General features: G+C 68.4%; 50 protein-coding genes and 1 tRNA gene (1 of these 51 running past the window's edge). 13 read left to right on the top strand and 38 right to left on the bottom strand.

Annotated features, from left to right (window positions below):
- Window positions 1–85 carry the 3' portion of an ABC transporter permease gene (locus tag ABT063_RS38995; protein ID WP_351065358.1) on the top strand. Its footprint begins 788 nt before the window's first position, so only the last 85 of its 873 coding nucleotides appear in the window; the start codon falls outside the window, past its left edge; the stop codon is at window positions 83–85.
- A 24-nt stretch (window positions 86–109) separates the two neighbouring features.
- On the opposite strand, the gene ABT063_RS38990 is transcribed toward ABT063_RS38995, so the two are convergent.
- Window positions 110–442, bottom strand: a complete 333-nt coding sequence (locus ABT063_RS38990; RefSeq protein WP_351065356.1) for an Rv1322 family protein — start codon at window positions 440–442, stop codon at window positions 110–112.
- A 223-nt stretch (window positions 443–665) separates the two neighbouring features.
- On the opposite strand from ABT063_RS38990, the gene ABT063_RS38985 reads away from it, so the two are divergent.
- Window positions 666–1,694 carry an LLM class flavin-dependent oxidoreductase gene (locus ABT063_RS38985; RefSeq protein ID WP_351065355.1) on the top strand — a complete coding sequence of 343 codons (1,029 nt, stop codon included), beginning with the start codon at window positions 666–668 and terminating at the stop codon, window positions 1,692–1,694.
- Between the two features lie 86 nt (window positions 1,695–1,780).
- On the opposite strand, the gene ABT063_RS38980 is transcribed toward ABT063_RS38985, so the two are convergent.
- The gene (locus tag ABT063_RS38980; RefSeq protein ID WP_095748035.1) at window positions 1,781–2,173 is read right to left on the bottom strand and encodes an SCO5389 family protein; all 393 of its coding nucleotides are present in this window, start codon (window positions 2,171–2,173) and stop codon (window positions 1,781–1,783) included.
- Window positions 2,174–2,418: 245 nt separating this feature from the next.
- Between ABT063_RS38980 and nucS the strand changes: the two genes are divergently transcribed.
- Window positions 2,419–3,099, top strand: a complete 681-nt coding sequence (gene nucS / locus ABT063_RS38975; RefSeq protein ID WP_351065353.1) for an endonuclease NucS — start codon at window positions 2,419–2,421, stop codon at window positions 3,097–3,099.
- A gap of 76 nt (window positions 3,100–3,175) precedes the next feature.
- Here the strand turns inward: nucS and ABT063_RS38970 are convergent, their stop codons facing one another.
- The 4 genes from ABT063_RS38970 to ABT063_RS38955 form a co-directional block, all read right to left on the bottom strand.
- Window positions 3,176–5,764, bottom strand: a complete 2,589-nt coding sequence (locus tag ABT063_RS38970; RefSeq protein ID WP_351065405.1) for an ATP-binding protein — start codon at window positions 5,762–5,764, stop codon at window positions 3,176–3,178.
- 303 nt (window positions 5,765–6,067) lie between these two features.
- Complete coding sequence (locus ABT063_RS38965; RefSeq protein ID WP_186284954.1) at window positions 6,068–6,391, bottom strand: STAS domain-containing protein; 324 nt, start codon at window positions 6,389–6,391, stop codon at window positions 6,068–6,070.
- Window positions 6,392–6,566: 175 nt separating this feature from the next.
- Entirely contained in the window at window positions 6,567–7,415 is an 849-nt protein-coding gene (locus ABT063_RS38960) for a 3-hydroxyacyl-CoA dehydrogenase family protein (protein ID WP_351065351.1), read from the bottom strand.
- A gap of 137 nt (window positions 7,416–7,552) precedes the next feature.
- Window positions 7,553–8,194: a TetR/AcrR family transcriptional regulator gene (locus ABT063_RS38955; protein WP_351065349.1), complete on the bottom strand. Its 642-nt coding sequence runs from the start codon at window positions 8,192–8,194 to the stop codon at window positions 7,553–7,555.
- A gap of 79 nt (window positions 8,195–8,273) precedes the next feature.
- Here ABT063_RS38955 and ABT063_RS38950 point away from each other — a divergent pair, with 79 nt between their 5' ends.
- The 3 genes from ABT063_RS38950 to ABT063_RS38940 are packed head-to-tail and all read left to right on the top strand — an operon-like array spanning window position 8,274 to window position 10,432.
- On the top strand, window positions 8,274–9,056 hold the full coding sequence (locus tag ABT063_RS38950) for an ABC transporter ATP-binding protein (protein ID WP_351065347.1): 783 nt from the start codon (window positions 8,274–8,276) through the stop codon (window positions 9,054–9,056).
- 25 nt (window positions 9,057–9,081) lie between these two features.
- The gene (locus ABT063_RS38945) at window positions 9,082–9,831 is read left to right on the top strand and encodes an ABC transporter permease (protein WP_351065345.1); all 750 of its coding nucleotides are present in this window, start codon (window positions 9,082–9,084) and stop codon (window positions 9,829–9,831) included.
- Between the two features lie 13 nt (window positions 9,832–9,844).
- Window positions 9,845–10,432: a cob(I)yrinic acid a,c-diamide adenosyltransferase gene (locus tag ABT063_RS38940; RefSeq protein ID WP_351065343.1), complete on the top strand. Its 588-nt coding sequence runs from the start codon at window positions 9,845–9,847 to the stop codon at window positions 10,430–10,432.
- A gap of 7 nt (window positions 10,433–10,439) precedes the next feature.
- On the opposite strand, the gene ABT063_RS38935 is transcribed toward ABT063_RS38940, so the two are convergent.
- Window positions 10,440–10,625: a DUF5708 family protein gene (locus tag ABT063_RS38935; RefSeq protein ID WP_351065341.1), complete on the bottom strand. Its 186-nt coding sequence runs from the start codon at window positions 10,623–10,625 to the stop codon at window positions 10,440–10,442.
- Complete coding sequence (locus ABT063_RS38930) at window positions 10,622–11,209, bottom strand: hypothetical protein (protein ID WP_351065339.1); 588 nt, start codon at window positions 11,207–11,209, stop codon at window positions 10,622–10,624. The genes ABT063_RS38935 and ABT063_RS38930 overlap by 4 nt, the downstream gene beginning before the upstream one ends.
- Before the next feature lie 152 nt (window positions 11,210–11,361).
- On the opposite strand from ABT063_RS38930, the gene ABT063_RS38925 reads away from it, so the two are divergent.
- From ABT063_RS38925 to ABT063_RS38915, 3 genes are all read left to right on the top strand, one after another.
- Entirely contained in the window at window positions 11,362–12,588 is a 1,227-nt protein-coding gene (locus ABT063_RS38925) for a sensor histidine kinase (protein WP_351065338.1), read from the top strand.
- A complete protein-coding gene (locus tag ABT063_RS38920) occupies window positions 12,585–13,226 on the top strand; it encodes a response regulator (protein ID WP_351065336.1) in 642 nt (213 codons plus the stop codon). Before ABT063_RS38925 ends, ABT063_RS38920 begins: the two co-directional genes overlap by 4 nt.
- A gap of 103 nt (window positions 13,227–13,329) precedes the next feature.
- Complete coding sequence (locus tag ABT063_RS38915) at window positions 13,330–15,180, top strand: glycosyl hydrolase family 18 protein (RefSeq protein WP_351065334.1); 1,851 nt, start codon at window positions 13,330–13,332, stop codon at window positions 15,178–15,180.
- Between the two features lie 5 nt (window positions 15,181–15,185).
- Here ABT063_RS38915 and ABT063_RS38910 read toward each other — a convergent pair whose 3' ends face one another.
- The 26 genes from ABT063_RS38910 to ABT063_RS38785 all read right to left on the bottom strand — a co-directional run bounded on the left by ABT063_RS38910 (window position 15,186) and on the right by ABT063_RS38785 (window position 43,440).
- On the bottom strand, window positions 15,186–15,632 hold the full coding sequence (locus ABT063_RS38910) for a DUF2550 domain-containing protein (RefSeq protein ID WP_095750283.1): 447 nt from the start codon (window positions 15,630–15,632) through the stop codon (window positions 15,186–15,188).
- A 129-nt stretch (window positions 15,633–15,761) separates the two neighbouring features.
- Entirely contained in the window at window positions 15,762–16,136 is a 375-nt protein-coding gene (locus tag ABT063_RS38905; RefSeq protein ID WP_095750282.1) for a F0F1 ATP synthase subunit epsilon, read from the bottom strand.
- A 110-nt stretch (window positions 16,137–16,246) separates the two neighbouring features.
- Window positions 16,247–17,683: a F0F1 ATP synthase subunit beta gene (atpD, locus tag ABT063_RS38900; RefSeq protein WP_351065332.1), complete on the bottom strand. Its 1,437-nt coding sequence runs from the start codon at window positions 17,681–17,683 to the stop codon at window positions 16,247–16,249.
- The gene (locus tag ABT063_RS38895; RefSeq protein ID WP_351065330.1) at window positions 17,684–18,598 is read right to left on the bottom strand and encodes a F0F1 ATP synthase subunit gamma; all 915 of its coding nucleotides are present in this window, start codon (window positions 18,596–18,598) and stop codon (window positions 17,684–17,686) included.
- A gap of 21 nt (window positions 18,599–18,619) precedes the next feature.
- Window positions 18,620–20,212, bottom strand: coding sequence for a F0F1 ATP synthase subunit alpha (gene atpA / locus ABT063_RS38890; RefSeq protein WP_351065328.1), 1,593 nt, complete (start codon window positions 20,210–20,212; stop codon window positions 18,620–18,622).
- A gap of 137 nt (window positions 20,213–20,349) precedes the next feature.
- Window positions 20,350–21,171: a F0F1 ATP synthase subunit delta gene (locus tag ABT063_RS38885; protein WP_351065326.1), complete on the bottom strand. Its 822-nt coding sequence runs from the start codon at window positions 21,169–21,171 to the stop codon at window positions 20,350–20,352.
- Window positions 21,168–21,722, bottom strand: a complete 555-nt coding sequence (locus tag ABT063_RS38880; RefSeq protein WP_351065324.1) for a F0F1 ATP synthase subunit B — start codon at window positions 21,720–21,722, stop codon at window positions 21,168–21,170. Before ABT063_RS38880 ends, ABT063_RS38885 begins: the two co-directional genes overlap by 4 nt.
- Window positions 21,723–21,764: 42 nt before the next feature.
- Complete coding sequence (gene atpE / locus ABT063_RS38875; RefSeq protein ID WP_073889576.1) at window positions 21,765–21,995, bottom strand: ATP synthase F0 subunit C; 231 nt, start codon at window positions 21,993–21,995, stop codon at window positions 21,765–21,767.
- 71 nt (window positions 21,996–22,066) lie between these two features.
- On the bottom strand, window positions 22,067–22,903 hold the full coding sequence (gene atpB / locus ABT063_RS38870) for a F0F1 ATP synthase subunit A (protein ID WP_351065322.1): 837 nt from the start codon (window positions 22,901–22,903) through the stop codon (window positions 22,067–22,069).
- A gap of 210 nt (window positions 22,904–23,113) precedes the next feature.
- Window positions 23,114–23,548, bottom strand: coding sequence for a Cg1360 family ATP-synthase-associated protein (locus ABT063_RS38865; protein WP_351065321.1), 435 nt, complete (start codon window positions 23,546–23,548; stop codon window positions 23,114–23,116).
- 323 nt (window positions 23,549–23,871) lie between these two features.
- Window positions 23,872–25,227 carry an MraY family glycosyltransferase gene (locus ABT063_RS38860; RefSeq protein WP_351065319.1) on the bottom strand — a complete coding sequence of 452 codons (1,356 nt, stop codon included), beginning with the start codon at window positions 25,225–25,227 and terminating at the stop codon, window positions 23,872–23,874.
- 129 nt (window positions 25,228–25,356) lie between these two features.
- Window positions 25,357–26,598, bottom strand: a complete 1,242-nt coding sequence (gene glyA / locus ABT063_RS38855; RefSeq protein WP_351065317.1) for a serine hydroxymethyltransferase — start codon at window positions 26,596–26,598, stop codon at window positions 25,357–25,359.
- A gap of 68 nt (window positions 26,599–26,666) precedes the next feature.
- Window positions 26,667–27,347, bottom strand: coding sequence for an arsenate reductase/protein-tyrosine-phosphatase family protein (locus tag ABT063_RS38850; RefSeq protein ID WP_351065315.1), 681 nt, complete (start codon window positions 27,345–27,347; stop codon window positions 26,667–26,669).
- Window positions 27,344–27,991: an L-threonylcarbamoyladenylate synthase gene (locus ABT063_RS38845; RefSeq protein WP_351065314.1), complete on the bottom strand. Its 648-nt coding sequence runs from the start codon at window positions 27,989–27,991 to the stop codon at window positions 27,344–27,346. Before ABT063_RS38845 ends, ABT063_RS38850 begins: the two co-directional genes overlap by 4 nt.
- Window positions 27,992–28,046: 55 nt before the next feature.
- Window positions 28,047–28,892, bottom strand: a complete 846-nt coding sequence (prmC, locus tag ABT063_RS38840; protein WP_351065312.1) for a peptide chain release factor N(5)-glutamine methyltransferase — start codon at window positions 28,890–28,892, stop codon at window positions 28,047–28,049.
- A gap of 41 nt (window positions 28,893–28,933) precedes the next feature.
- Window positions 28,934–30,010 carry a peptide chain release factor 1 gene (prfA, locus tag ABT063_RS38835; protein ID WP_351065310.1) on the bottom strand — a complete coding sequence of 359 codons (1,077 nt, stop codon included), beginning with the start codon at window positions 30,008–30,010 and terminating at the stop codon, window positions 28,934–28,936.
- Window positions 30,011–30,338: 328 nt separating this feature from the next.
- Window positions 30,339–30,563 carry a 50S ribosomal protein L31 gene (gene rpmE / locus ABT063_RS38830; RefSeq protein ID WP_124436731.1) on the bottom strand — a complete coding sequence of 75 codons (225 nt, stop codon included), beginning with the start codon at window positions 30,561–30,563 and terminating at the stop codon, window positions 30,339–30,341.
- Between the two features lie 139 nt (window positions 30,564–30,702).
- On the bottom strand, window positions 30,703–31,839 hold the full coding sequence (locus tag ABT063_RS38825; RefSeq protein ID WP_351065308.1) for an LCP family protein: 1,137 nt from the start codon (window positions 31,837–31,839) through the stop codon (window positions 30,703–30,705).
- Between the two features lie 205 nt (window positions 31,840–32,044).
- Window positions 32,045–33,844: a trypsin-like serine protease gene (locus ABT063_RS38820; protein WP_351065403.1), complete on the bottom strand. Its 1,800-nt coding sequence runs from the start codon at window positions 33,842–33,844 to the stop codon at window positions 32,045–32,047.
- 142 nt (window positions 33,845–33,986) lie between these two features.
- Window positions 33,987–36,074 carry a transcription termination factor Rho gene (rho, locus tag ABT063_RS38815; RefSeq protein ID WP_351065306.1) on the bottom strand — a complete coding sequence of 696 codons (2,088 nt, stop codon included), beginning with the start codon at window positions 36,072–36,074 and terminating at the stop codon, window positions 33,987–33,989.
- A gap of 416 nt (window positions 36,075–36,490) precedes the next feature.
- Complete coding sequence (thrB, locus tag ABT063_RS38810) at window positions 36,491–37,408, bottom strand: homoserine kinase (protein ID WP_351065304.1); 918 nt, start codon at window positions 37,406–37,408, stop codon at window positions 36,491–36,493.
- 279 nt (window positions 37,409–37,687) lie between these two features.
- Complete coding sequence (gene thrC, locus ABT063_RS38805; RefSeq protein ID WP_351065302.1) at window positions 37,688–38,746, bottom strand: threonine synthase; 1,059 nt, start codon at window positions 38,744–38,746, stop codon at window positions 37,688–37,690.
- 6 nt (window positions 38,747–38,752) lie between these two features.
- Window positions 38,753–40,045, bottom strand: coding sequence for a homoserine dehydrogenase (locus ABT063_RS38800; RefSeq protein WP_351065300.1), 1,293 nt, complete (start codon window positions 40,043–40,045; stop codon window positions 38,753–38,755).
- 161 nt (window positions 40,046–40,206) lie between these two features.
- Window positions 40,207–41,598: a diaminopimelate decarboxylase gene (gene lysA / locus ABT063_RS38795; RefSeq protein ID WP_351065298.1), complete on the bottom strand. Its 1,392-nt coding sequence runs from the start codon at window positions 41,596–41,598 to the stop codon at window positions 40,207–40,209.
- 30 nt (window positions 41,599–41,628) lie between these two features.
- A complete protein-coding gene (gene nrtL, locus ABT063_RS38790; protein ID WP_351065296.1) occupies window positions 41,629–42,849 on the bottom strand; it encodes an ArgS-related anticodon-binding protein NrtL in 1,221 nt (406 codons plus the stop codon).
- A 99-nt stretch (window positions 42,850–42,948) separates the two neighbouring features.
- Window positions 42,949–43,440 (bottom strand): response regulator, encoded by a 492-nt coding sequence (locus ABT063_RS38785; RefSeq protein ID WP_351065295.1) that lies wholly within the window; start codon window positions 43,438–43,440, stop codon window positions 42,949–42,951.
- Between the two features lie 228 nt (window positions 43,441–43,668).
- On the opposite strand from ABT063_RS38785, the gene ABT063_RS38780 reads away from it, so the two are divergent.
- Window positions 43,669–43,740: transfer RNA gene (locus ABT063_RS38780), tRNA-Arg, on the top strand.
- Window positions 43,741–43,951: 211 nt separating this feature from the next.
- On the opposite strand, the gene ABT063_RS38775 is transcribed toward ABT063_RS38780, so the two are convergent.
- From ABT063_RS38775 to ABT063_RS38760, 4 genes are all read right to left on the bottom strand, one after another.
- Window positions 43,952–45,328: a tyrosine-type recombinase/integrase gene (locus tag ABT063_RS38775; RefSeq protein WP_351065293.1), complete on the bottom strand. Its 1,377-nt coding sequence runs from the start codon at window positions 45,326–45,328 to the stop codon at window positions 43,952–43,954.
- Window positions 45,325–45,498 (bottom strand): helix-turn-helix transcriptional regulator, encoded by a 174-nt coding sequence (locus ABT063_RS38770; protein ID WP_334648894.1) that lies wholly within the window; start codon window positions 45,496–45,498, stop codon window positions 45,325–45,327. Before ABT063_RS38770 ends, ABT063_RS38775 begins: the two co-directional genes overlap by 4 nt.
- Window positions 45,499–45,931: 433 nt before the next feature.
- A complete protein-coding gene (locus ABT063_RS38765; RefSeq protein WP_351065291.1) occupies window positions 45,932–46,354 on the bottom strand; it encodes a MarR family transcriptional regulator in 423 nt (140 codons plus the stop codon).
- 345 nt (window positions 46,355–46,699) lie between these two features.
- Window positions 46,700–47,170 carry an NUDIX hydrolase gene (locus ABT063_RS38760; RefSeq protein ID WP_351065290.1) on the bottom strand — a complete coding sequence of 157 codons (471 nt, stop codon included), beginning with the start codon at window positions 47,168–47,170 and terminating at the stop codon, window positions 46,700–46,702.
- A gap of 694 nt (window positions 47,171–47,864) precedes the next feature.
- Between ABT063_RS38760 and pglW the strand changes: the two genes are divergently transcribed.
- The 3 genes from pglW to ABT063_RS38745 form a co-directional block, all read left to right on the top strand.
- Window positions 47,865–52,352, top strand: coding sequence for a BREX system serine/threonine kinase PglW (pglW, locus tag ABT063_RS38755; protein ID WP_351065288.1), 4,488 nt, complete (start codon window positions 47,865–47,867; stop codon window positions 52,350–52,352).
- A complete protein-coding gene (gene pglX, locus ABT063_RS38750; protein ID WP_351065286.1) occupies window positions 52,349–55,951 on the top strand; it encodes a BREX-2 system adenine-specific DNA-methyltransferase PglX in 3,603 nt (1,200 codons plus the stop codon). The genes pglW and pglX overlap by 4 nt, the downstream gene beginning before the upstream one ends.
- Before the next feature lie 118 nt (window positions 55,952–56,069).
- A partial coding sequence (locus ABT063_RS38745; RefSeq protein ID WP_502990969.1) for a DUF6079 family protein occupies window positions 56,070–57,671 on the top strand: 1,602 nt, incomplete at its 3' end.

The raw sequence follows: 57,671 nt of genomic DNA, 5'->3' as shown, positions 1-57,671 counted from the left end.
CTGGGACCCGCTGTGGATCATCCTGGGAGTGACGGCCGCCGCGTTCGCCGGCGCCATCGCGCTGCTGGAGAAGCGGGACGTCTAAGCCCCTGGGCCCTGTGAAGGGCTCTCAGAACTTCGGCGCGTTTCTGGACCGCCGCACCCGCGTGGTGCGGCGGTCCTTCGCGTTCCAGCACGCCCTGTGCCAGTGTCTGCGGTCGTCGACGCCCGAGTGCTCGGGCCAGGCCACCACGTGCGGGACGCCGTCCGGGATCAGTTGCTCACAGCCCGGGCAGCGGTACGCCTTGCCCTGGGCGCTTGCCCCGGCCACATGGCGCACGCTCCACGCCTCGCCGTGCCAGTCCTCCGTGGACTGCCAGCCGCCGTAGCGGCCGGGACGGTCGTCCTCGGCGCTCCGGCCGGACGAACCGGCTCCCTTGGGTCGGTTGCGACGCGGGGACACAGGACACCTCACGGGGCTATACAGGAAGCACGGGCCGCGTCCAGCCTACGCGGCACGGACGGGGGTATTCGTACGTCACCAACCGCCACAAGTCTCCTTCCCGAACGACGCATTCTGCAGACAATCCACAAATCTCTTCGCCAGGCCGTGTCCTCGGCACATGTCAGGTGGTTATGCCGGGTGGGGGAGCTCCGCGTCGGAGCCAAGGAAGCAGGAAAAGCACATGCACGTAGGAAGTTTCGTGTTGGCGGCCCAGTTCCCGGGGCAGGGCCAGGGGGAGGCGCTGCACCGCGCGGTCCGCTCGGCCGAGGTCGCGGAGGAGGCGGGGCTCGACTCGGTCTGGCTGGCCGAGCACCACTTCGTGCCGTACGGCACCTGTCCGTCGGCCGTCACCCTGGCCGCGTTACTGCTCGGCCGCACCCGCCGCATCCAGATCGGCACCGCCGTCAGCGTGCTGCCCACCACCCACCCCGTGGCGCTCGGCGAACAGGCCGCGCTGCTGCACATGACGAGCGGCGGACGCTTCTCGCTGGGCGTCGGCCGCGGCGGCCCGTGGGTGGACCTGGAGGTGTTCGGCACGGGTCTGGAGGCGTACGAGACGGGGTTCCCGGAATCACTCGATCTGCTGGTGCGCTGGCTGCGCGAACCGTCCGTCGCGGCCGCCGGCGAGCGCTTCAACTTCCGCGAAGTCGCCGTCGTACCACGGCCGTCGGAGGCCCTGACGGATTTCGCGGGCCCTGAGGTCGTCGTCGCATGTACGTCCCCGGAGAGTGTGCGGCTGGCCGCCGAGCGCGGGCTGCCGATGCTGCTCGGCATGCACGTCGGGGACGAGGAGAAGGCCGAGATGGTCGCCCTGTGGCGGCAGCACGCGCGCGCGTCCGGGCATCCGCCGGAGGAGGTCCTCGACGCGGCCCATGTGTCGGCCGGCGTCTGCCAGATCGCGGACCGGCGTACGGACGCGGTGGAGACGCTGCTGAAGGCGATGCCGGGGTGGCTGAAGCACGGGCTCGGCGCCCATGTCACGGTGGACGGCCGCGAGCGCCGGATGCGCGACCCGCTGGCGTACACCGAACTGCTCTGCGGGCTGCACCCGGTGGGCACTCCGCGGCTGTGCGCCGACCGGCTCGCGGCGACCAGCGAGCGGACCGGCGTCTCCCGCTTCGCTCTGCTGGTCGAGGGCTCGGGAGACCTGGCGGCCACCGAGGAGAACGTACGGCGACTCGGTGCCGAAGTGCTGCCGCACCTGGGTTGAACGCCCCTGTCCGGCAGGGAACTTGCCGCTCCGGTACTGAAGCACCTCCCGCGTTTTACGGAGCGGCAAGCCGGCGGCTGTAGGCGTCAGCAGTCCCGCAGCTCCGGAGACTGGTTCAGCAGCTGGTTGCGCACCGAGGTGAAGCGGGCCAGCGTCTCGTCGACAGAGGAGTCCAACGGGAACACCGCCACCCGGTGGCAGTTCTGGAAGGCCAGCCGCACACCGAAGTGCCGTTGCAGTGCGCCGCGTATCGCGTCACTCGCGAGCGCACGCAGCAGCTGACCGCGTGCCTGCTCGTCCGGCGGGGGCGTCTGGTTGTCGGCGAACTGACCGCCGTCGACCTTCAGCTGGGCCACCAGGGAGCTGATCATCTCCCACGCGTAGGGCAGGGAGGTCCGGACGCAGTCGACGAAGGCAGCTTCGTCGACCTCGCCTCGCTCGGCCTGTTCGAGTAGGGCCGGTGAGACGTCGAGCGACATGGGTTCTCCTCTCGCACCCCCGATCAACGGGGGTTGCCGGACAGATAAGGGGAGTTCGCGCCGTCAAACACGCTGTGTACACAACTCGCGACCTCCCGTTTACTACCGTAAGCAACGGACGGTGACCGCACCAGCAGAATGCGTACATGGAGCAGCCTCATTAGGCACACAATCGGCCACAACCGAACAGGTATGATCCGGGCCGAATCGCGTGCACTGGTGCCCGTCCAGTAGCGTTGCCGACCATGCGTCTCGTCATTGCCCGGTGCTCCGTCGACTACGCGGGCCGGCTCACCGCACACCTGCCCTCGGCCCCCCGCCTGATCCTCGTCAAGGCGGACGGAAGCGTCTCGATCCACGCGGACGACCGGGCCTACAAGCCCCTGAACTGGATGTCGCCGCCCTGCACCCTGAAGGAGGAGACGGGCGACAGCAAGAACGCTGAAGGCGTCTGGACCGTCATCAACAAGGCGGGCGAGAAGCTCATCATCACGATGGAGGAAGTACTGCACGACTCCTCGCACGAACTGGGCGTCGATCCCGGCCTGATCAAGGACGGCGTGGAAGCACACCTCCAGGAGCTGCTCGCCGACCGCATCGAGACCCTCGGCGAGGGCTACACGCTCATCCGCCGCGAGTACATGACGGCCATCGGGCCGGTCGACATCCTGTGCCGGGACGCGGACGGACAAACCGTCGCCGTCGAGATCAAGCGGCGCGGTGAGATCGACGGCGTCGAGCAACTCACGCGCTACCTGGAGCTGTTGAACCGCGACCCCCATCTCGCCCCGGTCCGCGGCATCTTCGCCGCGCAGGAGATCAAGCCGCAGGCCCGCGTCCTCGCCACGGACCGCGGCATCGGCTGCCAGGTCCTGGACTACAACGCCCTGCGGGGCATCGAGGACGACAAGCTGCGGCTGTTCTGACGGGGAATCCGGGGAGTTCTACGACGTTCAGGGCCCGGTCCGCCGAGAAGCGGACCGGGCCCTGCTGTGCCGAAGCTCAGATCACGTCGCCCGAGTCGCTGGGCGTCCCCGGGTCGGTGCTCTCCGGGGCGCTTGCCGAGGTGCTCGTCTCCACCGGGGCGCTGGTGGGGGCGGGGCCGCTGGCCGAGTCGGAGGTCTCCGGCGAGGACGGCGGCGGGTCCGAGGTCGGCGGCTCACTCGTGGGCGGCTCACTCGTCGGCGGCTCGCTGGTGGGCGGTTCACTCGTCGGCGGCTCGCTCGTGGGCGGCTTGGACGTCGTCGGCGGCTTGGACGTAGAGGACGGCGGCTTCGACGGCGCGTCCGAGGCACCGCCACCCGGCTTCTCCGTCCCGCTCGGGTCATCGGACGGCTCGCCCGGATCCGTCGGCGTCGGGTCGTCCGACGTCCCGTACGTCCCGTCCGGCCCCGGGTCCGTCGGTTCGCTCGTCGTCGCACCGATGTCGCCGGAACCGTCGTCGTCGTTCTCCGCCTTGTCCGCGCCGAGGCTGTCGTCGTCCGCGCCCGGGCTGGCCGACGGGTTGACCCCGACCTGCTCGGACGGCGGGTTGGTGTCCTTGTCGGACGTGGCGCCGAGCGTCACCACCGTGCCGAGCACGGCCACGAGCAGCGCGCCCGCGCCGGCCGCCACGAGGTTGCGCCGGGCGAATCCCCTGAGGCCGCCCCGGGCCTTGTGCGTCGACGAGGACGACGAAGACGAAGCGGTCGACACGGTCGACGAGGACGAGGAAGCCGAGGCCTGGTAGGTGACCAAGGTGGACGTGTCGGCGGGCCGCTGGAGCTGAGGGAACGGCGCCGGGACGCCGCCCGGCGGCGACTGCGACTCCTCGTACCGGGCGTCCGGCACCTCCTCCCCCGCGGTGGCGGCGAGGCCCGGCACGGTGCCCGAGCGGTCGGCCACCAGGGCCAGCGCCCGGCGGCCGGCGACGGTGCCGCGCTTGTCGGCGAGGGCGCCGCGCAGCCCGATGGAGGCCTCCAACTCGGCGCGGGCCCGGTCGAACTGGCCGCCGCACAGCGCGAGGATGCCCAACTCGTGGTGGAAATAGGCTTGTTCCGAGACGTCCCCGGCGAGCCGGGCGGCCTCCGCGCCGGACCGCAGCGCCCGCTCCCAGGCGCTCCAGTGCCCGCCCGCGGCGAACGCGGGCGCCGCCGTGCGGGCCAGCTGCACCGTGGGGCTCTCCTCGCCCTCCGCGGGCGCTGTCGTGGCCGGCACCAGGACGCCGAGGGCGGCCAGCAGGGCGTCCGCCTCCGCGCACACCCGCTCCGGGGTGACCGAGGGATGTCCGGCCCACCAGCCGTAGTGCTGGGCGGCGCTGAGGGCACTGGCCTCGATGTCGTCGGCGTACCCGGCGGCCTCCAGCTGGGTCTGCACACCGGCGGCCAGCCGGTAGCGGGCGCCGACCGGGGAGACCAGCCCGCAGTCGGCCAGCTCGCCGAGCGCGGCGTCCGCGTGGGTGTCGCCGACCAGCGCGGGCAGATGCGCCTGGTGCGGCACCTCGCCGCCGAGCGCGACGGCGAAGCGCAGGGTGGCGCGCGCCGACTCGCTCAGCCGGGCGGCGAGCAGCGGGGCGGGCGCGGCGGCCTCGCCGAGCGACGGCAGCGGTACGTCCTCACCCTCGTCGGCGTCGAAGAGCGCGTCGACCGGCGTATCAAGGGCAGGCGCGTCCGCGAAGACGCCGAACTCGTCGACGGCGTCCACGCCGGCCCGCATCCGGTCGCGCTGCCGCAGCAGGGCTCCGGCCTGGACGAAGCGCAGCGGCAGACCCTCGGACTCGAACCAGAGGTCGCCCGCCCAGTTGGACTCGTCCTCGGTGAGCACGCGGCCCACCGCACGTTCGAGGAGTTCCAGGCCGTCGGCCCGCTCCAGCCCGCTGAGGAAGACTTCCTCGATCGCGGACTCGGTGGACGGGGCGGGCACGTCGGGCGTGGCCGCGATCAGGAAGGCGCACTCGGGGGTGGCGGCCAGCAGTTCGTCCAGCGCGGCGCCGCCGAACTCGATGTCGTCGAGGACGACGACCGCGCCGATCTCCCGGACGTGTCCGAGCAGCTCGTCCCCTTCGGGGCGGTGCAGGGGCGCGTTGTGGACGGCGTAGAAGAGGTCGTACAGCAGATCGCTCGGCGTGCGGTGGAAGCCGTTCAGGTGGATGACGCCGTCGGGTGCGAGGTCCGCGCAGTCCTCGGCGACGACGTCGAGGAGGCTGGTGCGGCCGGAGCCGGCCGGGCCGGTGAGGCGGACGGAGCGGCCGCGGGCGAGCAGCCGTACCAGACGCTCGCGTTCGTCCTGGCGGGCCAGGAGCGGCAGCGTCGGGCGGCCCGGCCCGGGTGGCACGGGCGGCTTGGCGGCGCGGGCCACCTCGGCGCGTTCGGCCGCGCCGAGCTTCTCGGGCCGGCCGGGGCGTTCGCCCGGTGGGCAGGCCTCGATCTCGCTGCCGTCGACGGGGTTGACCGTGAGCAGGTAGTCGCCCGTGACGAGCTGCACCGTGCGGGCGAGCGCGGGCGCGTGGTGTCCGAAGTCGGATGTGAGGGAGTCCCTGGGCGGACGCCGGCCCGGCACATGGCCGTCACCTTCGTGGCCGTACTCCTCAGGTTCCCGGTTGTTCGGGTCCATAGGTTTCAAGCCCCCCAAAAGCGTCGTGTGCCCAATCCGGCCCCTCCCGGCCTGTTGCACACCGCGCTGTCGCTTCTGGTCCGGGCCCGCTCGGTGGGTTGTCAGCAGCGGGCGACCGAACCCTAAACCTTCGCACAGTATCTACGACAGCCCGGGGTACCGCGCCGTCCGAGACGTCACAGTCTCGTGAGGATTGGGCGCGCGTCGTACGATTCGCCGCCCTGTGCCCGGGTCTCTCCCGTCGCCGGGGTCACACCCGATCGTTGTGTCACTTTCGATCGGGCTGTCACATTCGGCCGGGTGTCACACCCGGGGCAGAGACTCCACGCCGATGCCACCCTCGATCGCGAGGATGCGGTGCAGTCTCGTCGCGACGAGCAGGCGCTGCATCTGCGGCGGCACGCCGCGCAGGACCAGCCGTCGGCCGCAGCGGCCGGCCCGCCGGTGTGCCCCCATGATCACCCCGAGTCCGGTGGCGTCCCAGGAGTCCAGCTCGGACAGGTCCAGTACCAGATCGCCGACTCCGTCGTCGACGGCCGAGTGCAGGACCGTACGGGCGTCCGCCGCGCTGCGGACGTCGAGGCGGCCCCCGACGACCAGCTCGGCGTGGTCGCCCCTGATGTGCATATGCGCTCCCCTGTGCGTGCGTGCCGTGCTCCGCGTTGTGGTGCCTTGCCGTGTGTCCGGTGATGCAACCTCTGACGGTGAAGAGCTGTCAGAGGTTGCCGTCTGTAAGCGAACCGATACCGAATTCACCCCAGGGTGTGATGCCCGAGGGGCGTGTGCGGTTTCCGCGCTTGCCTCAGTGCTTGTAAAAGCCCTGCCCGCTCTTGCGCCCGATGTCACCGGCGTCCACCATCCGGCGCATCAGCTCCGGCGGGGCGAACTTCTCGTCCTGGGACTCGGTGTAGATGTTGCTGGTGGCGTGCAGCAGGATGTCGACACCGGTGAGGTCCGCCGTGGCGAGCGGTCCCATGGCGTGGCCGAAGCCCAGCTTGCAGGCGAGGTCGATGTCCTCGGCGGTGGCCACACCCGACTCGTACAGCTTGGCGGCCTCCACGACGAGCGCCGAGATGAGCCGGGTGGTCACGAAGCCGGCCACGTCCCGGTTGACGACGATGCAGGTCTTGCCGACGGACTCGGCGAACTCCCGCGCGGTGGCGAGGGTTTCGTCGCTCGTCTTGTAGCCGCGCACGAGTTCGCAGAGCTGCATCATCGGCACCGGCGAGAAGAAGTGCGTGCCGACGACGCGCTCCGGGCGCTCCGTCACGGCCGCGATCTTGGTGATCGGGATGGCGGAGGTGTTGGAGGCGAGGACGGCGTCGTCCCGCACGAGCTTGTCGAGGGTGCGGAAGATCTCGTGCTTGACTTCCAGCTTCTCGAAGACGGCCTCGACGACGACGTCCGCGTCGGCGGCGGCGTCCAGGTCGGTCGTCGCGGTGATGCGGGCGAGGGCGGCGTCGGCGTCGTGCGCCTCCAGCTTGCCCTTGCCGACGAACTTGTCGTACGAGGCCTTGATGCCGTCGGTGCCACGCCTGAGCGCCTCGTCGGTGACGTCGCGCAGGACGACGTCCCAGCCCGCCTGCGCGGAGACCTGGGCGATACCGGAACCCATGAGTCCGGCGCCGATGACGGCAAGCTTCCGTGCCACTGTGCGACTCCCCATTGAAACGCCTTACACGCTGCTTACGTGTGCCTCTCCGGCGGACCTTAGCGCTCGTGAGGGGCGGTGTGAGCGGTAAGTAATGCGCGTCACGTCTCATCTGACGGACATCACACCGGCAGGGGTCATTCCGGTGCTCGTACGGCGTAGTTGAGCACCTTTTCGCTCAACAACTCCTCCATCTCGTCCAGGAGCACCAGCACCTCGCGCGACACTTCGCTCGGCTTACGACCCTTGACCATCTCGCGTCCGATGATCCCCATGACCGTCTCGTGGACCCAGTTGAGCTGACCGGCGATCAGGGTGGGCAACGGGTCGTCGGCGGGAGAGCCCGTCTCCTCGCGCAGGGTCGCCTCCAGGTTCTCCCGGACCTCCTGCTGGATGCCCCACAGCCGGGAGCGGAGGGGCGGCGCGTCGCGGACGACCCTCATGAAGCGGTCGTAACCCTCCATCAGGCCGACCCGGGGCGAGACCGCCTCGACCTCGTCGCGCAGTTCCCGCAGCACGGCCGCGCCCGCCGACTCCCCCACATCCCGGCCGCGCACCCAGCGCGAGAGCCGGTCGACGACGCCCTTGCCGCGGTCGAGGAAGAGGTCCTCCTTGGCCGGGAAGTAGTTGTAGACGGTGTTCACGGAGACGTCGGCGGCCTCCGCCACGTCCGCGATGGTCACCGTCATGAACCCGTGTTCCAGGAACAGTCCGGTGGCGATGTCCGAGATGCGCTGCCTGGTCTCGCGCTTCTTCCGCTCCCTGAGCCCCTCTGCCATGACCGCATACTAGCTTCGTTGGATCCACTGAAACTTTGGAGCCATTGCAAAATTTAAGAGACTCTGTTTTTCTGAGATCATGGCAATCATCAGTACGGCCGGTCTGGCCCGTACCTTCCGGACGAAGCTCGGCCCGGTCGAGGCCGTGCGCGGCATCGACCTCACCGTCCAGGAAGGCGAGATCCTCGGCTTCCTGGGCCCGAACGGGGCGGGCAAGACGACGACCCTTCGCATGCTGACCACCTTGTTGGCACCCACCGGCGGCACGGCCACCGTCGCCGGCCACGACCTGGCGACCGACCCTGCAGGGGTGCGGCGGGCCTGCGGCTACGTGGCGCAGTCGGGCGGGGTCGACCCACAGATCAGCGTGCGGGAGGAACTGGTCACCCAGGGCCGCCTGTACCGGCTGACGAAGACCCAGGCCGCAGAACGCGCCGAGGAGTTGGCCCGGGACCTCGATCTCACCGAGTTGCTCGACCGCAAGGCCGGCGCGCTCTCCGGCGGTCAGCGCCGCCGCCTCGACATCGCGATGGCGCTCACGCACCGCCCCCGGGTCCTGTTCCTGGACGAGCCCACGACGGGCCTGGACCCCGGCAGCCGCGCCGACCTGTGGGACCTGGTCCGCCGCCTGCGCGACGAGCACGGCACGACCGTCTTCCTGACCACCCACTACCTCGACGAGGCCGACGCACTCTCCGACCGGCTGGTCGTCGTCGACCGGGGCGTGGTCGTGGCGGAGGGCACCCCGAGCGCGCTGAAGCTGAAGTACGGCGGCTCGGTCGACGCGCCCCTCCAGGACACGTTCCTCGCGATCACCGGCCGCAGCGCCGCGCCGGCCGACAAAACTCCCGTAGCCGTATAGGACGTCAGGACCTACAGGACACACGATGCTGTTACACGACACGGCCCTCATCTACGGCCGCTACCTCCGCCAGTCCCTGCGCTCCCGCTTCGCGCTGCTCTTCGGCGTCCTGATGCCGCTGCTGTACCTGTTGTTCTTCGGCCCGCTCCTCACCGACCTGCCGCTCGGCGGGCCGGGCAGCTCCTGGCAGATGCTGGTCCCTGGCCTACTGCTCCAACTCGGCTTGTTCGGGGCGTCGTTCGCGGGCTTCTCCATCATCATCGAGAAGAGTCAGGGCGTGGTGGAGCGCATGCGCGTGACGCCGGTCAGCCGCCTGGCCCTGCTGCTCGGCCGCGTCCTGCGCGACGCCACGGTCTTCGTCTTCCAAGCGGTGCTGCTGGTGCTGGCGGCGATGGCGATGGGTCTGAGGGCGCCCCTCCCCGGCATCCTGATCGGCTTCGCGTTCGTCGCCCTGCTCACGGTCTCGCTGGGCTCACTGTCGTACGCGCTGGCGATGAAGGTCAGCACCCCTACGGAGTTCGGGCCCACGATCAACGCGCTGACCATGCCGTCCATGCTCCTGTCGGGTCTGATGCTCCCGATGACCCTGGGTCCGGCCTGGCTGGACGTCCTGTCGCACGTCATGCCGTTCCGCTATCTGGTGGACGCGGTGCGGGACGCGTATGTGGGCTCGTACACCACGGACACCATGCTGTACGGCGCCGTGGTGGCCGTGGCCTTCGCGGCGCTGGCCGTGACAGTGGGCACACGGGTATTCCGGACGGCCGGGGCGTAATTAGGCTGGCCACATGGTCAATCTGACGCGCATCTACACCAGGACCGGCGACCAGGGCACCACCGCCCTCGGCGACATGAGTCGAGTCGCCAAGACCGACCTGCGGATCTCCGCGTACGCGGACGCCAACGAGGCGAACGCGGTGATCGGCACGGCGATCGCGCTGGGCAATCTGGACCACGAGATCGTCAAGGTCCTCACCCGCGTCCAGAACGATCTGTTCGACGTGGGTGCGGACCTGTCGACGCCGGTGGTCGAGAAGCCGGAGTTCCCGCCCCTGAGGGTCGAGCAGTCCTACGTCGACAAGCTGGAGGCGGACTGCGACCACTTCCTCGAAGGGCTGGAGAAGCTGCGGTCCTTCATCCTGCCTGGTGGGACGCCTGGTGCGGCTCTGCTGCACCAGGCCTGCACGGTCGTACGGCGTGCCGAGCGCTCGACCTGGGCGGCCCTGGAGGTCCACGGTGCCCAAGGAGAAAACGGCAGCATGAACCCCCTCACCGCGACCTACCTCAACCGCCTGTCGGACCTGCTCTTCATCTTGGCTCGGGCCGCGAACAAGGAGGTCGGAGACGTGCTGTGGGTGCCGGGCGGGGAGCGCTGAGGCGTTCCTACCGGTTGCGCGCCGCCTGGTACAGGCCCGTCGCGGCGAGGACGCCGCCGACGCACATCATCACCACGCCGACCTTCGTGAGGGTGACGACCGGGACCTCCACTCCCCCGGTGAACAGCCACAGCACCAGGCCGACCACGAAGGTGACGACCCCCTCCAGCAGGTTCTTCGGTGCCGCGCTCATCGTCGGACACTCTCCTTCGAGGACGTGACCCCAGCCGCGTTCATGCCGTCTCCCGGGTCCTTCTTCGGCCAGATCAGGTAGGCCAGCGCGACCAGGCCATGGATGCCGGCGGTCCTCAGCGCCGCCCACTGGAAGGCCCGCAGGGACGAGACATCGCCGTCGTCACCGACGTACCAGACCGCGGCTTGGAGCAGCGCGCAGGAGACGGCCGCCGCGAGGACCGTACGGAGCCACAGGCGGCCCTCGTGCCGGGCGCGCGGCATGCCGTAGCGAGGCGGCCCCACGGGTTTCGGCGCCCCGCCCAGGCGGTGCGCGGCGTGGCCGTCCAGCCAGCGGATCGTGTAGTGGCCGTACGCGACCGTGAAGCCGATGTAGAGCGCCGCCAGCCCGTGCTCCCAGCCCGGTTCGGCGCCGTTCTTCAGGTCGATCGCCGTCACGACGAACAGGACCAGCTCCAGCACGGGCTCGCACAGCAGCAGGACCACGCTCGTCCGGCGCCACTTCAGCAGGTAGCGGACGGCCAGGCCGAGCGCCAGCAGCACCCAGAAGCCGACTTCACAGGCGATGATCAACGCGACGATCACGGCGTACTCCCTTCGGTCACTGTTCAAGGCTCCCGTCGGGATCGCGTGCGATCGTCGTCGGCGGTGACGAAGTCGCGGTACATCGAAAGATGCAGTCCGGGACCGTTCTAGGGCATCAGGCGTCCGGCGCGCGGGCCGTGTTGGATGGAGTCATGGCCCTGCGACCGCCCCGCGCGCACCGCTTCGACGTGTACGTCGCGCTCGCCGGACTGCTCGGCGGGCTCCTCCTGTGGGGCATCGGCCTGGCCACCCGGCCGGCCGGCGAACCGATCGTGCTCTTCGACGGCCGCTGGCCGGTCCTGGCTCCGCTCACCGTGATGGCCGGCTGCGAGCTGCTGCGGCGGGCCGCCCCGCGCACGGCCCTGCTGATCGGCACGGGCGCGCTGGTCCTGGACACCCTCACCCAGGGCAACCTGGCCACGCTCTTGATGTTCACCGACCTCATGTACGCGGCTGTCCTGTACGGCCCGCCCGCCTCGGCCCACCGCATCCCGCGGATCACCGGGCTGCTGGCGGTGGCCGCGGCGGTGGTGCCGCCTGCGGTGTGGCGCAAGCCGGAGGCGCTGTTGATCGGCGTGGTCATCGGCATCGTGATGTTCGGGCCCGCCGCGACCGGCCTGATCGTCCGCACCCACCGCGACGCCGCCGAAGCCGCCCGCCTGCGTGCCGACCAGACCGCGCTGCTCGCCGAGATGGATCGCGTCCAGGCCGTCGGCACCGAGCGCGCCCGGATGGCCCGCGAGCTGCACGACATGGTCGCCAACCACCTCTCCGCGATCGCCATCCACTCCACGGCCGCCCTCTCCCTCGACGACCCGAAGACCTCCCGGGACGCCCTCGCCGTCATCCGCGAGAACAGCGTCGAGGGCCTGGCCGAGATGCGGCGGCTGATCGGCATCCTGCGCGACAGCAGCGGCGACCTGGAACCCGCCGCGGCCCCGACGCTGGACGGACTCGGCGCCCTGGTCGAGGGCGCCCGCACCAACGGCCTCGACGTCACCCTCGACGCCGACCACGGCCCGCTGCCCGCCCCGGTCGAGCTCGCCGCCTACCGCATCGTGCAGGAGTCCCTCACCAACGCGCTCAAGCACGCCGGCCCCGGCCGCGTCACCGTCACACTCGCCATGGGGGCACCTCCCATGCCCTTAAGGCAATGGGGGAGGGACGGTTCCCTCACCGTCTCCGTGACCAGCCCGTACGGCGACCGGGACGGGCCGCGCGCCCCCGGCTCGGGCGCCGGTCTGGTGGGCATGCGCGAACGGGCCGCGTTACTGGACGGCCGCTTGGAGGCCGGCCCCGAAGACTCGGCCGAGGGCAAGATCTGGGCCGTACGAGCGACCCTCCCCGTCACCGACACCGCCCCAGGAGGCCCCGCATGATCCGCGTCCTCGTCGCCGAGGACCAGTCCGCCGTCCGTGCCGGACTCGTCCTCATCCTGCGCAGCGCACCCGACATCGAGGTGGTCGGCGAGGCGGCGGACGGCGAACAGGCGGTGGAGCTGGCCCGTGAACTGAGGCCCGACCTGGTCCTGATGGACATCCAGATGCCCCGCCTCGACGGCGTCTCCGCGACCCGCCAGGTCGTCTCCGAGAACCTCGCCGACGTGCTCGTCCTGACCACGTTCGACCTCGACGAGTACGTCTTCGGCGCGCTGCGCGCGGGCGCGGCCGGCTTCCTCCTGAAGAACACCGAGGCGCACGGGCTCCTCGACGCGGTCCGTACGGTGGCGCGCGGCGAAGGTCTGATCGCGCCCGCGGTCACCCGCCGTCTGATCGCCGAGTTCGCCGCGAAGCCCGTACGCGAGCCGTCGGCCGACCCGTCCGTCCTCGACTCGCTGACGCGACGGGAACGGGAGGTGCTGGCCTGTCTCGGGGAGGGCCTGTCCAACGCGGACATCGGGGTGCGTCTCGACATGGCGGAGGCCACCGCGAAGACCCACGTCAGCCGCCTCCTGGCGAAGCTCGAACTGCGCAGCCGGGTCCAGGCGGCGGTCCTCGCTCAGGAGTTGGGCCTGTAACAACTGACTACCCCACATCGCTTATTGGTCTGGACCTATTGACCTATGGTCCAGACCTTTCTATTGTCCTGCGCACCTCATCACACTCCCCTAGGAGACGCGGATGCGCCTCGGACACAGACTCGGACTCAGGCACAGACTGGGACACAGAGCCGTGGCAGGGCTCACCACCCTGCTGCTGCCGTTCGCCGCCCTGGTCGGGCTCGCGAGCCCCGCCTCCGCCGCCCCGTCGGCGACCGCCACCTACGCCAAGACCCAGGACTGGGGCTCCGGCTTCGAAGGCAAGTGGACGGTGAAGAACACCGGCACCACGGCCATCAGCTCCTGGACCGTCGAGTGGAACTTCCCCTCCGGCACGTCCGTCACCTCCGCCTGGGACGCCGACGTCACCTCCTCCGGCACCCACTGGACCGCCAAGAACAAGTCCTGGAACGGCACCCTCGCCCCCGGCGCCTCCGTCTCCTTCGGCTTCAACGGCTCGGGCTCCGGCTCGCCCGCCAACTGCAAGCTCAACGGCGGCAGTTGTGACGGCGGCAACGTCCCCGGCGACGCGGCCCCCTCCGCGCCCGGCACCCCGTCCGCCTCCGGCGTCACCAACACCTCGGTGAAGCTCGCCTGGAGCGCTGCCACCGACGACAAGGGCGTCAAGAACTACGACGTCCTGCGCGACGGCGCCAAGGTCGCCACGGTGACGACCACGTCGTACACCGACACCGGTCTGACCGCCGGCACCGACTACTCCTACACCGTCCAGGCCCGCGACACCGCCGACCAGACCGGCCCGGTCAGCCGCGCGCTCAAGGTGCGCACCACCGGCACCACGGAGCCCCCGCCCTCGGGCGCCAAGGTCAAGCTCGGCTACTTCACCGAGTGGGGCGTCTACGGCCGCAACTACCACGTCAAGAACCTGGTGACGTCCGGCTCCGCGCAGAAGATCACCCACATCAACTACGCCTTCGGCAACGTCAAGGACGGCAAGTGCGTCGTCGACGACACCTACGCCGCCTACGACAAGGCCTACACCGCCGACCAGTCCGTCAGCGGCACCGCCGACACCTGGGACCAGCCGCTGCGCGGCAACTTCAACCAGCTGCGCCAGCTCAAGGCCAAGTACCCGCACATCAAGGTGCTGTACTCCTTCGGCGGCTGGACCTACTCCGGCGGCTTCGGCCAGGCCGCCGCCAACCCGGCCGCCTTCGCCGCCTCCTGCAAGGCCGTGGTCGAGGACCCGCGCTGGGCCGACGTCTTCGACGGCATCGACATCGACTGGGAGTACCCGAACGCCTGCGGCCTGACCTGCGACACCTCCGGCCCCGCGGCCTTCAGGAACCTGATGCGGGCACTGCGTTCGGAATTCGGCTCGAACTACCTGGTCACCGCCGCCATCACCGCCGACGGCTCCTCCGGCGGCAAGATCGACGCGGCCGACTACGGCGGCGCCTCGGCCTACGCCGACTGGTACAACGTGATGACGTACGACTACTTCGGCGCCTGGGCGAACACCGGCCCGACCGCCCCGCACTCACCGCTCACCTCGTACCCCGGCATCCCGGCCGCGGGCTTCAACTCCGCCGACGCGATCGCCAAGCTGAAGGCGAAGGGCGTGCCGTCCGCCAAGCTCCTGCTCGGCATCGGCTTCTACGGCCGCGGCTGGACCGGCGTCACCCAGTCCGCCCCCGGCGGCACGGCGACCGGCGCGGCACCCGGCACGTACGAGGCGGGCATCGAGGACTACAAGGTGCTGAAGAGCTCCTGCCCGGCCACCGGCACCGTCGCGGGCACGGCGTACGCGCACTGCGGCAGCAACTGGTGGTCGTACGACACTCCCTCGACGATCGCCGGGAAGATGACCTGGGCCAAGAACCAGGGCCTGGGCGGGGCGTTCTTCTGGGAGTTCAGCGGTGACACCGCGGGTGGCGAGCTGGTGGCCGCCATCAACAACGGCCTGCGATAAGACCGTCAGGCCACATTGACGCGCTGACCGGGCGGGGCTGCCTCCAGCCACGCGAGGAAACCGGTCAGCGCGTCTTCGCTCATCGCGAATTCCAGGCGCGTGCCCCGGTGCAGACAGACGAGGATCACGTGGTCGGACAGCAACGCCAGCTCCTCCTCTCCCTCGGGGACGCGGCGGCCGGCCACCTCGATCGACGCGCGCTCCAGGACGCGGCGCGGGCGAGGGGCGTAGGAGAAGATCCGGTACCACTCGATGCGGTCACCGTTGTAGCGGGAGACGCCGTAGCTCCAGCCCTTGCCACTGGTGTCGGGTTTCTCCGGCACGTCCCAGCGCAGGCTGGAGTCGAAGGTGCCACCGGAGCGCTGGATGAGCCTGCGGCGCAGCCCGAAGACGAACAGTCCCAGCGCCACCAGGACTACGACCAATCCGCACACAGTCAGAGCGAGGACCATCGACACCGACCTCCTCGTCTCCTCGGTAACGGAATGGAAAAATCGCCCACATCTGCCTCAGCCGCGACCGGTACCGGAGAGCTCCGGTTCCAGCCGCGGCTGAGTGACGTCATCGTGCGACGCGCTGATTCAGCGCGCCGCCGCCGCTCGCAGTCGTACGTCCGCGCGACGCTCGGCGAAGGCGTCGCCCTCCGCCTTCGCGCGTTCGAGCTCCCGCTCCGCGCGCTGGACATCGATCTCGTCCGACAGCTCGGCGATCTCGGCCAGCAGCGACAGCTTGTTGTCCGCGAACGAGATGAAACCGCCGTGCACCGCGGCGACGACCGTCCCACCATCACTCGTACGGATGGTCACCGGGCCCGACTCCAGCACACCGAGCAGCGGCTGGTGACCGGGCATGACGCCGATGTCGCCGGACGTGGTGCGCGCGACGACCAGGGTGGCCTCGCCGGACCAGACCTCTCGGTCGGCCGCGACCAGCGCGACGTGCAGCTCAGCAGCCAAGGTGGCTCCTCGGGTCACCACCCGGCGGGTCTGCCGGGTGTTGGTTACAAGTCTAGTAGGCGTGAGAGAGGGGGCGGGACGACCCCCGCCCCCTCATCGAGAGCCGAGGCTCAGGAGACGCCCAGCTCCTTCGCGTTCTTCTTCAGGTCCTCGAGACCACCGCACATGAAGAACGCCTGCTCCGGGAAGTGGTCGTACTCGCCGTCGCAGATCGCGTTGAACGCGGCGATCGACTCCTCCAGCGGCACGTCGGAGCCGTCCACGCCGGTGAACTGCTTGGCGGCGTGGGTGTTCTGGGACAGGAAGCGCTCCACGCGGCGGGCACGCTGGACGACCAGCTTGTCCTCCTCGCTGAGCTCGTCGATACCGAGGATCGCGATGATGTCCTGGAGGTCCTTGTACTTCTGCAGGATCCCCTTGACGCGCATGGCGCACTCGTAGTGGTCCTGCGCGATGTAGCGCGGGTCCAGGATGCGGGACGTGGAGTCCAGCGGGTCCACGGCCGGGTAGATGCCCTTCTCGGAGATCGGACGGGAGAGCACCGTCGTCGCGTCGAGGTGGGCGAAGGTGGTGGCCGGGGCCGGGTCGGTCAGGTCGTCCGCGGGGACGTAGATCGCCTGCATCGAGGTGATCGAGTGACCACGCGTCGAGGTGATCCGCTCCTGCAGCTGACCCATCTCGTCGGCCAGGTTCGGCTGGTAACCCACCGCGGACGGCATACGGCCGAGCAGGGTGGACACCTCGGAACCGGCCTGGGTGAAGCGGAAGATGTTGTCGATGAAGAACAGCACGTCCTGCTTCTGCACATCGCGGAAGTACTCCGCCATGGTCAGACCGGCCAGGGCGACGCGCAGACGGGTGCCCGGGGGCTCGTCCATCTGACCGAAGACCAGGGCGGTCTTGTCCAGAACGCCGGACTCTTCCATCTCCGCGATGAGGTCGTTGCCCTCACGGGTGCGCTCGCCGACGCCCGCGAAGACGGAGACGCCCTCGTGGAGGTTGGCGACACGCATGATCATTTCCTGGATCAGCACGGTCTTGCCGACACCGGCACCACCGAACAGACCGATCTTGCCGCCCTTGACGTACGGGGTCAGCAGGTCGACGACCTTCAGTCCGGTCTCGAACATCTCGGTCTTGGACTCGAGCTGGTCGAAGGCGGGAGCCTTGCGGTGGATGGACCAGCGCTCGCCGTCGTAGGTCTCGTCGACGTTCAGCACCTCACCGAGGGTGTTGAACACCTTGCCCTTGGTGAAGTCGCCGACCGGGACGGTGATGCCCTTGCCCGTGTCGGTCACCGGGGCCTGACGGACCAGGCCGTCGGTGGGCTGCATGGAGATGGCGCGGACCAGGCCGTCGCCCAGGTGCTGGGCGACCTCCATGGTCAGCGTCTTCTTCTCGCCGGCCTTCGCCGGGTCGGAGACCTCGACGTGGAGGGCGTTGTAGATCTCCGGCATCGCGTCGACGGGGAACTCCACGTCGACGACCGGGCCGATGACCCGGGCGACGCGGCCCGTAGCCGTCGCGGTCTCAACAGTGGTGGTCATTTAGTAGTCACTCCCCGCGGTCGCGTCGGCCAGGGCGCTCGCGCCTCCGACGATCTCGCTGATTTCCTGGGTGATTTCGGCCTGGCGGGCCTGGTTGGCAAGCCGGGTGAGGTTCTCGATGAGGTCGCCGGCGTTGTCGGTGGCCGACTTCATCGCGCGCCGCGTGGCGGCGTGCTTCGAAGCGGCCGACTGGAGCAGCGCGTTGTAGATACGGCTCTCCACGTACCGCGGCAGCAGGGCGTCCAGGACGTCCTCCGCCGAGGGCTCGAAGTCGTACAGCGGGAGGATCTCGCCCTTCGGCACCTCCTGCGCGACCTCGTCGAGGCTGAGCGGCAGCAGGCGTGTGTCGAGCGCCGTCTGCGTCATCATCGACACGAACTCGGTGTAGACGATGTGGAGCTCGTCCACGCCGCCGTCCGCCGTCTCCGTCTCGATGGCCTCGATGAGCGGAGCCGCGACCTTCTTGGCGTCCGCGTACGACGGCTGGTCCGTGAACCCGGTCCACGACTCCGCGATCTTGCGCTCACGGAAGTTGTAGTGGGCGACACCGCGCCGGCCGACGATGTAGCTGTCGACCTGCTTGCCCTCGCGCTCCAGGCGCTCGGTCAGCTGCTCCGCCGCCTTGATGGCGTTGGAGTTGAAGGCACCGGCCAGACCACGGTCGCTCGTCAGGAGCAGCACCGCGGACCGGGTGACCGTGTCGGCCTGGGTGGTCAGCGGGTGCTTGGTGTTCGAGCCGGTACCGACCGCCGTGACCGCGCGGGTCAGTTCCTGCGCGTACGGCGTGGACGCCGCCACCTTGCGCTGCGCCTTGACGACGCGCGAGGCGGCGATCATCTCCATCGCCTTGGTGATCTTCTTGGTCGCGGTGACGGATCGGATGCGACGCTTGTAGACCCGGAGCTGGGCTCCCATGAGTCAGGTCCCTTCCTTACGTCACTTGGAGACGCTGACGGCCGATTCCTCGCCGAGCAGCTTGCCGTCCGAGGTCTCGAACTGCTTCTTGAACTCGGCGACCGCGTCGGCCATGGCCTGCAGCGTGTCGTCGGACATCTTGCCGCCCTCCCGGATGGAGGTGAGCAGGCCCTGCTCCTTGCGGTGCAGGTACTCCAGCAGCTCCTTCTCGAAGCGGCGGATGTCGTTGACCGGGACCTCGTCCATCTTGCCCGTGGTGCCGGCCCAGATGGAGACGACCTGGTCCTCGGTGGACATCGGCTGGTACTGCGGCTGCTTCAGCAGCTCGACCATGCGCTGACCGCGCTCCAGCTGCGCCTTCGACGCGGCGTCCAGGTCGGAACCGAAGGCGGCGAACGCCTCCAGCTCACGGAACTGGGCGAGGTCCACGCGCAGACGGCCGGAGACCTGGCGGATCGCCTTGTGCTGGGCGGAGCCACCGACTCGGGAGACCGAGATACCGACGTTCAGGGCCGGACGCTGACCGGCGTTGAACAGGTCGGACTCCAGGAAGCACTGGCCGTCGGTGATGGAGATGACGTTGGTCGGGATGAACGCCGAGACGTCGTTGGCCTTGGTCTCGACGATCGGCAGACCGGTCATCGAGCCGGCGCCCATGTCGTCGGAGAGCTTGGCGCAGCGCTCCAGCAGACGGGAGTGCAGGTAGAAGACGTCACCCGGGTAGGCCTCGCGGCCCGGCGGGCGGCGCAGCAGCAGGGACACGGCGCGGTAGGCGTCGGCCTGCTTCGAGAGGTCGTCGAAGACGATGAGGACGTGCTTGCCCTCGTACATCCAGTGCTGGCCGATGGCCGAACCGGTGTACGGCGCCAGGTACTTGAAGCCGGCCGGGTCGGACGCCGGAGCGGCGACGATGGTCGTGTACTCCAGGGCGCCGGCCTCTTCGAGGGCACCACGCACGGAGGCGATGGTCGAGCCCTTCTGACCGATGGCGACATAGATGCAGCGGACCTGCTTGTTCGGGTCGCCCGAGCGCCAGTTGTCGCGCTGGTTGATGATCGTGTCGACGGCCAGGGCGGTCTTGCCGGTCTGACGGTCGCCGATGATCAGCTGACGCTGACCACGGCCGATCGGGGTCATCGTGTCGACGGCCTTGTAGCCGGTCTCCATCGGCTCGTGCACCGACTTACGGACCATGACGCCCGGGGCCTGCAGCTCGAGGGCGCGGCGGCCGGACGTTTCGATCTCGCCGAGGCCGTCGATCGGCGTGCCGAGCGGGTCGACGACGCGGCCGAGGTAGCCCTCGCCGACGGCCACGGACAGGACCTCGCCGGTACGGGAGACCGGCTGGCCCTCCTCGATGCCGCTGAACTCGCCGAGGACGATGGCGCCGATCTCGCGCTCTTCCAGGTTGAGCGCGAGGCCGAGGGTGCCGTCCTCGAACTTCAGCAGTTCGTTGGCCATGGCCGAGGGCAGACCCTCGACCTTCGCGATGCCGTCGCCGGCAAGGGTGACCGTACCGACCTCCTCGCGCGAGGCCGCGTCCGGCTTGTACGACTGGACAAACGTCTCCAGCGCGTCCCGGATCTCCTCCGGCCGGATCGTGAGCTCCGCCATCTGGGTTCCCTGCTCTCCTTGTTGGGCCCGAAGTTTCACTTTGGGGGTCTGGGGGCGACCCCCAGGAATCCTCTGCACGGCCCAACCGGGCCGTAGGTACACGTACTGCTTATGTTGCTGCCTGTGAAGTTTGCCGCCTAGCTCGCCAGGCGGCGGCCGGCGTCCTCGATGCGGTCCGCGATCGAGCCGTTGATGACCTCGTCACCGACCTGCACCCGGATCCCGCCGAGGACCTCGGAGTCCACGTCCAGGTTGAGGTGCATCGTGCGGCCGTAGAGCTTCGCGAGGGCGGCACCCAGGCGCTGCTTCTGCGGGTCGCTCAGCGGAACCGCCGAGGTCACGACGGCCACCATGCGGTCCCGGCGCTCGGCGGCGAGCTTGGACAGGGACTCCAGTCCCGCTTCCAGGCTACGTCCCCGCGGCGCGGCGACAAGACGCGTCACCAGACGCTCGGTCGTCGCGGCGGACCGGCCGCCGAGCAGGCTGCGCAGCAGCTCGCCCTTGGCAGAGGTACCCGCCTTGCGGTTGGTCAACGCGGCACGCAGCTCGGTGTTCGAAGAGACGATCCGGCCGAAACGGAACAGTTCGTCCTCGACGCTGTCGAGCGTGCCGGCCCGCTGAGCGGCGGTGAGGTCGGCGAGGCTCGCCAGCTCCTCCAGCGCGTCCGCCAGGTCGCGCGACTGCGACCAGCGGGAGCGCACCATGCCGGCCACCAGGTCGGCGGTGGGGCCGCTGACCTGGGAGCCGAAGAGGCGCTGGGCCAGCTCGGCCTTGGCCTCTCCCGCCTGCGCCGGGTCGGTGAGGACCCGACGCAGCGACACCTCGCGGTCGAGCAGCGCGGTGACGGCGGCCAGCTCGTCGGCGAGCTTGGTCGCATCGACGGACGTGTTGTCCGTCAGCGCGTCGAGACGCTCACGTGCGGCTGCGGTTGCCTCGCGGCTCGCTCCGTGCGCTGTCATCGAGTCGCCTCTGCCTTCGAAGCGGCATCATCGAGCCCGTCCAGAAAACGGTCGATCACACGGCTCTGCCGCGCGTGGTCCTCGAGGGACTCACCGACGAGCTTGCCGGCCAGATCGGTGGCGAGCTTGCCGACGTCCTGGCGCAGCGCGGACGAGGCGGCCTTGCGGTCGGCCTCGATCTGGGAGTGACCGGCGGCGATGATCTCCTCACGCTGCCGCTGGCCCTCCGCGCGCATCTCGGCGATGAGCGCGGCACCCTGCTCCTGCGCCTCCTGGCGCAGACGCGCGGCCTCGTGACGGGCCTCGGCGAGCTGAGCCTTGTACTGCTCGAGCACGCTCTGGGCCTCGGTCTGGGCGGCCTCGGCCTTCTCGATACCGCCCTCGATGGCCTCGCGACGCTCTTCCAGAACCTTGTTGATGTTCGGGAGGAGCTTCTTGGCGAGGAAGCCGAAGACGATGACGAAGGCGATCAGGCCGATGACAAGCTCGGGAATCGGCGGAACGAGGGGATTCTCCATCTCCTCGGCCGCGATATTGAGCAGTTGGCTCATGTCAGTGCCTTTCGTCTAGTGGGCTGGTCGCTGGTGAGACGATCAGGTGCCGTAGACGAACGGCATGACCAGACCGATCAGGGCCAGCGCCTCACAGAAGGCGAAGCCGAGAATCTGGTTGGCTCGGATGAGGCCGGCGGCCTCGGGCTGACGGGCCAGCGCCTGGGTGCCGTTACCGAAGATGATGCCGACGCCGACGCCGGGACCGATGGCAGCGAGGCCGTAACCAACGGAGCCGAGCGAGCCGGAAACAGCGGCAAGGGTCTGGGACATGCCAGTTCTTCCTTTTCTTTACGGACCGGTGGGGGTTGGCCACCGGACGTCTGCGGGTGGGTGGGGTGTGCTCAGTGGTGCTCGGCGAGCGCGCCCTGGATGAAGCTGCACGTCAGGAGCACGAAGACGTACGCCTGAAGAGCCTGGATGAAGAGCTCGAAGGCCGTCATGACGATGACCATGATGAACGAGACGCCGGCGTAGGCGATGCCGATGCCGTTCAGCAGGTACCAGCTCGCGATCGTGAAGAGCAGCAGCAACGTGTGGCCCGCGAACATGTTCGCGAAGAGTCGGACCGCGTGCGTGAACGGGCGGACCAGCAGGTTCGAGAAGAACTCGATCGTCATGGACAGCGGCAGCACCGCACCGAGCGACTTGTCGTAGCCGGTGAAGTTCTTGAAGGCACCGACGAAGCCGTGCCTCTTGAAGGTCAGGGAGACCCACAGGACGTAGACGATCAGCGCTAGAACCAGGGGGTACGAGATGATCGACGTCACCGGGAACTGGGCGATCGGCACGATCGACCAGAGGTTCATCATCCAGATGAAGAAGAACAGCGAGACGACCAGCGGGACGTACTTCTCGCCTTCCTTCTTGCCGATGGTCTCGTAGACGACACCGCGGCGGATGAAGTCGTAGCCCGCCTCGGCCACCATCTGCAGCTTGCCCGGGACGACCTGCGGCTTGCGGAAGGCAGCCCAGAAGAAGCCGATGATGATGACGGAGCCGAGCAGCGCCAGCAGCATCGTCTTGTTGAAGTAGACGCTGCTGTCCGCGTCGCCCACGAGGGGCTCGAACAGGAACGAATGCAGGCCGGGAGCCGGGAAGCCACAGCCATCGAAGATGTGGCAGTCAGTCTCGAAGGCGAGCACCTGCGTCGGGTCAGCACTCACCGCGGGCTCCTTCATCGTGGCGCATAGGTACGGCAACCTCGTTGTGTCGGCGCGGCATGCAGCCGCGGTTCGGCACGGGACTGGTGTTACGGATGTGGGGGCGGCTGTGGGGCATCTCGCCTCGCGATTGAGCAGGCGTCAGCTCAGATGCCCGCGCCCGCGATGCCGCAGTTGGCACCGGACGATAGCAGGATCTCTCATGCGCCTTTATCCCGGCCCTACCCCTCACGACGAGTGCCCCGACTTTTCGGGCTTCGTGCCCGTCGACTCGGGTTCGACGTAGAGGATCTTGGCCTTCATGTGGGCGCGCGTCTGCGCGGCGATCCACACGAGGGTGCCGGCGACCAGAGAGATCGCGAAGGCCCGGGGGTGGAACAGGGTGGTGTTCTTGAAGGCGGCGAGGAAGATGAACAGCAGCAGGATCTGCGCCGCGTACAGCATCAAACCCATCGCCTGGAAGAGGTGCGGAAGCGATTTGGCAGTGCGCTGCAGAACGTAAAGACCGAGTCCCATGAACAGGATCACGACCAGCGTCGCGACGACCGCCCCGATCGCCCCCTTGCCACCGGCGACCACGCCGCTGACGACGGCGGCAATCGCGCCGACGGCAGCCGTGGGCACGGCGGCCTGGGCCAAGATCCGGACGTCGTTGGACGGCATGGCGGCAACTCCGCTTTCGCAGGGGGGCAGGGGTGTCGTCATGGACGAGCGTAGTCCCGGGCTGAGTGGGAACCTCACGCCAAGGGGCCGTCGCACTGCGGCCCTTCGGCTCTATCCCGGGTTCTCGTGAACCGTATCACAAACTATTTGATGTGGTCTTTACCTACTAGGTGTGCCCACTGTCACACATGAGAGTGAACCTGCGCGTCTGTGCAAGATCGTTGCCGACTTGTCTGGTATTGGGGCCGTTTGCGAACCCACCGGCGCTCCATGCGTTGGCAATGCTTTAGTCAGATTCTTACCTTGGGCGTCAGCGACGACCGTCAGCGCGACGTTTCGGCTTTACCCCGGTCCAGGAGACGCGGACGAGCGCCGAGGGCGGTCGCTCCGTTGACTCCTGACACACCGGCCGCAACCGGAGTGCGCTGCTCCTCCTCGTCCGGAGCCGTCTGAGCCGTCTGAGCCGTCTGAGCCATCGCTGCCTCGGGCTCCTCCACCGCATCGACCACCGGACGGCGGCGGTAGCGCGGCGGCACGAACGCCTGCGCCCAGCGCGGGGCACGCGGGGTGAAGCGGGGCAGCAGGAGCAGCACCAGGCCGATCGCACTGAGGAAGACCACGCACAGCACGATCCACATGGACGCCGAGTTCACGGAGTACGCGAGCGCGCCGAACGCGATCAGCGCCGACCAGAAGTACATGATCAGCACCGCGCGGCTGTGTGAGTGGCCGATCTCCAGCAGGCGGTGGTGCAGGTGGCCGCGGTCGGCGGCGAACGGCGACTGCCCCTTCCAGGTCCGGCGCACGATCGCCAGCACCAGGTCGGCGGTCGGCACCGCGATGATCGTCAGCGGCAGCAGCAGCGGGATGTAGACGGGGACCGTCTGGTGCACGGCCTCCTTCTCGGACCCGGCGTACAGGTTGAGCGCGTCCGGGTCGACCTGTCCGGTGATGGAGATGGCGCCCGCGGCCAGCACCAGGCCGATGAGCATCGAGCCCGAGTCGCCCATGAAGATCCGCGCCGGGTGCATGTTGTGCGGCAGGAAGCCCAGGCACATGCCCATCAGGATGGCCGAGAAGAGCGTTGCCGGGGCGGCGGCCTCGATGCCGTAGGACACCCAGACCCGGTAGGCGTACAGGAAGAACGCGGCCGACGCGATGCACACCATGCCGGCCGCGAGGCCGTCGAGTCCGTCGACGAAGTTCACCGCGTTGATGGTGATGACGACCAGCGCCACCGTCAGCAGGGTGCCCTGCCACTGGGTCAGCGCGACGTTGCCCACGGTCGGGATCGGCAGCCACAGGATGGTCAGACCCTGCATGACCATGACGCCGGCGGCGATCATCTGGCCACCCAGCTTGATCAGGGCGTCGATCTCGAACTTGTCGTCCAGGACGCCGATCAGCCAGATCAGGGCCGCGCCGGAGAGCAGGGCGCGCGGTTCGTTGGACTTGGAGAAGACCTCGTTGAGGTTGGCCAGGTGGTCGGCGACCAGCAGACCCGCGCACAGGCCGAAGAACATGGCGATCCCGCCGAGCCGCGGAGTCGGTTCCCGGTGCACGTCACGGGCCCTGATCTCCGGCATCGCTCCGGCCACGATCGCGAACTTCCGTACCGGCCCTGTCAGCAGATACGTCACCGCGGCCGTCACGCAGAGCGTCAGCAGGTATTCACGCACAGGCTTCCCCACAGGTCTCGCTGGCCATCTCAGCCCCACACACTAGCGACGCGCGCATATGGTTGGGGACTTCCGGGTAGCGACGATGGTTGCACGTACGGCTGTGTACGGAATCGCGTCTACCCCCGCTCAACCGGGATACGGCGGAAATCCGCCGACCAGCTCCCGCACTTCTTCACGGGCCTTCTGGCTCTCGATCTCACCCCTGAGCACCTGGCCGAACAGTACGCCGATCCGCGTCATCTCCGCCTCCCCCATGCCCTGCGTGGTCGCGGCGGCCGTCCCCAGGCGCAGGCCACGGGCGTCGGCGTGCGGCAGCGCACAGCAGTCGAGCACCATCCCGGCGGCCAGGAGGCGCCCGCGCGCGGTGCGTCCGTCGACGCCGAGCGGCGCCGGGTCGGCCGTCACCAGGTGGGTGTCGGTGCCGCCGGTGGTGACGACGAGCCCTTCGGCGGCCAGTGCGGCCGCGAGCGCCCTGGCGTTGGCGACCACCTGATGGGCGTACGCGGTGAAGGCCGGTGTCGCCGCCTCGCCGAACGCGACGGCCTTGGCGGCGATGGTGTGCATCTGCGCTCCGCCCTGCGTGAACGGGAAGACGGCCCGGTCGACCCGCTCGGCGAGCTCGCCGCCGCACAGGATCATCCCGCCGCGCGGCCCGCGCAGCACCTTGTGGGTGGTGGCGCACACGACATCGGCGTACGGCACCGGGTTCGGGGCCGCTCCCCCGGCGACGAGCCCGATGGGATGGGCGGCGTCCGCGATCAGATACGCCCCCACCTCGTCGGCGACGTCCCGGAAGAAGGCGTAGTCGATGTGCCGGGGGTAGGCGATCGAGCCGCACACGAGGGCCTTGGGACGGTGGGTGCGCGCCAGCGTCCGGACCTGGTCGTAGTCGATGAGCCCGGTCTCCGCGTCCACCCCGTACCCGACGAAGTCGAACCAGCGGCCGGAGAAGTTGGCGGGTGAGCCGTGCGTGAGGTGACCGCCGTACGGCAGCCCGAGGGCGAGCACGGTGTCCCCGGGGCGCAGCAGCGCGGCGTACGCGGCCAGGACGGCCGACGAGCCCGAATGGGACTGCACGTTGGCGTGCTCGGCGCCGAACAGCGCCTTGGCCCGCTCCACGGCGAGGCGTTCGGCGACGTCGACGATCTCGCAGCCGCCGTGGTGCCGGGCCCCCGGGTACCCCTCCGCGTACTTGTTGGCGAGCGGCGAGCCGAGCGCGGCGAGCACGGCCGGCGAGGTGAAGTTCTCGGCGGCGATCAGCTGCAGCGTCGTCGCCTGCCGGTCGGCTTCTCCGAGCAGGATCTCGGCCAGCTCGGGGTCCTGCCGCAGCAGGACATCAGCCGTCTCAGGGGCATGCGTGACCGACATGGCGAACTCCGGGCGTCGACAGTGACGTACGTCCAATGTAGGCCCGGGGCGGGTGGGGTGCTCGGTTGTTACGTCTTTGCGGGGACGCCCGTGAGCGCCGTGACGACGGGATCGATCGCCTCGTTTATCTCGTCCCCGACCGCCCGGAAGAACGTCAAGGGCGCCCCGTACGGGTCGTACACCTCGTCCGCCTCCGCCGTCGGCGCCAGGAGCCACCCGCGTAGAGCCGCCGCGGCGCGCACCAGCGCACGCGCGCGTGCCACCACGCCGCCCTCCAGAGGAGGCAGGGTGGCCGTGTCGATCGCCTTCACCAGGCGGGTGAACTCCTTCAGGGTGAAGGTTCTCAGGCCAGCCGAGTGGCCCATGGAGATGACCTGGGCGCGGTGGTCCCGGGTCGCGGTCAGGACCAGGTCCGCCATGATGACGTGCTCGTCGAGCAGTTCGCGACCGACGAAGCCGGAGGCGTCCGCGCCGAAGTCGGCCAGCACGGTCTCCGCGTTGGCCTCCATGGGCGCGCCCTCGTGGCCCCAGGTGCCCGCGCTCTCCACGATCAGCCCGCCCCACAGCGGGTCGCCGAGCCGGTCCGCCAGGGCATGGCGGGTCAGCCGCTCGGTGATCGGCGAGCGGCACACGTTGCCGGTGCTGACGTGGAGGATGCGGAAGCTGTCACGCGGAAGGCCGCCCTGGTGCATGTGGCCCCCCGTCTCGTCCCCGTTGCCTATGCCACGCCCCGCGTCAGGGGCCGTCAATTCGCCACCTCGAGGTCGGGTACGACCTTCCTGAGCTCGTCCGCGGAGATCGCGCCCTCGCGCAGCAGAAGGGGCACCTCGCGGGTGACGTCGACGATCGAGGACGGGACGTTGCCCGGGGTCGGGCCGCCGTCGAGGTACACAGAGACCGAGTCGCCGAGCATCTCCTGCGCGGCGTCGCAGTCCTCCGGCGCCGGGTGGCCCGTCAGGTTCGCCGACGACACGGCCATCGGGCCGACCTCCGTCAGCAGTTCGATGGCGACCGGGTGCAACGGCATGCGGACGGCGACCGTGCCGCGGGTGTCGCCCAGGTCCCACTGGAGGGACGGCTGGTGCTTGGCGACGAGCGTGAGCGCGCCCGGCCAGAAGGCGTCGACCAGTTCCCAGGCCAGCTCGGAGAAGTCCGTGACGAGGCCGTGCAGGGTGTTCGGGGAGCCGATGAGGACGGGCGTGGGCATGTTGCGGCCCCGGCCCTTGGCCTCGAGGAGGTCGGCCACGGCCTCCGAGGAGAACGCGTCGGCGCCGATGCCGTACACCGTGTCGGTCGGCAGCACCACGAGCTCGCCACGGCGGACGGCGGACGCGGCCTCGCGCAGACCGGTCGTGCGGTCGGTCGCGTCGTTGGTGTCGTATCGCCGTGCCATATCTAGCGGGCCTCCTCGTACACGTACTGCTGCGGAAACGAAGTGTGGGGCGTGCTCACGGCAGCGCCTTGCGCGCGGTCGCGAAGCGCGGACGGTTGTTGAGGTCGGGGTGGTCGGCCGCATCGGCCCAGCCCCGCTCCTCGGTGAAGATCCACGGCACCTGGCCGCCCTGGGTGTCGGCGTGCTCGATGACCACGACACCGCCGGGGCGCAGCAGACGGTGTGCGGTGCGCTCCAGGCCGCGGATGAGGTCGAGGCCGTCCTCGCCCGAGAACAGGGCGAGTTCGGGATCGTAGTCCCGCGCCTCGGGAGCGACGTACTCCCACTCGGTCAGCGGGATGTACGGCGGGTTGGAGATGACCAGGTCGACCTGGCCGTCGAGGTCGGGGAAGGCGTCCAGGGCGTTGCCCTGACGCAGGTCGACCCTGGAGCCCTCCACGTTCTTGCGGGTCCACCGCAGGGCGTCCTCGGACAGCTCCACGGCGTGCACCCGGGAGCGCGGGACCTCCTGGGCGAGCGCGAGCGCGATGGCGCCGGAGCCGGTGCACAGGTCGACGATGCACGGCTCGACGACGTCCATCGCGCGGACGGCGTCTATGGCCCACCCGACGACGGACTCCGTCTCGGGCCGGGGCACGAACACCCCCGGTCCGACCTGGAGTTCCAGGTACCGGAAGAAGGCCCGCCCGGTGATGTGCTGGAGCGGCTCGCGCTGCTCACGGCGCGCGATGACCTCCCAGTAGCGGGCGTCGAAGTCCGAGTCCTTGACGGAGTGCAGCTCGCCCCGCTTCACGCCGTGCACGAACGCGGCGAGCTCCTCCGCGTCGTTGCGCGGCGAGGGCACGCCGGCGTCGGCCAGCCGCTGGGTGGCCTGGGCCACCTCTGCGAGCAGCAGGTTCACGCAAGTCCTCCGTGTCGTCCTCGTGGGCCCTCGTACGTGCCTTATGCGGCTGCCAGTTTGGCCGCCGAGTCCGCGTCGACGCACGCCTGGATCACCGCGTCGAGTTCGCCGTCCAGGACCTGGTCCAGGTTGTACGCCTTGAATCCGACGCGGTGGTCCGAGATGCGGTTCTCCGGGAAGTTGTACGTGCGGATCTTCTCGGAGCGGTCGACGGTGCGGACCTGGCTGCGGCGGGCGTCGGCGGCGTTCCTCTCCGCCTCCTCCTGCGCGATGGCGAGCAGCCTGGAGCGCAGGATACGCAGTGCCTGCTCCTTGTTCTGCAGCTGGCTCTTCTCGTTCTGGCAGGAGGCGACGACTCCGGTCGGAATGTGCGTGATGCGCACGGCGGAGTCGGTGGTGTTGACGGACTGTCCGCCGGGGCCGGAGGAGCGGTAGACGTCGATGCGCAGATCGTTGGGGTTGATCTCGACGTCGACCTCTTCGGCCTCGGGCGTGACGAGCACGCCGGCCGCGGAGGTGTGGATACGGCCCTGGGACTCGGTCGCCGGCACGCGCTGCACCCGGTGCACGCCGCCCTCGTACTTCAGCCGGGCCCACACGCCCTGTCCGGGCTCCGTGGCGCCCTGGCCGCCCTTGGTCTTCACGGCGACCTGGACGTCCTTGTAGCCGCCCAGCTCGGACTCGGTGGCGTCGATGATCTCGGTCTTCCAGCCGACCCGCTCGGCGTACCGCAGGTACATGCGCAGCAGATCACCGGCGAAGAGCGCCGATTCGTCGCCGCCGGCGCCGGCCTTGATCTCGAGGATGACGTCCTTGTCGTCGCTGGGGTCGCGCGGGACGAGCAGCAGGCGCAGCTTCTCCGTCAGCTCCTCGCGCTGCTTCTCCAGTTCCTTGACCTCGGCGGCGAAGTCGGGGTCGACGGCGGCGTACTCGCGCCCGGTCTCGATGTCGTCGCCCGTCTGCTTCCAGGAGCGGTACGTGGCGACGATCGGGGTGAGCTCGGCGTACCGCTTGTTCAGCTTGCGCGCGTTGGCCTGGTCGGAGTGGACCGACGGGTCGGCGAGCTTCTTCTCCAGGTCGGCGTGCTCGGCGATGAGTTCCTCGACGGCCTCGAACATCTTGGGCTCCTGAAATACATACGAAGGGAAGGCGGGCGACCAAAAACGCCGGTCCCGGCGCGCCCTGAAGTGGGGCGCGGCCGTGGACCGGCGCTAGGGCCTGCCCGGCGGATCAGGTCGGAGGAAAGCCGCCGTACCTGATCAATGCCGGTGAGCGGAGCCTGGTGCGTGCAGCCGCAGGGCGGAGGAGGGAGTCGGAGCGACGGGGGTCCCCCCGCGCGGGGTTGTTCGAGCGTGGGGGATTCGGCGACCGACGACAACGCCGCAGATGCGCGTGCCAGGCTCCGCGTCTCCGACAGGATCCGCCGGGCAGGCCCTAGGGGGCTCGCTACTTCTTGGAGCCGGCGGAAGCCTTGCCGAAGCGGGCCTCGAAGCGGGCCACACGGCCACCGGTGTCGAGGATCTTCTGCTTGCCCGTGTAGAAGGGGTGGCACTCGGAGCAGACATCGGCACGGATGGAGCCGGACTCGATGGTGCTGCGGGTGGTGAACGACGCGCCGCAGGTGCAGCTGACCTGCGTCTCGACGTACGCGGGGTGGATGTCGCGCTTCAAGGTGTCTCCTAGATTTCGGGAGGGCGCCGGGTCGCAGCCGCGGGATGCGGGAGCGTGAACCGGAGCCGACGTACCAGTCTGCCAGGACTGGGGCCATCCCCCAAAACCAGGGGGTGCGGTTGTGTATTCCCCGAGGGCGTCAGGGGGTGCTGACGACGCCGTCGGCTTCGCCGGTGGCCGTGCCTTCCGTGGCCGACTTCGGGATCGCCTTGTCGTTCTCCAGGGCCTTCCACACCTGCTTGGCCTTCGCTTCCTCGACGATGACTCGGTTGGGGTCGGCCGGGTCGTACTGGACCGGCATCGTGACCATGTGCATGTTGGACGAGCTGATGCCCTTCAGTCCGTTCGCGAACGACATCAGCTTGTTCACCGAGCCCAGGTCGGAGTCGGTCGTCACGGCCTTCGTGGCGGTGTTGGCGAGGTCGTACAGCTTCGTGCCGCTGCCGAACAGGTTGATGCTCTTGACCTGGTTGATCAGCGCCTTGATGAAGGCCTGCTGGAGCTGGATGCGGCCGAGGTCGGAGCCGTCGCCGACGCCGTGCCGCGTGCGGACCAGGCCGAGGGCCTGCTCGCCGGTGAGGGTGTGCGGGCCGGCCTTCAGGTTCAGGTGGCTGTCGGGGTCGTCGATGTCCTTGGTCGTGGTGACCTTGACTCCGCCGAGCTCGTCGATGAGCTTCTCGAAGCCGCTGAAGTCGACCTCTAGGTAGTGGTCCATGCGGATGCCGCTGATGGACTCGACGGTCTTCACCGCGCAGGCCGCGCCGCCGGTGGAGTACGCGGAGTTGAACATCACGCCGTCCGCCGCGTCGTGCGTGTCGCCCTTGGCGTCGACGCACTCGGGGCGGTCGATGATGGTGTCGCGCGGGATGGAGACCACGCTGGCCTTCTTGTGGCCCTTGTAGACGTGCACGATCATCGCGGTGTCGGAGCGGGCGCTGCCGTCGTCGACGCCGCCGCCGAGCTTCTTGTTGCTGCCGGCGCGGGTGTCGGAGCCGAGCACGAGGATGTTCTCGGAGCCGTTGTCGACCTTGGTCGGCCGGTCGGTGCCGAGCGCGGAGTCGATGTCGACGCTCTTGATGTTGCCGTTGAGCTTGAAGTACAGGTATCCGGCCCCCGTGCCGCCCAGCACGACGATGCCCGCGGCCGTCCACGCCATGATCAGGACGCCCTTGCGCTTTCCGCGGGGCTTGCGGCGGCGGCCCTTCGCGCGGCGGCGCGGGCCGGTGGTGCCGGACCCACCCGGTATGCCGGGCTCCGGCGTGCTCTCGGCGGACATGTGCTCCTCGAATCTCGTCCGGTCGGTTACCCCCTGCTTTCAGGGTCAGGCGTGGTCGAAGCGACCTTTACCGCACCATCGTCGCTCCGCCTGGTCAGACGGGGAAACTCGGGAAAGGGTTGCACGACGGACTGCGCCCACCCTGTGTGCGGGCGGGCACAGTCCGTCGTCACCGAAGCGCGATGATCGTCGCTCACCTGCGGATTCAGCCAAAGATGTCGTACTGCTTGAAATCGGTACCGACGGAGATCCTTGTGGCAAAGATCTCGCTTGTGGCCTTTCCGGTGCCCTTGTACAGATAGAGCGTGCCGCCGGGCGTGCGGGCCAGGAAGTCGGCCTTGCCGTCACCGGTGACGTCCCCGACCGCGTCGAAGGCGTTGTACGTCGTGCCGCTCCAGGTGCGCACCTTGATCCGGCCGGAGAAGGCTCCGGCGCCGGACTTGCCGGTGCCCTTGTACAGGTACACGGAGCCGTTGCTCTTGCCGCGCGCGATCAGGTCGGTCCTGCCGTCGCCGGTGAAGTCGCCGTGGCCGCGCAGCGAGTTGTACTGGTTCCAGCCCGAGCCCACCTTCACCCGGGTCGCGAAGGCGCCGTTGCCCTTGCCGGGGTAGATCCACAGGACGCCGGCGGAGTCGACCGAGAGCAGGTCGGGCAGGTAGTCGCCGGTGACGTCTCCGGGGGTGAGGATGCGGGTGCGGGTCTTCCAGTTGTCGAAGATCTGCTTGGGGTCGGCCCAGCTCTCGGTGGCCGGGACGTAGCGCCACCAGAAGACGTCACCGGTGGAGGCCACGCGGTAGACGAAGTCCTGGTAGCCGTCCCGGTTGAGGTCGGTCTGCAGGACGACGTTGACGCCGCTCCAGTTGCCCCAGGACTGGCGGGCGCCGAAGGAGGTGCCCTTGGAGTCCTTCTCGTAGCCGGTCTTCGAGGAGGCGTTGCGCACCCACAGGTCGGCCCTGTGGTCACCGCTGAGGTTGGTGTCGTCGATGCGCGGGTAGGCGGCGCCGACGTATGTGCTGACCTTGGTGAAGACGCTGTACGCGCCCTTCGTGACGCAGTTCGTCACGCCCCAGGAGACGACGCCGACAATGCGGTTGTTCACCACCAGCGGGCCGCCGGAGTCGCCGTTGCAGGCGGAGGTGGTGCCGGTGTCGCTGCCGGTGGCGGGCTTGCCCGCGCAGACCATGTGGCCCTTGACGAACTTGGTGCCGTAGTAGCGCGCGCAGGTGGTGTCGGACTGGACGGGCAGCGTGGCCGTCTTCAGCGTCTGGGAGACGGCCTGGTCGGTGGAGCTGGTGCGGCCCCAGCCGTAGACCTTGGCGCTGGTGCCGGCGGCGTACGAGGCCGTGTCGCCGGACGTTGTCATGCGGATCGCGGGGGCCTTGACGGGGTTGGGCAGGGTCAGCACCGCGAGGTCGTTGTCGATGGTCCGCGCGTTGTACGACGGGTGGTACCACTGCCGCCAGACGCCGCTGGCGGTGCCGCCGTGCAGGTCGTCCTCCGAAGGCAGCTGGGAGGTACCGGTCACGATGGCGCCGTGGGCCTTCCAGTCGTAGCCCTTGACACAGTGCGCGGCGGTGAGGATCTTCGTCGGCGCGACGACGGCACCTCCGCAGAAGAAGCCTGTGTCGTCGCTCTCGTCGGCGGTGCCCTTGGTGTCGCTGTACCAGAGCTGGGCCATCCACGGGGCCGTGGTGATGGTGGTCGTCGTACCGCCGATGATCATCGGGCTGACGGTGCCGGTGCCGGCGCTCAGGGACGACTTGGACGTCGTACCGCCCGGGGTGTCGTCGGCCTCCGTCGCGTCGGCGATCCGCCGTTCCAGCTCGGCGAGCGAGGGAGAGTCGGCGACGGTGGCCCTGGCCGGCGGCCGCGGCTTCGGTGAGCCGGTGGCGGCGTCCGCGGACGAGGTCAGCAGCGCCGCGGCGACGGCGGCGACGACGCCGGCCGCGCCGACGGGCAGGGCTATCCGTATCCGACGTCTGTGCCGTCCGCCGCCCCCGGACATGGGTGTACCCACGTAAGTCCCCCCTCGGGATCAGAAAAGTACGCGGCCGGAAAGTTGGCCGAAGGGCGAGATCGTACCCCGCCCCTGAACAGCGAAAAGGGCCGCCCCTGCGAACAGGGGCGGCCCTTCAGAAGCGCCTGCGTCAGTCGCCGTTGCCCGGCATCGGCGTGGTCTTCTGGATCTGCATCAGGAACTCGGCGTTCGACTTCGTCTGCTTCATCTTGTCGAGGAGCAGCTCGATCGCCTGCTGCTGGTCGAGGGCGTGCAGCACCCGGCGCAGCTTCCAGACGATGCTCAGCTCATCGGCTCCGAGCAGGATCTCCTCCTTGCGGGTGCTGGACGCGTCCACGTCCACCGCGGGGAAGATGCGCTTGTCGGAGAGCTTCCGGTCGAGCTTGAGCTCCATGTTGCCGGTGCCCTTGAACTCCTCGAAGATCACCTCGTCCATCCGCGAGCCGGTCTCGACCAGCGCGGTGGCCAGGATGGTCAGCGAGCCGCCGTCCTCGATGTTGCGCGCGGCGCCGAAGAACCTCTTCGGCGGGTACAGCGCGGTCGAGTCGACACCACCGGACAGGATGCGGCCGGAGGCGGGCGCCGCGAGGTTGTACGCGCGGCCCAGACGGGTGATGGAGTCCAGCAGGACGACCACGTCGTGACCCAGCTCCACGAGGCGCTTGGCGCGCTCGATGGCCAGCTCGGCGACGGTGGTGTGGTCCTCGGCCGGGCGGTCGAAGGTCGAGGAGATGACCTCGCCCTTCACCGACCGCTGCATGTCGGTGACCTCTTCCGGACGCTCGTCGACGAGGACGACCATCAGGTGGCACTCGGGGCTGTTGTGGGTGATCGCGTTGGCGATCGCCTGCATGATCATGGTCTTGCCGGTCTTCGGCGGGGCCACGATCAGCCCTCGCTGACCCTTACCGATCGGCGACACGAGGTCGATGATGCGGGTGGTCAGGATGCCCGGGTCGGTCTCCAGGCGGAGCCGGTCCTGCGGGTAGAGCGGCGTCAGCTTGTTGAACTCCGGGCGGCCACGGCCGTGTTCGGGCGCCATGCCGTTGACGGAGTCCAGACGCACCAGCGCGTTGAACTTCTCGCGCCGCTCGCCTTCCTTGGGCTGGCGCACGGCACCGGTGATGTGGTCACCCTTGCGCAGGCCGTTCTTGCGGACCTGGGCGAGGGAGACGTACACGTCGTTCGGACCGGGCAGGTAGCCGGACGTACGGATGAAGGCGTAGTTGTCGAGGATGTCCAGGATGCCCGCGACCGGGATCAGGACGTCGTCCTCGGCGATCTGCGGCTCCGAGGCCATGTCGTCGCGGCCACGACGGCCACGGCGGTCACGGTAGCGGCCGCGGCGGCCCCGACGGCCACCCTCGAAGTCGTCGTCGTCCTGCGGACCGCTGTCCCGCTGGCGGTCCTGGCGGTCCTGACGGCCGTCCTGGCGGTCCTGACGGCCGCCGCCCTGCTGCTGGCTCTGCTGGCGCTGGCCGCCCTGACCCTGCTGGTCGTCGCCCTTGCCCCGGCGGTCACGGTCACGGTCCCGGCCGCGCTCGCGGCGGTCACGACGGCGGCCCTCGCCGCCCTCACCGGCGTCGCCCTGCGGCTGCTGGGCCTCGCGGGCGGGCGTCTCGGCCTTGGGCTCGCTCTTCGCCTCGGCGGCGACCGTCTCGGGTGCGGCGGACGGGCTGCCGGCGTCGGCGGTGGCACGGCGGCGACGGCGCTCCGCGGGAGCGTCGTCTCCCCCACGCTCGGCTTCTCCCCCACGCTCGGCTGCGCTCGCGCGGGAGGTACCCCCATCGCGGGAGGGGCCCCCAGCCGGCTGGCCGGGGATCTCGATCTGCTGCTGGGCCACGGCCTTCTCGGCGGGCGCCTCGGCCTTGGCCGCCGCCTTCTTCGCGGCGGTGGAGTCCTCACCGGTACGGGCCTTGGAGGTGGCCCGGCGCTTCGGCTTGGTCTCGGTGGCGGCGTCGGCCTGGGGAGTCGCGGCACCCCCTCCGGCCTGCGCCTCCTTGATGACCTCGATCAGCTGGCTCTTGCGCATACGCGCGGTGCCCCTGATACCGAGGCCGGATGCGACCTGCTGCAGCTCGGCCAGCACCATGCCCTCGAGGCCGGTACCGCGGCGCCGCCGGGAGCCGGCACCGGTGGCAGGCGCGGAGGCGTCCGTGGCGGGCGCGGCAGCGGTCTCCTCGACACGTGCGCCCATCAGATCGGTGGTGTCGCTCACGAAGGGTCCTTCCCTGGAGCGGACGTCGGCCTGTCTGGCTCGGCGACCGGTTGTGCTGTCCGGCTTCGGTCCTTGCTGTGTGGACCGTGCCGGGGCGGTGGTCCGCCTAAACGGCGGAGGAATGTGATGACGGCGCTTCCCTGAGCTGTGGCACTGAGTGTCTGTGTCACGTGGCTCGGTCGCACCGGTTCCGGAGCGTGCCCGGCAAGTCGCTCAGCGCTCGCATACGAGGTACTGCCTGCGTACGTCGTACGAAACACAGTGCGGCTTGGGAGGCTCCCGGAAGGATGTCTGTCCCGGACGGGGACACGAAGCACCTCGCCATGGTGGGGTCGGGTGCAGACTTGAGGTTAACACTACCGGATCCAACAAACATTCCCCCTCTCGAAGTATCTGGCATCCGCAGCAATCGCGTATCAGGGCGCAAGCGGCAGCACGCTCGCTCCCCGGGCGTCGAGCTCGAGCCGGTTCGCGGCCCAGCCCTCGCCTGCCAGATGGGCGACCTTGTCGGCCGTGTCGCCGTCGGCCAGCGCGAGCACCGTGGGGCCCGCGCCTGAGATGACTGCCGGGACTCCGTCGGCCCGCAGCCGCTCCACCAGCGCCGCGCTCTCCGGCATGGCCGGGGCACGGTACTCCTGGTGAAGACGGTCCTCGGTGGCCGGCAGCAGCAGTTCGGGGCGCCTGGTGAGGGCCTCGACGAGCAGGGCTGCGCGGCCCGCGTTGGTGGCGGCGTCGATGTGCGGCACGGTGCGCGGGAGCAGTCCGCGCGCGGTCTCCGTCAGGACCGGCTTACCGGGCACGAAAACCACCGGAACGATGGAATCGGCGGGCTCCATCCTGATCGCCCGCGCGGCTCCGGCCTCCAGCCAGGAGAGCGTGAAACCGCCGAGCAGACAGGCCGCCACGTTGTCGGGGTGGCCCTCGATCTCGGTGGCCAGCTCCAGGAGGGCCGTGTCGTCGAACCTGGCCTCTCCGCCTATGGTCACGGCACGCGCGGCGACGATGCCGGCGCAGATGGCGGCCGAGGAGGAGCCCAGGCCGCGGCCGTGCGGAATGCGGTTCGCGCAGACGATCTCCAGGCCGCGCGGCTGTCCGCCCAGCAGATCGAAGGCGGTGCGCAGGGAGCGTACGAGAAGGTGGTTTTCGTCACGCGGGAGCGTCTCGCTCCCCTCCCCCGCGATGTCGATGTGCAGCCCGGAGTCGGCCACCCGGACGACCACGTCGTCGTAGAGCCCCAGCGACAGGCCGAGGGCGTCGAAGCCCGGGCCGAGGTTGGCGCTGGTGGCGGGGACGCGCACCCGGACGGCGGCGGCGCGGAAGGCTGGACCGGCCATCGCTCGATGACTCTCCTTGAGCTGCGTGATTGTCGAAGACATCAGATGCATACGTGAGGACCCTGCGGATCCCTGGGGATCCATGGGATCGCTTCCGGGCCGCGGAGACGGCGCGGCACCCGGCCATATGCGAAGGCATATGCGGCGGGCGGGTTCAGTACAGCCTATCGAAGGAAGGTTCTGTGGCGACATAGGGCGCACAGGAGGCGCACGATGCGTGTCGTAAGCCCCCTGTGCCCCCCTCGTAGGGATTACCTTCTCCGGCGAGCTCGGGTGAGCTCAGACAAGGCCGAGGCGCTCGGCCGCCGTCGCCGCGTCGACCGGGACGGTGACCGGCTGCGGGGCGCCCGCGACGGCCCAGTCGGGGTCCTTCAGTCCGTTGCCGGTGACGGTGCACACGATCCGCTGCCCCGGGTCGACCTTGCCCTGCTCGGCGGCCTTCAGCAGGCCGGCCACGGACGCGGCGGAGGCGGGCTCGACGAAGACGCCCTCCTGCGCGGCCAACAGCCGGTAGGCGCGCAGGATTTCACGGTCCGTCACCTCATCGATGAATCCGCCCGATTCGTCCCGTGCCGCCACGGCGTACTGCCAGGAGGCGGGGTTGCCGATGCGGATGGCGGTGGCGATGGTCGAGGGGTCCTTGACGACTTCGCCGCGCACGATCGGGGCACTGCCGGAGGCCTGGAAACCCCACATGCGCGGGGTCTGCGCGGCGACGCCGTCGGCGGCGTACTCCTTGTAACCCTTCCAGTACGCGGTGATGTTGCCCGCGTTGCCGACCGGCAGGACGTGGATGTCAGGTGCGTCACCCAGCATGTCCACGATCTCGAACGCGGCGGTCTTCTGCCCCTCGATCCGTACCGGATTGACCGAATTGACCAGCGCCACGGGGTAGTTGTCGCTCAGGGCACGGGCCAGCGTGAGACAGTCGTCGAAGTTGCCGTCGACCTGGAGGATCTTGGCGCCGTGCACGAGCGCCTGCCCCATCTTGCCGAGCGCGATCTTGCCCTGCGGGACGAGGACGGCCGACACCATTCCGGCACGTACGGCGTAAGCGGCCGCGCTCGCGGACGTGTTGCCGGTGGAGGCGCAGATCACAGCCTTCGCGCCCTCCTCCTTGGCCCGCGTGATGGCCATGGTCATGCCGCGGTCCTTGAAGGACCCGGTGGGGTTGGCGCCCTCCACCTTGAGGTGGACCTCGCAGCCGGTGCGCTCGGAGAGCACCTGCGCGGGCACGAGGGGCGTGCCGCCCTCGCGGAGCGTCACGACCGGCGTGGTGTCGGACACCGGCAGCCGGTCCCGGTACTCCTCGATGATTCCGCGCCACTGGTGGGTCATTGCTGGTTACTCTCCTTCAACCCGCATGATGCTGGCGACACCACGCACGGTGTCGAGCTTGCGCAGCGCCTCGACGGTCCCGCCGAGGGCCGCGTCGGAAGCACGGTGGGTGACGACGACGAGAGACGCCTCGCCGTCCTTGCCCTGCTGCCGAACCGTATCGATCGAAACCCCGTGCTCGGCGAACACGGTCGCCACCTGGGCGAGAACTCCCGGTTTGTCCGCCACGTCGAGGCTGATGTGGTAGCGCGTGACGACCTCTCCCATGCCCGAGACGGGCAGGGCGGCGTACGCGGACTCGCCGGGCCCGGTGGCACCGTTGAGCCGGTTGCGGCACACCGCCACGAGGTCGCCGAGCACGGCGGAGGCGGTCGGGGAACCGCCGGCGCCGGGGCCGTAGAACATCAGTTGCCCGGAAGCATCCGACTCCACGAACACCGCGTTGTACGCGCCGCGCACGGAGGCGAGCGGGTGGGTCAGCGGAATCATCGCGGGGTGCACGCGCGCGGTGACGGACTCGCCGTCCTCGGCCCGCTCGCAGATGGCGAGCAGTTTGATGGTGCAGCCCATCTCCTTCGCCGAGGCGAAGTCGGCGGCGGTGACCTCGGTCATTCCCTCGCGGTGGACGTCGTCGAGACGCACCCGCGAGTGGAAGGCGATGCCGGCGAGGATGGCGGCCTTGGCGGCGGCGTCGAACCCTTCGACGTCGGCGGTCGGATCGGCCTCCGCGTACCCCAGGGCGGTGGCCTCGTCGAGGGCCTCCTGATATCCGGCCCCCGTGGTGTCCATCTTGTCGAGGATGAAGTTGGTGGTGCCGTTGACGATCCCGAGCACGCGGTTGACCTTGTCGCCGGCGAGGGACTCGCGCAGCGGACGGATCAGCGGGATGGCGCCGGCGACGGCGGCCTCGTAGTAGAGATCCGCGTCGTGGTCCTCGGCGGCGGCGTGCAGGGCGGCGCCGTCCTGGGCGAGGAGGGCCTTGTTGGCCGACACGACGGAGGCGCCGTACTCGAAGGCGGTGGTGATGAGCGTACGAGCGGGCTCGATCCCGCCGATGACCTCGACGACCACGTCGATGTCGCCGCGTTTGACGAGGGCGGTGGCGTCGGTGGTGACGAGCGCGGGGTCGATGCCCTCACGCACCTTCGAGGGCCGGCGGACGGCGACGCCCGCCAGCTCGACGGGGGCACCGATCCTGGCGGCGAGGTCGTCGGCGTGCGTCGTCATGATGCGCGCCACCTCTGAGCCGACCACTCCACAGCCCAGCAGCGCCACCTTCAGCGGACGCGTACGCATCATCCGACCTCGTTTCCTCTTACCGTCACGGTGGGACCAGTCTCACTCACTGGACGGGAGTTTCTATCCCATGTCCGGATCGTGAGACATCTATTTCATTTGTACGAGGGCGGACGGCAGGAGATCTTCCGCCCTCTGTTTCTCCTGGGTGAATCAGGGGTGGATCACCCGACATCGAGGCGCAGGAGATCCTCCTCCGTCTCGCGGCGGACGATCACGCGGGCCTCGCCGTCGCGGACCGCGACGACCGGCGGGCGGAGCACGTGGTTGTAATTGCTGGCCATGGACCGGCAGTACGCACCCGTGGCCGGTACGGCGATGAGGTCACCCGGGGCCAGGTCGGCCGGCAGGAACGCGTCCTTCACCACGATGTCGCCGCTCTCGCAGTGCTTGCCGACGACACGGGCGAGCATGGGCTCGGCGTCGGAGGTGCGGGAGACGAGAGCGACGGAGTACTCGGCGTCGTACAGCGCGGTGCGGATGTTGTCCGACATGCCGCCGTCGACGGAGACGTACGTGCGCAGTCCGTCGAGGGGCTTGATGGTGCCGACCTCGTACAGCGTGAAGGCGGTCGGTCCGACGATGGCGCGCCCGGGCTCGACGGAGATGCGGGGCGTGCGCAGCTTGGCGGCCTCGCACTCGCGGCTGACGATCTCCGTCAACGCCTTGGCGATCTCGTGGGGTTCGCGGGGATCGTCGTCACTCGTGTACGCGATCCCGAGCCCGCCGCCGAGGTCGATTTCCGGCAACTCGACGCCGTGCTCGTCCCGGATGTCCCTGAGCAGCCCGACGACCCGATGGGCCGCGACCTCGAAGCCGGACATGTCGAAGATCTGCGACCCGATGTGGCTATGGATACCGATGAGTTCGAGCCCGTCGAGCTGAAGGGCCCGCCGTACGGCCTCGGCGGCCTGCCCGCCGGCCAGCGGAATCCCGAACTTCTGGTCCTCGTGGGCGGTGGCGATGAACTCGTGCGTGTGGGCTTCTACGCCGACGGTGATACGGATCTGGACGCGCTGCCGCTTGCCCAGGGACTGCGCGATGTGCGCGACGCGGACGATCTCCTGGAAGGAGTCGAGAACGATCCGCCCCACACCGGCGTCGATGGCGCGGTGGATCTCCTGCGTCGACTTGTTGTTGCCGTGGAAGGCGATGCGGTCGGCGGGCATGCCGGCGGACAGGGCGGTGGCGAGCTCGCCGCCGGAGCAGACGTCGAGGTTGAGCCCTTCCTCGTGCAACCACCGGACGACGGCCCGGGAGAGGAATGCCTTGCCGGCGTAGAAGACGTCGGCGTCCTGACCGAAGGCGGTACGCCAGGCCCGCGCCCGTGCCCGGAAGTCGGCCTCGTCGACGACGTAGGCGGGGGTGCCGAACTCCTCGGCGAGCCGGGTCACCGGGAGGCCGCCGACGGTGACGACGCCGTGCGGGTCCCGGGTGACGGTCTGGGCCCACACCTTCGGGTCGAGGGTGTTGAGGTCGGCGGGCGGCGCGGAGTAGTGGCCCTCGGGGAGGACATCGGCGTGACGGGGCCCGGCGGGGTGTGCGGAACGGCTCATGGCTCTTCGGGTGGCTCTCTGTGTCTGGTGTCAGAGGTGGTCGGGTGCGTCGATACCGAGCAGGGACAGGCCGCCGGCCAGCACCGTCCCGGCGGCTTCGGCAAGGGCGAGCCGGGCGCGGTGGGCGGCCGAGGGTTTCTCCTCGCCGCGCGGCAGGACGGTGGGCAGGAAGGGGAGGACGGCATCGGCGACGGTGACGAGGTGCCGGGCGAGACGGTCAGGGGTGCGGTGTGCTGCCGCGTGGGCGAGGACGCGGGGGTGGTCGGCGAGGGCGGTGAGGAGCGCTTCCGCGGTGTCTGCGGTGTTTGCGGTATCTGCAGTGTCGGCGGTGTCTGCGGTGGTTGCGGGCCCGGGCTTCGCGGTGAAGCCCAGGTCGGCGGCGTTACCGGTGAGGGCCCGGGTGCGGGCGTGGGCGTAACGGACACGGAAGAGGGGGTTGCCCTCGCGCTGGACGAGGTGGTCGTCGGTGATCCGGGGCCGGTCGTGGGAGGCCGGGTGGAGCAGGGCCCAGCGGGCGGCGTCGCGGCCGAGGGGGAGGGGGTCGGCGGGGGCCGCCGGTACGGGCCGTACGTTGACGTCGAGGGGGGCGGGGGCGTCGGGGGGCGCGGGGGTGTCGCGGAGAGCTCGGGCGTCGCGGAGAGCTCGGGCGTCGCGGAGAGCTCGGGCGTCGCGGAGAGCTCGGGTGTCACGGAGAGCTCGGGTATCGCGGAGAGCTCGGGTATCGCGGCTGCCGAAGGCGTCGGCGCGCACTCCGAGGACGGTCTCCCACTCCGGCTCGGGGCGGGCCTCGGCCGTGGTGCGGACGAGGGCGCCCTGGGAGCGGAGGATGCGGGCGACGGCGTCGGCGACGACGAGGGCGCGGACTTCGTGGGGGACGTGGAGTCGCACGAGCTGTCCGGTGGGCCCGTCGGCATATCCGTACCGCGGCCCGCACCGCAGGATCTCCTCGACGAGGGCGACGGACGACGTGCTCCGCAGGCTGATGTTGAGGAACCCGGGCCCGGTGACGACGACGTCGGTGACACCGTCGGTACCGAGGAGCCGGTTCTGGAGGATCTCGGCGACGCGCCGGGGCGGATGCCCGGCCGGGCGGGCGAGCTGAAGAGCGATGTTGGTGGCGTAGTCCCCACAGCCACCGGGCCCGGGCACCGTGACCACGGCCCGCTCCGGAACGGTCACGCTCAGCTCCCCTTCGTCGACAGCACGACGCACCGCGCGCAGCACGGTACGGGAGAGCTCGACGGGGGTCACGGGACAAGCGTAGGCGAGGAGGGGGGTGGGTAAGCGAACAGGTTTGGGTGGGGTCCGGGATGTGGACGGGCAGGCACGGCGGACGACTGCCCTGGTGATTCAGCGACCGGTCCGGCCGGCCCGCTCGGTCTCCCCCGCACCGAGAACACTCCCCAACACGGTCCCGCCCTGTATCGGCCGTTCCGCCGGTCCTTCCGCCGGCCCTTCCGCCAGCCTTTCCACCGACGCGACCCCGCGCTTCCGCTCGATCAACTGCCTTACGAGCCGTACGAGTTCGGCGGGCTCGAAGGGCTTGGCGAGGAAGGCGTCGACGCCGACGTCGAGGCCGGTCTCGATCTCGTACTGCGTACAGGCGCTGACGATGGCGAGGGGAAGGTCACGGGTCCGAGGATCGGAACGCAGCCGGGCGGCGGTCCGCAACCCGTCCAACCGGGGCATGACGACGTCCAGGGTGACGACATCGGGCCGCACCTGATGAACGACATCCAGACACTCGGCACCATCGGCCGCGGTCACCACCTCGAGGCCCTCCAGCTCGAGATTGACCCTGATCAGCTGCCGGATGACCTTGTTGTCGTCCACAACAAGCACCCGACCGGACGCGCCTGGCACAACTCGAGAGTAGGTCGGGACCGGCCATCGCGTCCGGGTTTTACCTACTTCCGACCCGCGCGAGGGGCGCTTCCGCCCTCCGGAGGCGCCCCGACCACCCCGCCCGGGCTGGGGCTGACCTCCTCCCGAGGCCGGGAAACCCGTTCATGGACACCCCGACGAAGCTGGTAGTGTTCTACCCGTCGCCGCGAACACCGCAGCCGACACGCCCCCGTAGCTCAGGGGATAGAGCAACGGCCTCCGGAGCCGTGTGCGCAGGTTCGAATCCTGCCGGGGGCACCGCAGATCAGGTGCCTAAAAGGCCCTCTGATCAGGCAATACGCCAGATCGGAGGGCCTGCTGCTATATGCAGCTATCTGCCACCGAAAGCAGCCCTAGGACGGGCGCTGCGGGACATACGCGGGATCGGACATCGATAGACGAACCGACCAATCTCGCACATAAGAAACACCCCGAGGCGGGCACCTCGGGGTGTTTGGTGTGATCATCGTCATGCGTATTCGAGCAGCAGATCTTCGATCCGCTTGTTGGCCACAACGTGACGGCCGTGGAGGCATTTCGCATAGCGCGCCAAGAGCACTTCCACTGTGTTGCCTGCACGCTCAGCAACTTCCGTGGGGTCCACCCCCGCGTTGAGCCATGTCGAGAGCGCCGAGTGGCGTAGGTCGTACGGGCGGTCGGCCAACGGACTCTTGACAAGCTCCGGCGGCAGCCCGAACTCGCGCGCCTCTCCCCACACGCGCGAGTAGGTCGAGGAACCGACCAGTCCGCCGCGCTCATTGAAGAAGAGTCTGCCGTCGTCCGCGGTGCCGAACGTGTCGATGCCCTCTCGCCAGATGGCCACGAGGATCGGCGGCAGCGGCGTCGGCCGCACTTCCTCGGGATCGCGGTTCTTCAGCCCGCGATCGTCGTGCACCTCGCCCGTCTTTGTCCACTTCTTCCCCGCTGTCGGCCGGGTTCGGTGGAGATTTGCCAGCCCCCAACCCTCCTCAGGGAGGTAGCAGTCCTGGATCGCGACTCCGACGGTTTCCGCCGGACGCATCCCGGCGTAGTACATGCCGGCGAACATGCCCGCCAGTCGCCTGCCCCTGGCTCGGTGGTAACCGCCCACGTACGAGACAGCACCGATCAGATTGCTGGCCTGCTTCGGGTTGGCCACGACGCGAGGGTCGACAGGAACAATTCTTGACGGTTTCTGCACAGAAACCGAGTTGACGGGATTCTCGTCGAGCTCCCCTAGCTCCGTGGCATAGTTCAGCGCGTTGACGAGGACCTTGCGCTTGCGCTTAAAGGTCTCACTCGAAGCCGATTCTCCGTCAAGTTTCAGCTTGAGCGCTTCGAGCACGCCTCGCATAACCGCTGGCTTGGCGAGATCGGCGAGCGGAGGCGAGTTCCTTGCCATCCAGTCAACCACGGATCTGGCCTCTGACGGGATTTCGCGATCTTCCGGGCCGGGAAGTACGAATGCCCAATCCCGAAGCGCCCGCTGCATCGCCTCATCCGCCGGCCGCCCAGGACGCTTCGGCATGAGCGCCTTTGTGACACCCGTCAGCGCCTCATTGATCTCGTCCCGATAGTTCGGTGCGGCATGGGGCCACTTCATCTTCAGATATTTCAAGGCGAAGGTGTACCAGGTGAGGGCAGGTGCCTTTTCCTCCATCGAGGGAGGCAAGCCCGTCCCTGTGTCGAACTGCTCCCCATTCTCCTGAGCCATGAGGAGCTGCGCGCGCAGCTTGTCGGCAAGCCCCTTAGTGCGACGCGAGCGAGATACCTCGCGCCCTGCCACGACCCAGCGCACCTCATAGGTGTCCTTGCCCTGGCGCTGCTTTACCCTGACGTCCCATATCCGAACGTCCGTCGTCTTCAAGCTGCGGCTTCCTCTCTCTCATGTAGCCAATCCATGAATACACTCCGCCAGACGCGCAACTCGCCGTTCGGGAGCTTCAGTACCGCAGGACCCGTGCCCATCTCGCGCCACCGGTAGAAGGTTCGGCGGGATGTGCCCTTCAGCTCTGCCAGCACCTCGGGGACGGTCATCAACTCGTCACCCTTGTCGCCCTTCCTCACTCAGCGCCTCCCGTGCGGAATCACCAAAGACCGAAGCGCCGCTGCTGCTACGCCATCAAGCACGAAGAAGCACTGCGGCGAGAACGTGCGATTCAGTTTTTGGGCAGGGGGTATCGCGAAAGGGCGCATGAGGGATCCTTACGAAGTGGCGCAGAATCCACCGCAGCCTGTGGCGAGGTGGATGGCCGTTGGGCGAGTGTCGTGCCTTTCTTGGATTTCCGAAGTCTGGTCCTGTGCGCTGAACAGGCGCTAGGCCACGCCGGGCACCAGGAAGGCGCTGTCCGCTCCAGGTCCACCGCCAAGTAGCCGGTGCGAACGACATCAATACTCCGGACGATCCCCGGTTTGGCTAACCGGGGATCGTCGGCTATATATCGCCCAGCAGACCGACAGGACCGTACGGTCAGCGAGCCACGCGATACGCGCGGACGGCGGGTGTGGCGCCGTCCGTTTCCACCATGAGGAGCCCCTCCTCGGTGAGGCGGCTGAGGCTGCGTGCTACCACTCGCTCACGGGCACCGAGGGCGCGGGCGATGTGCCGGGCTGCGGCGCCGGGGTGGACGGCGCCATGCGCGAGGACGACTCGGTCACGGCGCAAAGCGTGTTGCAGCAGGTCTTCGGCGAGGAGTCCGGCCGCGCAGATACAGAGGCACAGCGCGGTGGCCAAGGCAGCGTGGTCCTGGCGTTGCTGAGCAGTGAAGGCGTTCAGGGCGCCGAGCGTGAACAGGATTGGGGTAGTGAAGTGCAGGGATCGAAGCATGCCGTTGGACAGGCGGGGCTCCTTGGGGCGGGCCTCGGGGGAGGCAGGGATCAGTGCACAGGCCAACCGGCCTGAGCGCGCACGAGGCGGGGACTATGTTCGCCAAGGGCCCGGACGGCTGTGACCCTTCGCTGACCTGGTGTTTTCGGGGACGTTGTACGTTGACATGGTCCCAGCAGTAAGTTCCAGTCCCTTGGGGCTCTTTCTCGTCTGCTGTGGGCGGATAGGAGGCAGACGCGTCTCCTGAGTTCGCAGCCACGCTGACAATCGCCGCTAGACCCCATACATGCTGGGCTTGGGCATCAGCTGCCACATCGGAGGGCGTGAAGGGCTCATACGGGAAGCGTGCTGCTGTGCATAGGGTCGAAACCCGGCTCGCCTCGACGGGAGCAGTAAGGGCGCGGACGGCGCTCAGTCGACGTGGGGGTATGCCCCGTCCAGGTAGTGGGCGATCTGCCGCCGCATCGAGGGATGAATGTCGTACGAGTCCAGATCGCCGGGCAGGACCCAGCGGACGCCGTCGGCTTCGTCGTTGACGGTCGGCTCGCCGCCGACCGGGCGGCCGATCACGGTCACCTCGTACGCCTGTCTGATCTCCCCGTCCGTGTAGGCGACCACGTGTTCTGGAGGTGAGTACACGCCCAGGAGTCCGATGGCGACGGCGTCGATTCCGGTCTCTTCCTTGCACTCCCGCACCGCGCACTGCGAGGGAGACTCACCGATGTCCATCGCGCCGCCGGGCAGCGCCCACTGCCCGGTGTCCCGCCGCCGCTGCAGGAGAATCGCGCCGTCCGCATCCCGGACGGCCAGCATGTTGCAGGCGGGGATCAGGGTGTTCGGCTTCGGTGCGCTGGCGTCGTACCAGTACTCCGTGCGTCCCATGGTGGGGTGGGCTCCTCACATCGCCTCAGGTGACCAGGGCTTCGCAGTCTTCCAGACCGCTTGAAAGCCGTCGGTGTAGTGGTCGAACTAGCCCGTCCCATCCAGCCGGCGCAGTTGGAGCAGCGGGTTCGCGCTGGCCGGCTGTCCCCAGGCTTGCGGATTGACCAGCAGTGTGCCGTCGTACCGGGCGAAGCTGGCGTAGAGCGTGGTGTCGCGCAGCCGGACCGAGCATCTGGGCGTGCCGACAAGTTTGCGGTGGCCCGCGTCGCTCCGCGGGTACTCCAGGGCGTGATCATTTGGCTTTGCCGGTGCTCCGCACACTGCTCACAAAGCACCTACGGAAAGCCCAAGAAGGCAGTGATCACTGACAACTCTTCGACGAGGTCTGAGCGCGCTGCTTCGGCATTCTGCTCGCCGCTCGTTCACGTCGTGCGGTGGGCTGTGCGCCAGGCTTACAGCTCCCGGTGCGCCTGGTCGGTCTGCTGGCGAATGGAGGAGGCCGCGCGGGACAGCCGACCGAGTGCTCTGCGCTTGCCAGAAGCCTTCGGCTTCACGTGATCCAGCGTAGTTGGCAGGGCGCATGCTGTAGCGATGTTGTCCTGCCGCCGTCACCGCTTGTCGGTGCCGCCTGGCAGGATTAGCCCGGTGCATGGGAGCCGCCGAGGGCGGCAGGTCGAGAGGGGACGTACGGGGTATGCGTGAGCCGGGCCGTTGGACGACCGTGACCCCGTCGCAGTACGAGCACGAGCGCAAGGCACTCAAGCATGTGCAGGAGCGCTTGCCTGATCAAGAGCCGTTCCGTGCATGGTCGAACTTCACGTTCACGGCGGAAACGGGCCACGTGTATGAGGTCGACCTTCTGGTTGCGGCGCCTAGCGGCCTCTACCTCGTCGAGATCAAGAGCTTCAACGGCCGGGTGACGGCCTCCGGGTCGAACTGGATGCACAACGGGCGGGCCCTCGACAACCCGCTTCACCTGGCGAACACGAAGGCACAGAAGCTGAAGTCACTCCTGGTCCAGGAGAACCGCAATCGCCGGACCGGACTCCACGTGCCGTTCATGCAGGCTGCCGTGTTTCTGTCCGAGCCGGGCCTGCGCGTCGAGTTGCCCTCGAACCAGATGCACTGGCTCTTCGGTCCCGAGAGGTCCGGCGAAGCACGAGCCGGTGCACTGCCCTCGGTCATTTCGGATCTACTGCTTCCCCTGCCCGCCGGCGGGCGCGGGGGCGTTGACACCCGCTTCTCACGAGCGCTGCCCGGACTGCTCGAAGGCGTGGGGATTGCTCGCAGCAAGAAGCACTTCCAGGTCGGCATGTGGGACTTGGAGCCCAAGCCGTTCGATATCGGCAAGGAGTGGCAGGACCATCTTGCCCGTCACCGCGAGCTCTCCAAAGAGCGGCGGCGCATCCGCATCTACTTGGTCGAGCGGAACGCGGCGCAGACCGACCGGGCCTCCGTGGAGCGCGCGGCTCGTCGTGAGATGCAGGTGCTCCATGGCATAAGCCACCCCGGGATCGTGCAGCCGGACTCGATGGAGGCCCACGAGAACGGGCCGGCCCTGATTTTCCGGCATCCTCGAGAGTCGATGCGACTTGACCGCTACATGGCGGAATTCGGTCCTCGACTGGATGTGGAGACGCGGGTTGGCATGGTCCGCCAGCTGGGCGAGTCGATGGCATACGCCCACCGTCGACGGCTGTTCCACCGCATGCTCTCCGCGCGAAGCATCCTGGTGGCCCCCGGTCCGCGCCGTCCCACGGCCCCTGGGCAGCCGACGGCTGTGACGGCCGAGCAGGCCCTGGCCGAAGCATGGCTTCGCCCTGACTTGCTGATCAGTGACTGGCAGGCCGCTGTCCGCTCCGCGGACTCGTTCGGGTCGAGCGGCTCTCTGCCCACCCCCAGCAGCCGTACCGGTCGGCACACCGACGCGGCGGCCGAGCCGTATCTGGCTCCTGAGCTGTCCGCGCCGAATCCCGACTCCGTGGCGATGGACGTGTTCGGCCTGGGCAGCGTGTCCTACCTCCTGGTGTCTGGGAAGGCACCGGCCGATACACATGCCGAACTCCTGGCGCGGGTCAGCCAGGACAACGGCCTGCGGCCCAGCGCGGTCGCCGAAGCCGTGACCCCGTGGATGGACGAGCTGATCCAGGCCGCGACCGCTCCTGTGCCCAATCAGCGGCTGTCCAGTGTCGCGGAGTTTCTGGAGCTGCTGACCGAGGTCGAAGACGATCTGACCGCGCCCCCTGCGGCGGAAGCCCCTGCCGAGGTAGAACTCGACCCGTTGGAGGCACGGCCCGGCGATGTCGTGGGCGGCGAGTGGAAGATCAGCCAGCGGCTCGGCACCGGGTCCACCTGCCGTGCCTTCCTCGCAGTTAACCAGCGGACCGGGGCCAAGGAGGTCCTCAAGGTCGCGCTGTCCGACGAGAAGACCAAGCGTCTGGATCACGAGGCTCGCATCCTGGGCGCGTTTCCGGCTGATTCCCGTGTGATCCGCCTCGCTCGCCGCGAGCCGCAGGTGATCGGCGGCCGGTCCGTGCTGGTCCTGGAGCACGCGGGCGAGCACACTGTGGCCCGTAAGCTGCGCGAGGGCGGCCGGTTGGAGCCTGGAGAGCTACAGACGTTCAGCGATTACCTGTTCGGTGCGCTGGATTTCCTCGAAGGCGAAGGAATCTTCCACCGCGACATCAAGCCTGACAACATCGCCATCCGGGTCCGCAAGAACCGAACCAAGCAACTCGTCCTTTTCGACTTCTCTCTCGCCGGCATAGATGTGCGGGAGACCGAGGCGGGCACGCCCCGCTACCTGGATCCATTCATCGGCACACTTCGGCGCCCTGTCTACGACGCCCACGCCGAGCGCTACGCGCTGGCCGTCACCCTGCACGAGATGGCGTCCAATGAGCTGCCTGTGTGGGGCGATGGTGCCACCGAGGCCACCTTGGTGGATGAGCCGGTCACCTTGGCTGTCGAGGCATTCGACCCGTCGCTGCGCGAGAGCGGCTTGGTCGATTTCTTCGCCCGTGCTCTGGCGAAGGACGCCGCTGACCGCTTCGCCTCCCTGCAGGAGATGCATGCCGCGTGGCGGCGCATCTTCGATGCAGCTGACGCCACCCGTCCGGTGGGCGCGGCTCCACGGCTGACCGGACTAGAGGCCGACGATGACGATCCGCAGCTCGCCGAGCAGGAACGGGACGAGGCGGCAGCGAACGCCGGCCCAGACACCCTGCTGGTCGCGGCCGGCCTGAGCGCGCGAGCCATCTCGGCGGCTGAGCGGCTGGAGGCCACGAAGGTCGCCGACCTGCTTCCGCTGGCCGGACGCATCACGTCGCTGCCCGGGCTGGGAGCAAAGACCCGCAAGGAACTCCAGACCCGCATCAAGGAGTGGCGGACCCGCTTCGGCACGGGTTCCTCGCCGACCAACCGGGAACAGCGCCGGGCCGCCGAGCGTGAACTGGCCGCCGCGGAAGAGAGCGCCTCAGCAGCCATACCCGCCGGGACGGACGGCAGTGCGCCGGATGCTGCGATCTCGGCGTTGGGCCGCATCGGCCTGGATTCGATTGCCGCTCTGCTCGTTCCGGCGATGCAGAAGACACGCCGAAACGAGAACGAGGTCGAGGCCACCCGCCTGATGCTGCGGCTGCCTGACGAGGACGGAAACCTTCCTGATCTCCCGCCCTGGCCGACGCAGCAGCCCGTCGGCGCCCAACTGGGCATCACCACAGGTCGCGTGGGCCAGGTTCTCGTCAAGCAGCGCACACGCTGGGCTGAGATGCCCATCATGCGTAGCATCCTTGCCGAACTCGTCGAGTTGCTTGAGGGCTTCGGACGTATTGCTGGTGCCCAGGAGCTGGCTGACGCGCTGCTGGCGCGGCGTGGCAGTTCCGAAGGCAGCGACGAGGTGCGGCGCGCGACCGCCGCTGCGGTCGTGCGAGCGGCCGTGGAAGTCGATTCGGCCGCTGCCGAAGACCGGTGCTTCTTGACCCGCCGCTTCGGCGACCAGATCCTCATCGCGCTGGAAGCGCCCGAAGACGCCACTCCAGACACCCCCGCCGCCCCAGCCCTGATCAAGTACGCTCTCAAACTCGGAGAGACAGCCGACCGGCTGGCCGGCATGGACGTCATGCCTACCTCGGCGTCCGTGCTGCGCGAGCTGACGATAATCCGGCCGCACGCGTACAACGTGCCGACCGACTTCGAGCACGCCCGCCTGGTCCACCTCGCCGCCGCCGCATCGTCACGGGCCGCGGCATCACCCCGCCTGGAGATCTATCCTCGCGATCTGGCACCCGAGCGAGCCCTGCGCCTCGCGCAGGCAGGCGTGGCGCCTCCCGCTCGAGAGGGCGGCACGTCACCTGGCAGCCGTCCCAACGTCCTGCGCCCGGAACAGGTACAGGAACGGGTACGGGCACGCTTCCCCGAACTCGCCCCGCTCCCCGGTCACCCCCAGCTGCACACGCTGCTCAACGACGCCGGCTTCAACCTGGAGTGGCAGGGATCCGGCCGCCAGGGCGGATACGTCACGCCGCGCGGCGTGGGATCGTCAACGGGCGCCGTCATCCAGCCGCGCAAGGCAACCGGTGACATCGCCTCGCAGTGGCACACCGATTCACCCGAACTGGCGCGCGCAGTGCGTGCCGAGCAGCAGTTGGCAGGCTCGTGCGGCAGGGACGGCTTCCGTGCCCTGACCGTCAGCATGGGCGGCTACCTGCCCGCCCGAGAGGAGCTTGTACGGCGCTTCAACGCCCGCCCCGTCGACGTCGGAGCCCTGTTCGTTGCCACCATGCGGAACCTGGTCGCCCAGGGCACGCGCCCGACCTGGGAGACGGTGGTGGAGGCCGACATAGCGGAACCCGGCTCCCTCCCCCACAGCCGACTGCACTCCCGGTTCATCGAGCCCGCGTGGGACCGCCTCCAGCCCCAGATCGAAGAGATCGTCTCAGCAGCCACCGGTCCTGTGCTGCTGCACGGAGCAGGCCCGCTCGCCCGTTACGACCGCATGCAACTGCCCCTCGAACTCGGTGGCACGGTGTGGCTGCTCTGCCCCATAGGCGACGCAACGGCCGAACCCATGCTGGATCATGCCCACGTGCCACTGGAGACGAAGGAGCAGTGGATCGTGCTGAACGACGCCTGGGTAGCCAACCAACACCGCACCACGCCGAACGAGGAGACAGGTAAGTGATCGACCGCGTCGCGCTGCTCAAGGACCTACAGCGCCAGGTGAAGAGCCTGGAAGTCGATCTGCGCCAGCAGGTCACCGCGGTCGAGGAAACACACACCCGGCTGCGTGCCGAATACGACAAGGCGTTCAAGCTCAAGCGAACCGCCGCTGCCTGGGGGGCCTGGCGCGACGAACGCGTCACCCAAGCAGCAGCGGCCTGGGTCCTAGGCACCGTCTTCGTCCGCTTCTGCGAAGACAACGGGCTCCTGGGCAAGCGAGGATTCCTGGCCGGTCCCGACGAGGAAAGCATGACCCTGGCAGAAGAGGCCCAGGCTCAGTTCTACCGCAATCACCAAGGAAACCAGACCGACCGCGGCTGGCTGCTCTCCGCCTTCGACGAGATGACCAAGGCACAAGCGGGCGCCCTACTCTTCGACCAACGGCACAACGCGCTCTACCAGATCCCGCTCTCACACGACGCGGCCAAAAATCTCATCGCTTTCTGGCGACGCCGCACTGAGCAGGGAAGCCTTGTTCACGACTTCACCGACGACAACTGGGACACCCGCTTCCTCGGCGACCTGTACCAGGACCTCTCAGAAGCCGCCCGCAAGACCTACGCACTTCTACAAACACCCGAATTCGTCGAGGAATTTATTCTCGACCGCACCCTGACACCAGCCATTAACGAATTCGGCCACGACACCGTCAAGATGATCGATCCCACTTGCGGGTCGGGGCACTTCCTGCTCGGCGCTTTTCGGCGCCTACTCGCCGAATGGGACCAGAATGCACCCGGGCGGGAGTTGCGCGAACGAGTAAGGCTCGCATTGGACGCCGTGCACGGCGTTGACATCAACCCGTTTGCCGTCGCCATTGCCCGGTTCCGCCTGGTCATCGCCGCTCTCCGCGCAGCTGGATTCAAAACACTCGACGAAGCTGCTGGCTACCAATTCCCGCTCCATGTCGCCGTTGGCGACGCATTGATCAAATCACGGGAATTCACCTTGCCCGGCCTCGAAGACCTCGGCGGCGAAACCGACGAACTCGCGGATTTTCAATACACGACCGAAGATCTGGGGGACCACTATCCCATCCTGCGCGAGGGCCGCTATCACGTAGTGGTCGGCAACCCTCCATACATTCAGGTCAAGGATAAGAACCTCAACCAGATTTACCGGGAGCTCTATTCGGCATGCGCCGGATCGTACGCCCTGTCGGTGCCGTTCGCTCAACGATTCTTCCATTTGGCCCGCGAAGCAGATAAGCACGGCAAAGGTGCTGGCTTCGTCGGCCAAATCACCGCCAACTCTTTCATGAAGCGCGAGTTCGGACGCAAACTGATCACCCAGTTCTTTAGCCTCAAGGCCGAACTTCAAGAGATCATCGACACATCCGGCGCATACATTCCCGGACACGGCACACCCACAGTAATTTTGGTCGGACGTCGACGAACTCACCACTTCCACCCCCCGACGGTGCGGACGATCTTGAGCATTAAGGGCGAGCCGGGGATTCCCGCTGAGGCTTCTGAAGGAAAAGTCTGGCAAGCCATCATCCGGCAAATCGACCAACCCGGCAGCGAGAGCGAGTGGATCAGCTCTGTCGACGCCAAGCGCTCCACCTACTCAACTTACCCTTGGAGCCTCTCGGGCGGCGGCGCCAAAGATCTCGAGGAGGCTCTTCGTACATCTGCCAAATCAACTGTCGGCGATATTGCCGAAAGCGTAGGCCGCACCACGTCAACGGGCGAAGACGACCTCTATTTCCTTCCGAACCTTCAAACGGCAAGGCGATTGAAGAATGTCGAGTGCGTTCGCGAACTCATCGTCGGAGAATCGGTTCGGGATTTCTCGCTGAACACCTCCGTCTGGGTTCGTAACCCATACGTGGACCAGCAGAACAAGGAACCGGTACCGGAGTCTCACCCTCTCGCTAAAGACCTTTGGATGGCCAGGACCCTACTAGGTCGGCGCTTGATCTTCGGGAAGACGATGATCGAGAACGGTCGCGCATGGACTTCTCACCTCGAGAACTACTCCAGCAAGCTCAAGACGCCACTGGCAATCACCTTCTCATTCGTGGCCACCCATAATCACTTTGCTCTCGACAGAAAAGCGCGCCTCTTCAATCGAACTGCCCCAATGATCAAGCTACAGGAAGACGCCACAGAAGAAGATCATTTGTCTCTATTGGGTGTCCTTAGTAGCTCTGCTGCATGCTTCTGGCTGAAGCAGGTAAGTCAGGGAAAGGGCGGCAGCGGACTCGGCCGCGGGGTACAGGACGAGGAATGGGAAGAACGCTACGAGTTCACCGGAACCAAGCTCAAAGAATTCCCCCTCCCCGGAAAGTTTCCGACAGCTCTGGCCGTCGAGTTGGACCACATGGCTCAGAACCTGGCTAAGCTATATCCGTTCCTGCCCGACACACCCGAAACCCCTCGGCACTCCCAACTCGACGAGGATCGCGGCAATTATCGCACCTACCGGGCGCGTATGATTGCACTGCAAGAGGAGTTGGATTGGTGCGTCTACTCTCTCTACGGCCTCGCGGATGACCTAAATGCACCTGCGGATATCGTTCCCGATATCAACCTTGGCGAACGCGCCTTCGAGATTGACCTCGCACGCAGAATGGCCCGCGGTGAGATTGAAACCCAATGGTTCACCCGCCACGGATCTACTCCGATCACCGAAATCCCTGAACACTGGCCAAACGCATACAAAGACACCGTCACCAAGCGCCTTAAAGCCATCGAAACCAATAGAGCGATCGGCCTGATCGAACGCCCAGAATATAAGCGCAGGTGGGCATCTGAGAGTTGGGACACCCTGCAGAGCAGGGCGCTGCGGACATGGATGCTGAATCGATCCGAGCGGCGAGAATTTTGGTTCCATGAAGTGGACGGAATGGAGCAGCCGAGGCTTCTCACCACCGCCGAACTTGCTGATGCGCTGGCCCTCGACGAAGACTTCGTAGCCGTTGCCGAGATGTACGCCCCTGGGAAGGACCTCGGCAAAACAGTGGCCGACCTCGTCGCCGACGAGCATGTCCCCTTCCTCGCCGCCCTCCGTTACAAGGAAGCTGGTCTGCGCAAACGCGCCGATTGGGAGCGCATGTGGGACGAGCAGCACAGGGAGGACGCGGCTGAGACGGAGGAGGAGCGAAACGCAATCCGAGACAGCATCGGCGCTCCGCCCAGGTACACCGCTGCGGACTTCCTCAAGCCTTCGTACTGGCGGAACCGGGGCAAGCTCGACGTGCCCAAAGAACGCTTCACTTCCTATCCGTACGGATCCCGCGAGGGTGACAGCTCTCTCCTTCTCGGCTGGGCCGGCTGGGACCATCGAGAGCAGGCCCAGGCGCTCGCCACCCTCATCGTGGAGCGCGAAGCGCACGACGGTTGGGATGCCGAGCGGCTGACGCCGCTACTCGCGGGCCTGCGGGAGGTGCTTCCCTGGGTTCATCAGTGGCACAACGATTTCGACATTGCGTACGGCGACTCCCCTGCGAACGTGTATGCGGGCTTCCTGATGGAGACGACCAACCGACTTCACCTGACAGACGATGCTCTGGCTTCCTGGCGTCCGTCGCGCACGCGGGGCCGCGCGCCGAGTTAGAAGGGACGGGTGCTGGGGTGCCCGCCGCAGAGGTGCTACGGCGGGCACCCCAGGGACCAAAGATCACTTTGCGCCAGGGGCCTACGAGGTGTCAGAGCTGGCCCGTAGGCTGTACGCCATGGCTGGTCCCAACGGTTCTCTGCTGCGTGAGTACATCAACATCCCCGAACGGGCGAGCGACTCCGATTTCGTCCTGAAGTTGGCCGAAGGCGTGTCGGACGCCGAATCCACCCTGCGCGACTATGTGATCACAGACCGACTGGTGGAGAACTTCGATCAGGCGCTTGGTCTGGTCCAGGCGGGCGTGACCAGTGGGACGTCGCAGGCAACGTACCTGCACGGTTCCTTCGGTTCCGGTAAGTCGCACTTCATGGCGGTGCTGCACGCGTTGCTCCACGGGGAGGCCGCGGCCCGGTCGCGGGATGAGTTCGCGGGGCTGTTGGACAAGCACGATGTGTGGATGCAGGGGCGGCGGTTCCTGCTCGTGCCGTACCACATGCTGGGTGCGAAGTCGATGGAGCAGCGGATCCTCGGCGGGTACGCATCGTTGGTACGCGAGCTCCACCCGGAGGCTCCGGTGCCGGGTGTACACCGAACCGACGCCCTCATGGAGCAGGTCCATAGCCACCGGGTGAATCTCGGCGACGAGATGTTCCTGTCCAAGCTGCCCGGGGCCAAAGAGGACGCGGCCTGGGGTGACACGGAGCCGTTCTGGACGTCCGCGAAGCTGGACGAGGCCATGGCGGCCCCGTATGACGACAGACTGCGCAAGCAGCTGGTCAGCGACCTGATCAACAGCTGGTTCCCGAGTTTCTTCAACAACGCGAAGGAAGACGCCCAGGCGTTCGTCTCCCTGGACCGGGGCCTGAGCGAGATCGCCGGGCACGCCAAGGATCTGAACTACGACGGTCTGATCCTGTTCCTCGACGAACTGGTGCTCTGGTTGGCCAACTCGCTGGGCAACCAGAAGCTCGTCGCCCGAGAGGTACAGAAGCTCAGCAACCTCATCGAGGGCGGCGACGCCCGCCGGCCGATTCCCGTGATCAGCTTCATCGCCCGGCAGCGGGACATGCGCGACCTGGTGAAGGGAGATGCCGCCGGCGCCGTCGAGCTGACGATCCAGGACACGCTCAACCTCGCCAGCGGCAGGTTCTCCACGATCACCCTGGAGGACCGGAACCTCCCGGAGATCGCCCGGCACCGGCTGCTGAGGCCGAAGAACGACGAGGCCGCCGCCGCGATCAACAAGGCATTCGAGACCACCACCAAGGTACGGCGCGAGGTGTGGGACACGCTGTTGGGCAGCGAGGGCACCACCGGCGCCGACATCGACTCGTTCCGCGCCACGTACCCCTTCTCCCCCTCGTTCCTCGACACGCTGGTACACGTCTCCAACGCGCTGCAGCGATCCCGCACCGGGCTGAAGCTCATGCGGAACCTGCTGATCGAGCACCGTAACGACTTGCGCCTGGGCCAGCTGGTACCGCTGGGCGATCTGTACGACGAGATCGCCCGGGACGGTGGGCAGCCCTTTACCGAGCGGCTGAAGGTCGAGTTCGAAAATGCGGAGAAGCTGTATGACACCCGGTTGAGGCCGCGCCTGCTGGCGGACTACTCCCTGAGCGAGGAGGACGTGGAGCGGGTGCGCCTTGCCGGCGGGACCGGGCAGACCGCGACCGGGGAGAGCGTGTCGGCAGAACTGGCCGCCCGCGTCAAGGAG

This window comes from Streptomyces sp. NPDC002838 (assembly GCF_040295365.1).
Taxonomy (GTDB): Bacteria; Actinomycetota; Actinomycetes; order Streptomycetales; family Streptomycetaceae; genus Streptomyces.
The sequence above is the reverse complement of the archived record's forward strand: the minus strand, read 5'-3'. Positions and strand labels throughout refer to the sequence as shown.

Coding starts and splice junctions, on each gene's coding strand:
- ABT063_RS38985 (WP_351065355.1), top strand. CDS start 666: ATGCACGTAGGAAGTTTCGTGTTGGCGGCCCAGTTCCCGGGGCAGGGC.
- ABT063_RS38980 (WP_095748035.1), bottom strand. CDS start 2,173: ATGTCGCTCGACGTCTCACCGGCCCTACTCGAACAGGCCGAGCGAGGC.
- nucS (WP_351065353.1), top strand. CDS start 2,419: ATGCGTCTCGTCATTGCCCGGTGCTCCGTCGACTACGCGGGCCGGCTC.
- ABT063_RS38970 (WP_351065405.1), bottom strand. CDS start 5,764: ATGGACCCGAACAACCGGGAACCTGAGGAGTACGGCCACGAAGGTGAC.
- ABT063_RS38965 (WP_186284954.1), bottom strand. CDS start 6,391: ATGCACATCAGGGGCGACCACGCCGAGCTGGTCGTCGGGGGCCGCCTC.
- ABT063_RS38955 (WP_351065349.1), bottom strand. CDS start 8,194: ATGGCAGAGGGGCTCAGGGAGCGGAAGAAGCGCGAGACCAGGCAGCGC.
- ABT063_RS38950 (WP_351065347.1), top strand. CDS start 8,274: ATGGCAATCATCAGTACGGCCGGTCTGGCCCGTACCTTCCGGACGAAG.
- ABT063_RS38945 (WP_351065345.1), top strand. CDS start 9,082: ATGCTGTTACACGACACGGCCCTCATCTACGGCCGCTACCTCCGCCAG.
- ABT063_RS38940 (WP_351065343.1), top strand. CDS start 9,845: ATGGTCAATCTGACGCGCATCTACACCAGGACCGGCGACCAGGGCACC.
- ABT063_RS38935 (WP_351065341.1), bottom strand. CDS start 10,625: ATGAGCGCGGCACCGAAGAACCTGCTGGAGGGGGTCGTCACCTTCGTG.
- ABT063_RS38925 (WP_351065338.1), top strand. CDS start 11,362: ATGGCCCTGCGACCGCCCCGCGCGCACCGCTTCGACGTGTACGTCGCG.
- ABT063_RS38920 (WP_351065336.1), top strand. CDS start 12,585: ATGATCCGCGTCCTCGTCGCCGAGGACCAGTCCGCCGTCCGTGCCGGA.
- ABT063_RS38915 (WP_351065334.1), top strand. CDS start 13,330: ATGCGCCTCGGACACAGACTCGGACTCAGGCACAGACTGGGACACAGA.
- ABT063_RS38910 (WP_095750283.1), bottom strand. CDS start 15,632: ATGGTCCTCGCTCTGACTGTGTGCGGATTGGTCGTAGTCCTGGTGGCG.
- atpD (WP_351065332.1), bottom strand. CDS start 17,683: ATGACCACCACTGTTGAGACCGCGACGGCTACGGGCCGCGTCGCCCGG.
- ABT063_RS38895 (WP_351065330.1), bottom strand. CDS start 18,598: ATGGGAGCCCAGCTCCGGGTCTACAAGCGTCGCATCCGATCCGTCACC.
- atpA (WP_351065328.1), bottom strand. CDS start 20,212: ATGGCGGAGCTCACGATCCGGCCGGAGGAGATCCGGGACGCGCTGGAG.
- ABT063_RS38885 (WP_351065326.1), bottom strand. CDS start 21,171: ATGACAGCGCACGGAGCGAGCCGCGAGGCAACCGCAGCCGCACGTGAG.
- ABT063_RS38880 (WP_351065324.1), bottom strand. CDS start 21,722: ATGAGCCAACTGCTCAATATCGCGGCCGAGGAGATGGAGAATCCCCTC.
- atpE (WP_073889576.1), bottom strand. CDS start 21,995: ATGTCCCAGACCCTTGCCGCTGTTTCCGGCTCGCTCGGCTCCGTTGGT.
- atpB (WP_351065322.1), bottom strand. CDS start 22,903: ATGAAGGAGCCCGCGGTGAGTGCTGACCCGACGCAGGTGCTCGCCTTC.
- ABT063_RS38865 (WP_351065321.1), bottom strand. CDS start 23,548: ATGCCGTCCAACGACGTCCGGATCTTGGCCCAGGCCGCCGTGCCCACG.
- glyA (WP_351065317.1), bottom strand. CDS start 26,598: ATGTCGGTCACGCATGCCCCTGAGACGGCTGATGTCCTGCTGCGGCAG.
- ABT063_RS38845 (WP_351065314.1), bottom strand. CDS start 27,991: ATGGCACGGCGATACGACACCAACGACGCGACCGACCGCACGACCGGT.
- prfA (WP_351065310.1), bottom strand. CDS start 30,010: ATGTTCGAGGCCGTCGAGGAACTCATCGCCGAGCACGCCGACCTGGAG.
- ABT063_RS38825 (WP_351065308.1), bottom strand. CDS start 31,839: ATGTCCGCCGAGAGCACGCCGGAGCCCGGCATACCGGGTGGGTCCGGC.
- ABT063_RS38820 (WP_351065403.1), bottom strand. CDS start 33,844: ATGTCCGGGGGCGGCGGACGGCACAGACGTCGGATACGGATAGCCCTG.
- thrB (WP_351065304.1), bottom strand. CDS start 37,408: ATGGCCGGTCCAGCCTTCCGCGCCGCCGCCGTCCGGGTGCGCGTCCCC.
- thrC (WP_351065302.1), bottom strand. CDS start 38,746: ATGACCCACCAGTGGCGCGGAATCATCGAGGAGTACCGGGACCGGCTG.
- ABT063_RS38800 (WP_351065300.1), bottom strand. CDS start 40,045: ATGATGCGTACGCGTCCGCTGAAGGTGGCGCTGCTGGGCTGTGGAGTG.
- lysA (WP_351065298.1), bottom strand. CDS start 41,598: ATGAGCCGTTCCGCACACCCCGCCGGGCCCCGTCACGCCGATGTCCTC.
- ABT063_RS38770 (WP_334648894.1), bottom strand. CDS start 45,498: ATGACCGTCCCCGAGGTGCTGGCAGAGCTGAAGGGCACATCCCGCCGA.
- ABT063_RS38760 (WP_351065290.1), bottom strand. CDS start 47,170: ATGGGACGCACGGAGTACTGGTACGACGCCAGCGCACCGAAGCCGAAC.
- pglW (WP_351065288.1), top strand. CDS start 47,865: ATGCGTGAGCCGGGCCGTTGGACGACCGTGACCCCGTCGCAGTACGAG.